The organism is Bacillus sp. FSL K6-1033 (genome assembly GCF_038630765.1).
GTDB lineage: Bacteria > Bacillota > Bacilli > Bacillales > Bacillaceae > Bacillus > Bacillus altitudinis.
On sequence record NZ_CP152041.1, the window covers coordinates 3473270 to 3530940 of the forward strand.

At 42.8% G+C, this 57671-nt stretch carries 60 protein-coding genes and 1 riboswitch (2 of these 61 running past the window's edge); of the genes, 14 read left to right on the plus strand and 46 right to left on the minus strand.

Translation table 11 applies throughout. From position 1 onward, the window contains the following. From MHH31_RS17855 to sigY, 12 genes are all read right to left on the minus strand, one after another. Positions 1–261, minus strand: partial view of a 6-phospho-beta-glucosidase gene (locus MHH31_RS17855; protein ID WP_007497885.1) — the beginning only. The gene continues 1068 nt to the left of window position 1, outside the view; the window shows 261 of its 1329 coding nt (coding positions 1–261); the start codon lies at positions 259–261; its stop codon lies beyond the left edge, outside the window. After that, positions 258–584, minus strand: a complete 327-nt coding sequence (locus MHH31_RS17860) for a PTS lactose/cellobiose transporter subunit IIA (RefSeq protein ID WP_008345561.1) — start codon at positions 582–584, stop codon at positions 258–260. The genes MHH31_RS17855 and MHH31_RS17860 overlap by 4 nt, the downstream gene beginning before the upstream one ends. 26 nt (positions 585–610) lie before the next feature. Beyond that, entirely contained in the window at positions 611–1960 is a 1350-nt protein-coding gene (gene celB, locus MHH31_RS17865; RefSeq protein ID WP_007497888.1) for a PTS cellobiose transporter subunit IIC, read from the minus strand. Positions 1961–1974: 14 nt separating this feature from the next. Beyond that, positions 1975–2280: a PTS sugar transporter subunit IIB gene (locus MHH31_RS17870; RefSeq protein WP_007497889.1), complete on the minus strand. Its 306-nt coding sequence runs from the start codon at positions 2278–2280 to the stop codon at positions 1975–1977. Between the two features lie 121 nt (positions 2281–2401). Continuing rightward, positions 2402–4345 (minus strand): BglG family transcription antiterminator, encoded by a 1944-nt coding sequence (locus MHH31_RS17875; protein ID WP_342495053.1) that lies wholly within the window; start codon positions 4343–4345, stop codon positions 2402–2404. A 242-nt stretch (positions 4346–4587) separates the two neighbouring features. Then, a complete protein-coding gene (locus tag MHH31_RS17880) occupies positions 4588–5202 on the minus strand; it encodes a class F sortase (RefSeq protein WP_342495054.1) in 615 nt (204 codons plus the stop codon). 69 nt (positions 5203–5271) lie between these two features. Beyond that, positions 5272–6654: a hypothetical protein gene (locus MHH31_RS17885; protein WP_061420658.1), complete on the minus strand. Its 1383-nt coding sequence runs from the start codon at positions 6652–6654 to the stop codon at positions 5272–5274. A 111-nt stretch (positions 6655–6765) separates the two neighbouring features. Continuing rightward, the gene (locus MHH31_RS17890) at positions 6766–6879 is read right to left on the minus strand and encodes a hypothetical protein (protein ID WP_008345567.1); all 114 of its coding nucleotides are present in this window, start codon (positions 6877–6879) and stop codon (positions 6766–6768) included. A gap of 83 nt (positions 6880–6962) precedes the next feature. Beyond that, positions 6963–8333 (minus strand): NADP-specific glutamate dehydrogenase, encoded by a 1371-nt coding sequence (gdhA, locus tag MHH31_RS17895; protein ID WP_268361194.1) that lies wholly within the window; start codon positions 8331–8333, stop codon positions 6963–6965. Positions 8334–8641: 308 nt separating this feature from the next. Then, positions 8642–8854, minus strand: a complete 213-nt coding sequence (locus MHH31_RS17900) for a hypothetical protein (protein WP_008345569.1) — start codon at positions 8852–8854, stop codon at positions 8642–8644. Next, positions 8851–9162, minus strand: a complete 312-nt coding sequence (locus MHH31_RS17905; protein ID WP_024719514.1) for a YxlC family protein — start codon at positions 9160–9162, stop codon at positions 8851–8853. Before MHH31_RS17905 ends, MHH31_RS17900 begins: the two co-directional genes overlap by 4 nt. Next, positions 9162–9692 (minus strand): RNA polymerase sigma factor SigY, encoded by a 531-nt coding sequence (sigY, locus tag MHH31_RS17910; RefSeq protein WP_007497895.1) that lies wholly within the window; start codon positions 9690–9692, stop codon positions 9162–9164. The genes MHH31_RS17905 and sigY overlap by 1 nt, the downstream gene beginning before the upstream one ends. 489 nt (positions 9693–10181) lie before the next feature. On the opposite strand from sigY, the gene MHH31_RS17915 reads away from it, so the two are divergent. Then, entirely contained in the window at positions 10182–11213 is a 1032-nt protein-coding gene (locus MHH31_RS17915; RefSeq protein WP_034647690.1) for a pectate lyase, read from the plus strand. 56 nt (positions 11214–11269) lie between these two features. Here MHH31_RS17915 and cydC read toward each other — a convergent pair whose 3' ends face one another. The 15 genes from cydC to MHH31_RS17990 all read right to left on the minus strand — a co-directional run bounded on the left by cydC (position 11270) and on the right by MHH31_RS17990 (position 27753). After that, positions 11270–13006: a thiol reductant ABC exporter subunit CydC gene (cydC, locus tag MHH31_RS17920; RefSeq protein WP_135009537.1), complete on the minus strand. Its 1737-nt coding sequence runs from the start codon at positions 13004–13006 to the stop codon at positions 11270–11272. Then, positions 12996–14732 carry a thiol reductant ABC exporter subunit CydD gene (cydD, locus tag MHH31_RS17925; protein ID WP_342495055.1) on the minus strand — a complete coding sequence of 579 codons (1737 nt, stop codon included), beginning with the start codon at positions 14730–14732 and terminating at the stop codon, positions 12996–12998. Before cydD ends, cydC begins: the two co-directional genes overlap by 11 nt. Continuing rightward, entirely contained in the window at positions 14732–15748 is a 1017-nt protein-coding gene (gene cydB / locus MHH31_RS17930) for a cytochrome d ubiquinol oxidase subunit II (RefSeq protein WP_342495056.1), read from the minus strand. Before cydB ends, cydD begins: the two co-directional genes overlap by 1 nt. Beyond that, the gene (locus MHH31_RS17935; RefSeq protein ID WP_058213460.1) at positions 15735–17150 is read right to left on the minus strand and encodes a cytochrome ubiquinol oxidase subunit I; all 1416 of its coding nucleotides are present in this window, start codon (positions 17148–17150) and stop codon (positions 15735–15737) included. Before MHH31_RS17935 ends, cydB begins: the two co-directional genes overlap by 14 nt. A 329-nt stretch (positions 17151–17479) precedes the next feature. Next, positions 17480–18601, minus strand: a complete 1122-nt coding sequence (isdG, locus tag MHH31_RS17940) for a heme oxygenase (protein ID WP_100324624.1) — start codon at positions 18599–18601, stop codon at positions 17480–17482. 1 nt (position 18602) lies between these two features. Further along, entirely contained in the window at positions 18603–19616 is a 1014-nt protein-coding gene (locus MHH31_RS17945; protein ID WP_342495057.1) for an iron ABC transporter permease, read from the minus strand. Further along, complete coding sequence (locus MHH31_RS17950) at positions 19613–20551, minus strand: ABC transporter substrate-binding protein (RefSeq protein ID WP_041507984.1); 939 nt, start codon at positions 20549–20551, stop codon at positions 19613–19615. Before MHH31_RS17950 ends, MHH31_RS17945 begins: the two co-directional genes overlap by 4 nt. Positions 20552–20569: 18 nt before the next feature. Further along, positions 20570–21319: a class B sortase gene (srtB, locus tag MHH31_RS17955; RefSeq protein ID WP_342495058.1), complete on the minus strand. Its 750-nt coding sequence runs from the start codon at positions 21317–21319 to the stop codon at positions 20570–20572. Between the two features lie 26 nt (positions 21320–21345). Further along, entirely contained in the window at positions 21346–22116 is a 771-nt protein-coding gene (locus MHH31_RS17960; RefSeq protein ID WP_342495059.1) for an ABC transporter ATP-binding protein, read from the minus strand. Beyond that, positions 22103–23089, minus strand: coding sequence for an iron ABC transporter permease (locus tag MHH31_RS17965; protein WP_007497915.1), 987 nt, complete (start codon positions 23087–23089; stop codon positions 22103–22105). Before MHH31_RS17965 ends, MHH31_RS17960 begins: the two co-directional genes overlap by 14 nt. A gap of 33 nt (positions 23090–23122) precedes the next feature. Then, on the minus strand, positions 23123–24010 hold the full coding sequence (isdE, locus tag MHH31_RS17970; protein WP_045033776.1) for a heme ABC transporter substrate-binding protein IsdE: 888 nt from the start codon (positions 24008–24010) through the stop codon (positions 23123–23125). Between the two features lie 76 nt (positions 24011–24086). Next, positions 24087–25895, minus strand: coding sequence for an NEAT domain-containing protein (locus MHH31_RS17975; RefSeq protein ID WP_342495060.1), 1809 nt, complete (start codon positions 25893–25895; stop codon positions 24087–24089). A 19-nt stretch (positions 25896–25914) separates the two neighbouring features. Continuing rightward, entirely contained in the window at positions 25915–26571 is a 657-nt protein-coding gene (gene isdC / locus MHH31_RS17980) for a heme uptake protein IsdC (protein ID WP_342495061.1), read from the minus strand. Between the two features lie 20 nt (positions 26572–26591). Continuing rightward, positions 26592–27050 carry an NEAT domain-containing protein gene (locus MHH31_RS17985; RefSeq protein ID WP_342495062.1) on the minus strand — a complete coding sequence of 153 codons (459 nt, stop codon included), beginning with the start codon at positions 27048–27050 and terminating at the stop codon, positions 26592–26594. A 370-nt stretch (positions 27051–27420) separates the two neighbouring features. Next, the gene (locus tag MHH31_RS17990) at positions 27421–27753 is read right to left on the minus strand and encodes a helix-turn-helix domain-containing protein (protein ID WP_007497926.1); all 333 of its coding nucleotides are present in this window, start codon (positions 27751–27753) and stop codon (positions 27421–27423) included. Positions 27754–27931: 178 nt separating this feature from the next. Here MHH31_RS17990 and MHH31_RS17995 point away from each other — a divergent pair, with 178 nt between their 5' ends. From MHH31_RS17995 to fosM, 4 genes are read left to right on the plus strand one after another with little or no spacing between them, the layout of a single operon-like run. After that, the gene (locus MHH31_RS17995; protein ID WP_342495063.1) at positions 27932–28825 is read left to right on the plus strand and encodes a VOC family protein; all 894 of its coding nucleotides are present in this window, start codon (positions 27932–27934) and stop codon (positions 28823–28825) included. Beyond that, complete coding sequence (locus MHH31_RS18000) at positions 28803–29564, plus strand: GTP cyclohydrolase II (RefSeq protein ID WP_008345606.1); 762 nt, start codon at positions 28803–28805, stop codon at positions 29562–29564. The genes MHH31_RS17995 and MHH31_RS18000 overlap by 23 nt, the downstream gene beginning before the upstream one ends. Then, positions 29551–30642 carry a bifunctional diaminohydroxyphosphoribosylaminopyrimidine deaminase/5-amino-6-(5-phosphoribosylamino)uracil reductase RibD gene (gene ribD / locus MHH31_RS18005; RefSeq protein ID WP_058337099.1) on the plus strand — a complete coding sequence of 364 codons (1092 nt, stop codon included), beginning with the start codon at positions 29551–29553 and terminating at the stop codon, positions 30640–30642. The genes MHH31_RS18000 and ribD overlap by 14 nt, the downstream gene beginning before the upstream one ends. Positions 30643–30685: 43 nt before the next feature. Further along, positions 30686–31129 (plus strand): FosM family fosfomycin resistance protein, encoded by a 444-nt coding sequence (fosM, locus tag MHH31_RS18010; protein WP_342495504.1) that lies wholly within the window; start codon positions 30686–30688, stop codon positions 31127–31129. Between the two features lie 956 nt (positions 31130–32085). Here fosM and MHH31_RS18015 read toward each other — a convergent pair. From MHH31_RS18015 to MHH31_RS18045, 7 genes are all read right to left on the minus strand, one after another. Continuing rightward, on the minus strand, positions 32086–32940 hold the full coding sequence (locus MHH31_RS18015) for a polysaccharide deacetylase family protein (RefSeq protein WP_216942979.1): 855 nt from the start codon (positions 32938–32940) through the stop codon (positions 32086–32088). A gap of 65 nt (positions 32941–33005) precedes the next feature. Then, the gene (locus MHH31_RS18020) at positions 33006–33335 is read right to left on the minus strand and encodes a PTS lactose/cellobiose transporter subunit IIA (RefSeq protein ID WP_008345614.1); all 330 of its coding nucleotides are present in this window, start codon (positions 33333–33335) and stop codon (positions 33006–33008) included. Positions 33336–33354: 19 nt separating this feature from the next. After that, the gene (locus MHH31_RS18025) at positions 33355–33678 is read right to left on the minus strand and encodes a PTS sugar transporter subunit IIB (RefSeq protein WP_008345616.1); all 324 of its coding nucleotides are present in this window, start codon (positions 33676–33678) and stop codon (positions 33355–33357) included. Positions 33679–33690: 12 nt separating this feature from the next. After that, positions 33691–35124, minus strand: coding sequence for a glycoside hydrolase family 1 protein (locus MHH31_RS18030; RefSeq protein WP_342495064.1), 1434 nt, complete (start codon positions 35122–35124; stop codon positions 33691–33693). Next, positions 35121–36185: a mannonate dehydratase gene (gene uxuA / locus MHH31_RS18035; protein WP_342495065.1), complete on the minus strand. Its 1065-nt coding sequence runs from the start codon at positions 36183–36185 to the stop codon at positions 35121–35123. Before uxuA ends, MHH31_RS18030 begins: the two co-directional genes overlap by 4 nt. A gap of 15 nt (positions 36186–36200) precedes the next feature. Beyond that, on the minus strand, positions 36201–37511 hold the full coding sequence (locus tag MHH31_RS18040) for a PTS transporter subunit EIIC (protein ID WP_024719533.1): 1311 nt from the start codon (positions 37509–37511) through the stop codon (positions 36201–36203). 89 nt (positions 37512–37600) lie between these two features. Further along, the gene (locus MHH31_RS18045; protein ID WP_342495066.1) at positions 37601–39559 is read right to left on the minus strand and encodes a BglG family transcription antiterminator; all 1959 of its coding nucleotides are present in this window, start codon (positions 39557–39559) and stop codon (positions 37601–37603) included. Positions 39560–39696: 137 nt separating this feature from the next. On the opposite strand from MHH31_RS18045, the gene MHH31_RS18050 reads away from it, so the two are divergent. After that, complete coding sequence (locus tag MHH31_RS18050; RefSeq protein WP_282746112.1) at positions 39697–39894, plus strand: hypothetical protein; 198 nt, start codon at positions 39697–39699, stop codon at positions 39892–39894. A gap of 46 nt (positions 39895–39940) precedes the next feature. On the opposite strand, the gene MHH31_RS18055 is transcribed toward MHH31_RS18050, so the two are convergent. From MHH31_RS18055 to MHH31_RS18080, 6 genes are all read right to left on the minus strand, one after another. Further along, a complete protein-coding gene (locus tag MHH31_RS18055; protein WP_007497950.1) occupies positions 39941–40366 on the minus strand; it encodes a DUF5082 family protein in 426 nt (141 codons plus the stop codon). Between the two features lie 284 nt (positions 40367–40650). Then, positions 40651–40917: a YwqI/YxiC family protein gene (locus MHH31_RS18060; RefSeq protein ID WP_159145243.1), complete on the minus strand. Its 267-nt coding sequence runs from the start codon at positions 40915–40917 to the stop codon at positions 40651–40653. A gap of 37 nt (positions 40918–40954) precedes the next feature. After that, entirely contained in the window at positions 40955–41380 is a 426-nt protein-coding gene (locus tag MHH31_RS18065) for a DUF5082 family protein (RefSeq protein WP_008345637.1), read from the minus strand. Positions 41381–41675: 295 nt separating this feature from the next. Next, positions 41676–43082 (minus strand): Na+/H+ antiporter NhaC, encoded by a 1407-nt coding sequence (nhaC, locus tag MHH31_RS18070; RefSeq protein WP_100324617.1) that lies wholly within the window; start codon positions 43080–43082, stop codon positions 41676–41678. Between the two features lie 143 nt (positions 43083–43225). Next, the gene (gene aspA / locus MHH31_RS18075; protein WP_017368335.1) at positions 43226–44647 is read right to left on the minus strand and encodes an aspartate ammonia-lyase; all 1422 of its coding nucleotides are present in this window, start codon (positions 44645–44647) and stop codon (positions 43226–43228) included. Between the two features lie 28 nt (positions 44648–44675). Then, entirely contained in the window at positions 44676–45665 is a 990-nt protein-coding gene (locus tag MHH31_RS18080) for an asparaginase (protein ID WP_017358664.1), read from the minus strand. A gap of 206 nt (positions 45666–45871) precedes the next feature. Here MHH31_RS18080 and MHH31_RS18085 point away from each other — a divergent pair, with 206 nt between their 5' ends. Then, positions 45872–46219, plus strand: a complete 348-nt coding sequence (locus MHH31_RS18085; RefSeq protein ID WP_017368336.1) for a helix-turn-helix transcriptional regulator — start codon at positions 45872–45874, stop codon at positions 46217–46219. Between the two features lie 51 nt (positions 46220–46270). Here MHH31_RS18085 and MHH31_RS18090 read toward each other — a convergent pair whose 3' ends face one another. The 5 genes from MHH31_RS18090 to MHH31_RS18110 form a co-directional block, all read right to left on the minus strand. Next, positions 46271–46726, minus strand: coding sequence for a helix-turn-helix transcriptional regulator (locus MHH31_RS18090; protein WP_017368337.1), 456 nt, complete (start codon positions 46724–46726; stop codon positions 46271–46273). A gap of 96 nt (positions 46727–46822) precedes the next feature. Further along, complete coding sequence (locus MHH31_RS18095; RefSeq protein ID WP_047947320.1) at positions 46823–47350, minus strand: YfjD family protein; 528 nt, start codon at positions 47348–47350, stop codon at positions 46823–46825. A 21-nt stretch (positions 47351–47371) separates the two neighbouring features. Beyond that, entirely contained in the window at positions 47372–48130 is a 759-nt protein-coding gene (locus MHH31_RS18100) for a hypothetical protein (protein ID WP_342495067.1), read from the minus strand. Between the two features lie 12 nt (positions 48131–48142). Further along, complete coding sequence (locus MHH31_RS18105) at positions 48143–49339, minus strand: glycine zipper domain-containing protein (protein ID WP_056704056.1); 1197 nt, start codon at positions 49337–49339, stop codon at positions 48143–48145. Between the two features lie 4 nt (positions 49340–49343). Continuing rightward, positions 49344–49667 carry a WXG100 family type VII secretion target gene (locus MHH31_RS18110; RefSeq protein ID WP_017358661.1) on the minus strand — a complete coding sequence of 108 codons (324 nt, stop codon included), beginning with the start codon at positions 49665–49667 and terminating at the stop codon, positions 49344–49346. A gap of 226 nt (positions 49668–49893) precedes the next feature. On the opposite strand from MHH31_RS18110, the gene pepT reads away from it, so the two are divergent. Next, positions 49894–51126 (plus strand): peptidase T, encoded by a 1233-nt coding sequence (pepT, locus tag MHH31_RS18115; RefSeq protein WP_342495068.1) that lies wholly within the window; start codon positions 49894–49896, stop codon positions 51124–51126. A gap of 288 nt (positions 51127–51414) precedes the next feature. After that, positions 51415–51594, plus strand: a complete 180-nt coding sequence (locus tag MHH31_RS18120; protein WP_342495508.1) for a hypothetical protein — start codon at positions 51415–51417, stop codon at positions 51592–51594. Between the two features lie 79 nt (positions 51595–51673). Here the strand turns inward: MHH31_RS18120 and MHH31_RS18125 are convergent, their stop codons facing one another. Next, positions 51674–52351 (minus strand): DUF3298 and DUF4163 domain-containing protein, encoded by a 678-nt coding sequence (locus MHH31_RS18125; RefSeq protein ID WP_024719231.1) that lies wholly within the window; start codon positions 52349–52351, stop codon positions 51674–51676. A gap of 161 nt (positions 52352–52512) precedes the next feature. Here MHH31_RS18125 and MHH31_RS18130 point away from each other — a divergent pair, with 161 nt between their 5' ends. The 5 genes from MHH31_RS18130 to MHH31_RS18150 form a co-directional block, all read left to right on the plus strand. After that, complete coding sequence (locus MHH31_RS18130) at positions 52513–53370, plus strand: MurR/RpiR family transcriptional regulator (protein WP_301232105.1); 858 nt, start codon at positions 52513–52515, stop codon at positions 53368–53370. Positions 53371–53570: 200 nt separating this feature from the next. Further along, positions 53571–54464: a 2-hydroxy-3-oxopropionate reductase gene (gene garR / locus MHH31_RS18135; protein ID WP_342495069.1), complete on the plus strand. Its 894-nt coding sequence runs from the start codon at positions 53571–53573 to the stop codon at positions 54462–54464. Positions 54465–54470: 6 nt separating this feature from the next. After that, a complete protein-coding gene (locus MHH31_RS18140; protein ID WP_212359531.1) occupies positions 54471–55892 on the plus strand; it encodes a four-carbon acid sugar kinase family protein in 1422 nt (473 codons plus the stop codon). Positions 55893–55942: 50 nt separating this feature from the next. Beyond that, positions 55943–57262 carry a gluconate:H+ symporter gene (locus MHH31_RS18145; protein WP_008345676.1) on the plus strand — a complete coding sequence of 440 codons (1320 nt, stop codon included), beginning with the start codon at positions 55943–55945 and terminating at the stop codon, positions 57260–57262. A gap of 81 nt (positions 57263–57343) precedes the next feature. Beyond that, a riboswitch (SAM riboswitch) is annotated at positions 57344–57456 on the plus strand. An 87-nt stretch (positions 57457–57543) separates the two neighbouring features. Continuing rightward, positions 57544–57671, plus strand: partial view of a 5-methyltetrahydropteroyltriglutamate--homocysteine S-methyltransferase gene (locus MHH31_RS18150; RefSeq protein ID WP_342495070.1) — the 5' end (the start) only. Its footprint extends 997 nt past the window's final position; 128 of the gene's 1125 nt are visible here — the first part of the coding sequence; it begins with the start codon at positions 57544–57546; the stop codon falls past the right edge of the window.

A 57671-nucleotide genomic window follows, 5' to 3' on the forward strand; every position in this document is an offset into this window, starting at 1 on the left:
TTGTGTCGTGACAAAGTCCGCATCTTTCAGAGCTGCCCGGCGGTCAAGAGTGAGGTGCACTTCAATCGGCAAACCTGCTTTTTCGACCATACGTTTTGCAAGGGCACCTACGATGTTCAACTTTTCCTGACCCGCTTCAATATCCACAAGCCATAATTCCTTTACAGGCAATTCTTGATATCGTTTAATAAACCCTTCGACGAGCTCAGGCGTATAGCTTGATCCACCGCCTATTGTGACAATTTTGATTCCGTCTTTCATGAATTGACACCTCCGAATTGCTTCATTTTTTCATGGAGCTCAATGATTTCAGCTGCAAGCTCCTTGACGGTCATTGCGTTCATCAGATGATCCTGTGCATGAATCATCAAGAGACTGACGTCGGTTTTCTCTCCTCTGATTTCTCCTTGGATCAGCTCTGTCTGTGCGTGATGCGCCTCATTTAACGCGTCTTGTGCTTCCTGCAATTTTTGCTTCGCCTCATCAAAATTGCCTTGCTTTGCACATGTAATGGCCTCCATGGCCGAGCTTCTGCCATTACCACCGTGCAAGATGAGTTGAAACACAATTTGTTCCATTTCCATCGGCCGCATCCCCCTTGTTCCCTCTATTACATGCTGACGACATTTTCATCTGTTGATGCTTTTGCTTCAAGCTCATTTTCTTCTTTCAATTTCTGCTTATCCCACATTCTAAAGAATGGATAGTATAGCGCAAATGACAAGGCAAGGTTAATCAGCTGCATGACCGCGCCAGAGATTTTCCCACCTGTTGCGAGATAGCCTGAAATGATTGGCGGCATTGTCCACGGGACAGCGATCCCTGCCGGTTTTGCTACAAGTCCTGTGCTCATTCCGATATATGTGGTGATGATCATCATAATTGGGGTAAGGATAAACGGAATGAGAAGCATTGGGTTCATCACAATCGGCATTCCAAAAATGATCGGTTCGTTGATGTTAAAGATGGCTGGCCCAATCGCAAGACGGCCAAGCTGTTTCATTTGTTTACTTCTCGCACGCAAGATCATGGTCAGTACCAAAGCAAGCGTCGCGCCGCTTCCGCCGACATTGATAAAGATTTCAAAGAACTGCGCTGTGAAAATATTCGGCAGCACTTCTCCTGCTTGGAAGGCAAGACGGTTTTCATCCATCGCACCGAGCCAAATCGGACCCATGACTCCACCGACAATGGTGGCTCCGTGAATACCACATGCCCAGAGGAGCATTTGCACACCGATGGCAACGATACTTCCGCCTAAGCTTCCACCAAGAATGGATAGTGGTGTGCCGATTAAGACCGTAATGATATTATGAATACTCTCAAAAGGTGTCATCTCAATCAGAAGCCTAGCGACCCAGATCAGCGTGATGACCACAAAACCTGGAATAAGTGCGATAAACGATTTACTAACTGCTGGCGGTACACCATCAGGCATTTTGATGACGATATTCCGCTGTACAATAAAGCGGTAAATTTCGGTGGAAAGCATGGCAATAATCATGGCAACGAATAGCCCTTTACTGCCCATCAGTGTGACGGGAATACCGCCATTCACTAGGATAGCTTCTGTTGATCCTTCAGGTGTGAACGGTACTTGATAAGGTGTGGCTAGGAGGAACGCTGCGACAGCAATTGCACCAGATGACAGTGCATCGACTGCATACTTTTCAGCTAACCTGTACGCGATCCCAAAGGTCGCAACAAGTGCCATAATGTCAAAGGTGGCATTCACAGGATAGGATAGTTTCGTGGCCCATTCGGCTCCGAAGACACTTGCCATAAAATCGCTATATCCTGGAATCGGAAGGTTGGCTAAAATAAGAAACAGTGAACCGACGATAATGAGAGGCATGGTTAAAACAATTCCGTCACGCAATGCTTGTAAATGTCTTTGAGCGGCAATCTTCCCTGCAAACGGCATAACCTTCTCTTCTAGAAATCGGTTGAATCCATTCATCCCTTCCGCCCCCTTTATCCGTTCACTAACTGTTCAGCAGATTTTAAAACCTCAGCACCATTACATACGCCATAATGCACGGTATTAATTACGTCTACTGGAATTCCTTTGTCTTCTCCGAGTTTTTTCATTTGCGGTAATAAATAACGAACTTGAGGTCCTAATAAAAGCACATCGGCTTGATCAATATGATTTTTTGCAGCATCTCCAGATACTGCCCAAATACGATAGTCTTTTCCTTGTTCTTGTGCACTTTTCTCCATTTTTGTGACAAGTAAGCTTGTTGACATACCTGCTGCACAAACTAATAAAATGTTCATTGTAAACGCCCCCTTTTTGAAATATGAAGCTTTTCTTTACACATTCATCATATTATGAAACCGCTTTCATAAACACCCATACTTTTTCCTTTAGGAAGCGGAAAAAGTTAATATCACACCATTAGTTCTTGTACGAAGGCGCTTTTTTATCCATGACATCCAGCATGTCTTCAAAGGTGTCACAGGTGATGAGGTGCTGAATAAATTTCACATGATGGACAAGCTCTCCAAGCAGACGGTACATGCCTTTTAAGTCTTTGGCATTCTCTTTTTCGACACAAAGCAAGCACACAAATTGAACTTTTTTCTCTCCCCAAATAATCGGTTTTTCTAATGTACAGATCGCCCAAAACGTCTCTTCTGTCAGCGGGGTCATCGGATGCGGAATTGCTGTATAATGCCCAAATGAAGTCGGTGCAGACGCTTCTCTTTCCATCACAGATTGTGTAAGTTCTGCTGGCGCTAAGCCCATGTCAATGACCTTTTGCGTGAGAAAGTGTATGACCTCTTCCTTTGTTTGAAAGCCACGTTTTGTAAAGACCAATTCCTTTTTCATATATTGCGTGGCTAATGTCACTCTTGTTTCACTTGTCAAAGCATCTTCTATTTTTAAAAAATCACTGCCTCCTAAAATCGTGTTCACTTGAATGACCGGAATCGGTAAATCCATATGAATGGGAATGGTCGAAATAATTAAATCCAATGCATGTAAAGAGACATGCGGAAGGGAATAAAGCTCTGCTGTTCCTAAAATGGTCAGCTTCGACCCAAATTGTGACCTCAAACGATCTTGAAGTAGCCTTGCACTCCCTGCACCAGACGCACAGACAATCAGGCATCGCTTCGGTGGTATCTCCATTTTCCTGCGCTCTAAGGCCGCACCAAAATGAAGAGCCATATAGCCGATCTCATTTTCATGAATGGACAAACCTGTCTCTTCTTCAATGACCCTGCTCGCCACAATCCCTGCTTCAAAGGCAATTGGATAGCCCGCTTTGATCTCATCAAGCATTGGATTTCTTAAATTCATTCCATACTTACACCGATTGATCGCCGGCTTTAAGTGCAAACTGAGGCCAATCAGCAATTCCGCATCTCCCGCTAAATCCAGCTGCAATTTTTGATCAATGGCTTTCAGCATCAGCTGAACAAGACGGCTCGTGTCATCATCCACAATTTGTTTTTGACCGCCCGTTGAAAAAGACTGTACCATTTTGGCTGTTCCTAGCAAATGAATGGCGATATAAACGATTTCCTCTTGTGGAAATGAGACATCCAGCAGCCCTTCAAGACGCTCAACCATTTTTTTGGCTACCTTGTATTCTTTTGCCCTTGGGATTTCGTTGATTTCTTCAGGCAGCACAGATACATAGTTTCCGTGTCTAATCCGTTTACAGGCAATAGCAATATGAACAATTAAATTATTCATGCAAATGTCTGATAGATTCATTTTTTCCTCGTTGATATAATCAATCATGGTTCTCTGAATCAATTCCAGCTCATGTTTTGGCAAAATCGTAACCGCCGTGTTCAGCATTGTTTGATAGGAACGCCGTTCATTGAATAAATATTCTGACATGCAATAACGGATTTTCATCTCAGATCCTTTGATCCGGCAGCCTTTATTCGGCTTTGCTTCCAGCTTCAGATCAAAGGGTTCGAGCTTACGTTTGACCCATTTCATGTCATTACTCATCGTCGATTTACTAATAAACAGCTGCTCCTGTAAGTCTTCCAGCTTCACATATGATTCCGCTAGAAGCAGCTTTTTCAAAATAAATCGAACTCGTTCTTCTGGAAGAACAGCAAGCGGTTCTTCCTGTTCGACTTCTTCCTTCATAAAACGGCGAAAGGCATTCTCATCGTTGATCAACAGCTCATAGCCAGCGCCTCTAACAGCTGATACAGCTGCTTGATAAGGGGCTAGACGCTCATTCAGTTCCTTGATGTCTGTTCGGATGGTGCGGCTTGTCACTTGTAAACTGACAGAAAGCGCAGCGCTCGTGAGAGGAGTCTCAGCTGCCATCAGCTGACTTAAAATGTGCGCCAGTCTTTTACTCAGCATTAGGTCGGCCTCCTTCATTTAGGGTGGAGAATCTGCCTTGTTCGGACAGGTTGTATACGCTTACAATTCTCTTCATTACTCATATTCTACTGAAAAGAAATAAAAATTGCCAACTCATTTATATGACAAACGCCCCTATTTATACAACCAACCATATCTAATGACCTATGAATCTTCTTCTAAGATGCTGTTGTGGAAATCATGAAAAAAAGGCGTTACACCTCCGTGTATCCGCCTTTTTCTTATGAGGAAATCAGTTGTGTAAAGACAACCAATCTTTTTTCATGTGTACCGGCTGCATGATCAAAAGTTCCCGTACATGTGATGAAATTGAGATTCCGTGTAAAGGCGTACCCGAAAAAAGCATTTGGTTTCTCTTCGCGCGGATAGCTTTTCACCTTGAGAACCTCAAAGGTTCGCTTTTCCCCTGACGAGGATGTCACAATGACTTTGTCTCCCTTTTTTAGCTCCTTTAGTCGATAAAAAACAGCTGGACCCCATTTATTATCAACATGACCATTTATGACAGCATTCCCTTTATCACCAGGCTTCGGACCATCTTCAAACCAAGCTGTGTGATCTGAATTTTGCGGAACACCCATACTGCCGTCCTTTGATAAAGTCGTTTTCTCCACTTTTGCTTTGACATCAATCGCTGGAATGGAGATGTCAGCTGGCACAATACCCGATGGCTCTTCTTTTAACGTGTCGTGTGAATGAGATGGATTCTTGGCTTGTTTTGCTGTCATTGGCTCAGGAGATGATGCAGTTTCAGAGGATGACTTTTCATCTATTGATTGGGATGCGCAGCCCGTGATGATGAAAAGCGTCAGAATTCCAAACAGCCATCTTTTCACGCAAGTCGACCTCCTTTTGAAGAAAGGAACGGCACGATTGTGCACGTTCCCTCTTGTCTTGATGCCTGCTTAATTTGATGGTTTACGGCGAATGAGGAAGAACGCCCCCACTGCACCTCCGGCTAAGATGAGACTTGCCATCATCCCAGCAAATGCTTCATATGACATACCTAATGGACCGGCTGTGCCTCCCATACCTGTTTTCGGCATCTCATTTGGCATGTTGGATTTAAACATGTCAGGATGCTGATCGACAATAGCTGATGCGACATCTTGACCAACCATGAACATATGGCCGTATGCTTCTCTGACAGTCGGGTACAGCTGATCATATTCACCATGATGATAAGACGTGTACGTTTTGATGAGCTCATCAATATGGGTTTTCAACCCAGCTTCTAAGTCAGCCGCCTTCAATCGTCCATCTGTTGCTTGATCTAAAAATTTTGCTTGTTTCATACGGTAAGCATCTAGATCTTTGACAGCCTTTTCTTTTGCTTGCTCGTCTCCTGATGCATCCGCTTTAACATAATCAACTAAATATCCGATATGACTTGACCAGATCGTTTTAAATTGTTTTCCTGCATCTTTTCCATAAACAGAAGCGATCGCATCTGATAAATCATTTGTATTTTCATTTAAGGCTGCTGCCGCTTGGTCAAAGTCCTTGCTGCCATCATTCCCTTTTTGCATAGCCACTACCGCGAGTGCCAAATGCTCTGAGAACAAGTAGTTTAAATCCTCACGAAGATCTGCCGCTGGAGTATCGACTGATTTTTGATCAAATTTCCCAGGAAATTGATCTGTAATCGCCCATGATACACCTTTACCTACTTCAAACATATGATGAATGGATTTTCTGACCGTTTCATAGGTTGTATCAAAATCCTTTTCTGTGTAACTGTCAAAAGCTTTTAGCAGTTCATTGACGTGCATCTTTAAACCTTCTTCAAGTTCACTTGCTTTCAATCTTCCACCTGTTGCTTTATCAAGCATATCAGCTTGTTTCATGCGGTATTGATCAAGCTCTTTGACCGCTTTCTTTTTACCTGCTTCATCTTTTTTCGCTGTCGCTTGTACATAATCAACGAAGTAGCCGATATGGCTTGACCAAATCTCTTTGAATTGTTTCCCTGCTTTTTTTCCATACACAGAGGCGATCGCATCCGATAGATCATTCGTGTTTTCATTTAACGCTGTTGCTGCTTGATCAAAATCTTTACTGCCGTCAATCCCCTTTTGCATCGTGATCACTGCTAAATAAGCATGCTCTGAGAAGAGCTGATCAAGCGCTGCGCGAAGATCCGTTGCTTTATTTGACACCTCTTGTGATGGTGACGACTTTTTTGCATCCCCATGCATATGTCCTTCGTGTGCACTTGCCATTTGAGCAGTTGGTAATAATAATGCTGCACTAAGCGGGATCGTTAAAAATGCTTTTTTCATTTTCATCTGTTTTGCCTCCTCTTTCCGTTTGTTATGTACTTAACGGAGAGAGAAGTGATATGGATCATTCACACAGCATATTTTTTTGTTTCATGCATTTCATAAAAAAAAGCCGGATTACCCGGCTGATACGTTACGACTTTTGGATGCTTTTCGTTCTTTATATATTTTCCTCACCACTGGATAAATCACTGGTGCCCATTTGACAATTTGTTTCAGCCACTTTTTCATTTTCTCCCGCGCCTCCTTATTGTCATTCTTACAAGACGATTCCCGATCTTGTCATGAAATAAACAGGTGCGGGAGAGCAGGAGTTAAATGACGCCTTGTGCGATCATGGCATCTGCCACTTTGCGAAATCCTGCAATATTTGCGCCTACCATTAAGTTTCCAGCGTATCCGTATTCTTCAGCTGTCTCAGTACAATGACGATAAATCGACTGCATCATTTGTTTCAACTGACCATCTACTTCTTCAAAAGTCCAAGACATTCTCGCACTGTTTTGCGCCATTTCTAACGCCGAAACACCCACTCCCCCAGCATTTGCTGCTTTTGCTGGTGCAAACAAAATATCATGTTGTTCAAATACTTTGACGGCCTCAAGTGTGGACGGCATATTGGCCCCTTCTCCTACAGCGATGACACCGTTTGCCACTAGTTGCTGTGCTTGCGACTCTGAAATTTCATTTTGGGTCGCACATGGCAGCGCAATGTCACAAGGGAGAGACCAAATTTGTTCGCAATCTTCAATCAATTCAGCATGCGGGTGAATGTCTATGTAGGCACTAATTCGCTGGTTATCGACTTCCTTCAGCTGCTTCACTGTCTCAAGTGAAATGCCTTGAGGGTCGTAAATGGCTCCGCTTGAATCACTACAAGCCACAACCTTTCCGCCTAATTCCAATACTTTTTCCATCGCATAAATCGATACATTTCCTGACCCAGATACAACAACAGATCGTCCTTCAAATTGCATTCCGTGGGCTTTTAACATTTCTTCCATAAAGTACACCAGTCCATAGCCGGTCGCTTCTTTTCTTGCTAAACTGCCTCCGAAGCCAGGGCTCTTTCCTGTCAGGACACCTGCTTCATACGCACCACGCATTTTTTTGTACTGGCCGAACATATAGCCGATTTCGCGTGCGCCTACCCCAATGTCTCCTGCCGGTACATCTTGATCAGGTCCAATATAACGACTGAGTTCACTCATAAAGCTTTGAACAAAACGCATGATTTCTCCATCAGATTTCCCTTTAGGGTCAAAATCTGATCCACCTTTTCCTCCGCCGATCGGCAAACCAGTCAGTGCATTTTTAAAGATTTGTTCAAATCCTAAAAACTTGATGATGCTTGCATTGACCGATGGGTGGAAACGAATGCCCCCCTTATAAGGACCGATGGCACTATTAAATTGAACCCTGAATCCTCTGTTCACCTGTACTTTGCCTTCATCGTCTACCCACGGTACACGAAACATCACAAGCCGCTCAGGCTCAATTAAGCGTTCTAAGATCCCCTGTTTTTCATACTCTGGGTGTTTTGCAAAAACCGGGACGAGGGATTCCAGAATTTCTTTCACGGCTTGTTGGAATTCCGCCTCGCCTGGATTCCGTTTTTCTACATCCTCTAGCACACGGTGGATGTAGCTTTGTGCTGTTTGTGCTGCTCGATCTAAGGTCAACATGTCTCATCTGCCTCCTTGTCAATATCTCACTCTTTGGTTGTTAGATTTTCTAACGCATATTGAGATTAATTTAACACCATTTGTAAAAACTGATCAATATTGATAACAGATGAAAACGATGCCGAAATGAGATAGATCAAGCAGAATCACCTTCCGTCATGAAAATGATCCGCTCAAAGAATGACTATCGTGCTAGAAATGACGAACTGGACGTTCAACATCCCGCTTTCTTTGACACATTCATGAAACTTTCATTGTTTCTAGATGATGATCATTCAAAAAAAAGGTCAAAAGTTTTACAACGTCTTTCAATCTTTCCTGAGCTTTTCTCCTCTTTTCCGATCAGGTAAGACAACACACAGCCAATATAAAATAGAAGAAGATGGGAAGTTGATTAACCCAATGATGCCCCAGAACCATTTATAACGCCCTCTTTTCTTAGCATCCATAAATAAGAGAAATCCTTGTGCAAACAGTAACGGTAATGCGCACAATAAGATGATCATTTCCGTCTGACTCATAAGGAGGACCCTCCTTTAATATGTTGATATTCCTTGATGCCGACAACCACACAGAGTGGCACGCTCACCACTTGGAGAAGAATGAAGATGATGGGCAAATGAGTAATGGCAGCTGCAAAAAGTGTCATGATGGTCAGACTGACGATGATGTACGCCAGCACTTCTTGTTTAAAACGTTTTTTCTCTTTTTCCCTTGCCTGCTTTAGCATCAACATCAAAGCTTGTTCACTCGGCTTTTCTACTTCGATTTGTTCATCGAGCTCCTGCAGCCCCTCTTTTAAACGATCGGCGAAACGATCTTCTTTCATCAGTCCCACTCCTTTCGAATTTTCTTGATCCCATGATGAACCCTCGATTTCACCGTACCTTCTCTCACCCCGAGCATCGAAGCAATTTCAGGGTAAGTAAAGCCATAATAGTAATGGAGAAGGATCGGTGCTCTCTCCTGAGCCTTTAACTCATTTAGAGCATCCCACATGTCATGCCAAGTATGGCCTTTTTGCTGAACATCCCATTTGAACCGGCGGATGGCTTCTTGATTCGCTTTTCCTTCTCTCGTTTGTTCACGTTTTCTTTTCTTTTGATGATCTAAAAATTGTCTAGATGCAATGGACATGAGCCATGTTGAAAATAATGAATCTCCTCTAAAAGAAGAAAGTTTCATGTACGCTTTGAGCATCGTTTCTTGCATGATCTCCTCTGTCAGCTCTTGTTGAAGGGTCAATTTCATCAAATAACGGTAAAGAAACGAATAATGATGCCGATAAAGGGCGGTAAATGCGGCATCATCCCCCTGTTTTGCCCGCTTGATCCATAAAGTCTCCTCGGTCTGCTCCAAACACGTCCCTCCTTCCTTTCTATCTCTTATTGATTAGACGACACCGGTGATCGCATCGTTTAAAATAGACCTTCTTTTTTTAAATTGGGGCCTTTTCTACCTACTGTTTAGCGCATGGATCTATTTGATATCCATTTTTTTCTTATGTAATGATTATGACATGTCTTTGTCTCTAACAAAATGACGCTTTCGTAATCATCTTGATTTTCCTTGAAAAGAAGAACGTCCTTTTCATAATCACTAGGTTACCCCAATACCTATCGTCAATGATCCTTGTCTCATGTAGATAAATTGAAATAATCATTGCCTTAGTTTCCTTGAAAATCGTGGAATACTTCGTTCCAATTCTTAGCCGATGATACCTTTTTGCGTGCTATGCTCTTCCTACATTCCGAAAGAGGCGATGCTGGCGAAGGAAGGAGGAGCGGTTGAATCGCAGCTTATTTTGGAAACGTTTACATTAAAACAAAATATAGAATGGAGATGTTCATGTTGAAGAAAAAAGTTCCAATGTTAGCTGGTGTGTTAGCGGTTGGTCTCGTGACTTCATTATTTGCGCCAAATGGGGAGGCAAAAGCAGCAACGAAATATCCAGAAAGCCCTTCGATTATGGCCAATTTTAATCAGCAAGGATTCTCCACATTAAATGGCGGTACAACAGGCGGTGAAGGCGGTAAAACGGTGACGGTGAAAACCGGAAATGAACTATTAGCTGCCCTCAAAAGCAAAGGAACAAATGAAAAATTGAAAATCGTGGTAGACGGAACGATTACTCCTTCTAATACTTCGGCCAATAAAATTGATGTGAAAGATACAAACAATGTCTCCATCGTCGGTAAAGGGAAAAACGGCGAATTTAATGGGATTGGTATTAAAGTATGGCGTGCCAATAACGTCATCATCCGCAATCTCAAAATCCATCACAGCAAAATCGGTGATAAAGATGCCATCGGAATCGAAGGTGGCTCTAAAAACGTATGGGTCGACCATAATGAACTCTACAACACTTTGAACTCTGGGAAAGATGACTATGATGGGTTATTCGATGTGAAAAATGACTCCGATTACATTACGTTCTCATGGAACTATGTCCATGACAGCTGGAAAACAATGCTGATGGGCAGCTCCGATAACGATAACTACAACAGAAAAATCACATTCCACAACAACCGCTTTGAAAACTTGAACTCTCGTGTACCGTCTATGCGCTACGGAGAAGGTCATGTGTATAACAACTACTACAAAGGCATCCATACAACTGCGATTAACTCTCGTATGGGCGCAAAAATGAGAATTGAGCACAACGTATTTGAAAATACAAACAATGCCATTGGCAGCTGGGACAGCCGTCAAGTCGGTACATGGCATGTCATCAACAACTCTTATATTAACAGCACAGGTAGCCTGCCAACGTCTTCAACAGGTACGTACAACCCTCCTTATAACTACTCTTTGCTTAACGTGAACAATGTGAAATCAGAAGTTGTATCAAATGCGGGTGTAGGAAAAGTAAACCCTTAAGCCCAAAAAACGTTCGGGCAGAAATCTTCTGTCCGAACGTTCTTGTCATACATTTTTTACACGTTCGAAAATGGACGATCCATTTCATACAGCTTTTGATAACGCACATTTTCTTTCAGCAAATCATGATGGTGCCCTTCCATCTCAATGCGTCCACCTTCAATAAACATCATACGGTCACATGCCTCACAGCCAGTGAGATGATGGGTGATCCAAATGACTGTTTTTCCTTTTAACACGCGAAAGATCGTTTCAAGCAATTCACGCTCTGTGCGTGGATCAAGCCCGACGGTTGGCTCATCTAATACAACAATCGGTGTGTTTTGCAGCAAAATCCGTGCTAGAGCCATACGCTGTCTTTCTCCACCAGAGAAACGAACCCCTGTCTCTTGTACACCTGTGTGATAACCTTCTGGCAAAGACTCAATGTAATCGTGCAGCTGCACTTGCCGCGCGGCTTCTTTTACTTGCTCTTCTGTCGCTTCTGGAGAACCTAAGCGAATGTTGTTTAAAACAGACGTATCGAATAAATAAGGCTGTTGATTGAGTACAGACACATAAGAGGATATCTCCTCTTGAATGCTTTGTACCGGTTTCCCCTGAATGCTGACAACCCCTTGATTTGGCACGACTGCCCCTTCTAACAATTTTAAAATGGTCGATTTGCCTGCACCGCTTTTTCCTAAAAGAGCGAGCGATTCACCTTGCTTCATGGAAAACGAAAAATGCTTTAGTACATGTTGATCTACTTCATATCCGAAGGTGACTTGATCAAAACAGACCGCTTCAACGCCATCAGAGACGGGTGTCTCGTCTGCTGCCTTCCTCTCCACTAATCCTTCATACGACTGCTCTTCATAATGATTTAATCTGCTGACGGCATGCTGATAAACAGGAATATCGCCTGCTGCATCTGACAGCGGAAGAAAGGCTTCTGTTAATGGAAACAGCACAAGCACAAAGGCTGCGATGAGCGTGTGCGGCATAGAACCAGCCTGAACGACTGAGCCGCTCCAATACACGACAAGGACGACTGCTCCTCCAATGACTAGCTGTGCTAAAAATTGGCGCAGACGGATAAACCGGTGCTTTGCCGCTTCGAGTGCTAATAGCTTTGCTTCTTTTCGTTCATAGCCCTCAACAAAATCGTTCTGTCTGCCGCTAAACAACCAGTCACTCACGCCCATGACAGCATCTGTTAAATGGCTGTACAGTTCATTTCTGCCTTTCTTCATTTGAATTTGTCGCGCCCGGTTCACAAGTACTGTGATGTATGGGAATACAAATACGAGCAGCGCCATATAAAGCAGCATCAACCCGGCAAAAGGCCATGAAAAAAGCCCAAGTGCTCCAATCGAAGCGGCATATAAAAGCAGCGCACCGATGGATGGAAAAATTGTTTTTAAATACGCATCCTGTAATCTCTCCACATCTTCTGATAACAGCCCAAGCATTTCACCTGTTCCAAGCTTAGTCTGTTTGGCACTTCGTTCAGCCATATCATAAAGACGTACCCGCATTTTTTCAATCATCGTCAAAATGAGCTGATGACTCGCCAGTCTCTCTGCATAACGAGCCGCTGAACGTGAAATACCAAAGGTACGTACTGCCACGATTGGGACATAGACCATCAAGATATTCTCAGGTCTTGTGGCAGCTTTTGAAATGAGGAACCCTGACGTATACATGAGCATAGAAGCAGAAAACACCGCAATCGCCCCTAAAAAAAGCACCAAGGCAAACAGCTTTTGATTCTCCTTGATATAAGGTATAAACCAGCCTTTACTGACCATGTGTGACCGCCCCCATTTGTTCCTGTACCAATTGATAGTACACACCTTTTCTTTCCATTAATGATTCATGAGTCCCCATCTCTGCAATCGTCCCATGATCCATCACAATGATTTCATCCATATCCGTCATCCAATGAAGTCTGTGCGTGGCTAAGAACACAAGTTTATTTTCAAACAATGGAAGCATTGTTTTCTTCAATTCATACTCTGTCTCAATATCTAGATGAGCCGTTGGTTCATCTAACAGCATAATGGATCGCTGGCCGAGCACTGTACGAGCGAGTGCAATCCGCTGCGCTTGTCCACCGCTCAGTCCTCTGCCCTGTTCGCCAATGACCTCATCCAGTCCATTGGGGAGATCAGCTACGAGCTGAGACAAACCTGCCTCTTGCACCGCTCTTTCGACGTCTTCATCTGTTGCATTCGGTTCATAAAAACGAATGTTTTCTCTCAGTGTCATGTGAAATAAATAAGGATGCTGCGGCATATAAACGACTTCTTTTTGCCATTCTGCCAGCTGCAAATGAGCAAGCGGCTTTCCGTTTAGGATGATTTCACCTGCAGACGGTTCAACAAAACCGCCGAGAACATCCGTTAACGTCGATTTCCCCGAACCACTGGCACCGATGATCCCAATCTTTTTCTTTCCTTTCACAGTGAAATCGACATCCTGAATCGAATAAGGAGCATGTTCATCATGCAAGACACTGACATCTTGCAGTGTGAGCTCAGATTGCTCATTCCACTCGTTCAGCTGCACGGATTGTGTCTCCTGCTCTCGGAAGCCCTTTTCCTCTAAGATCACTTGAATGGCCTCATTCGCTTCTTTACCGTTTAACGTCGCATGATAATCATTTCCCACTTCACGGACTGGCAAGAAATATTCTGGCGCAAGCATCAGTGCGGTCAAAGCGGGCAATAACAAAAGATCTCCCTCAATTAAGCGCAAGCCGAGAAATACAGCGACAGTCGCAATGGACAGCATAGAAAAGAAATCGAGAGCAAAAGATGAAAGAAAGGCGACTTTCAGTGTGCTCATCGTCGCCTTTCGATAACGCTTTGAGACCTCTCCAATATTGCGAGAATGCTTTTTGCTAATCCCTAAGTAGCGAAGCGTTTCGAGGCCACGGAGAGAATCAGTAAAATGATTGGATAATTTCTCATACGATCTCCATTGTTTGGCCGCTTTACGCTGAGCGACAAGTCCTAGCAAAATCATAAAAACAATTAAAATCGGCAGCGTGACAATGAGAATGACAGCAGATGTTTCATCTAATGTCCAAACATAGACAAGCACCATCACCGGAATTACTGCCATGTTCACCATTTTCGGCAAAAACAGCTGTAAATACTGACGATATTGGGCAATGCCCTCCATCGCCAATGTCACAAGCTTTCCTGTTCCTTTTTTCTTCGTGAAAGCTGGACCTAAACGGAACAGCTGGTCCAACAGCTGCTTTCTGACGTCTGCTCCAATTCGGGAAGAATAGGTGAACATGACCTTCTCCCGCATCAAGGTGAGACTGTGCCGCACCAGAAAGGCAGCAAGAAACAGCAAGACATAAGGCGTTGCCTGCATGAGACTCTTCCCGTCAAACAGCGTTGTTATGGCATGTGCCAGCCACTGTGCTTGAAAAATAATACTTGCTCCTTGGATGATTGACACAATACCTAAGAGGGCAAGAAGCCCCCTCATTCCTTTTAGTTGAAGCAAACGTTTATCCATTAGTAGGTCATTGGCTCCTTACCGCTTACACGTTTACGGAAGACATAGTAGCTCCAGATTTGATACCCAAGCACAAAAGGTAGCAAAGAAATGGCAACAATCGTCATGACCGTCAGTGAATAAGATCCTGATGCAGCGTTTTGAATGGTGAGGTCGAATGAATGGTTGATCGAACTAATCATGACACGCGGGAATAATGCTGTGAAAAGCATGGTCACCGTCACCATAATACCTGCACCTGTGAATAAAAATGTCCAGCCATCACGCTCTTTTCTCATAAAGAATAGAGCCGCTACATAACAAACCACAATGAGTACAGTTAAAGGGATTGTGATGATCGGACGCACGGTATAAATGTCTGTTTCAAGAATAGACACACCAACAAATACAACAAGAACTGGTAGTGCAATCAATAAAACACGCTGACCGAGCTTTCTTGCACGATTTCTTAAATCACCCTCAGTGCGGAGTGTGACGAAAATCAATCCATGCAGGAGGCAAAGCACCGTCACAGCTACCCCGCCGATCACTGAATAAAGATTGACGAAGTCTGTAAATCCAGCGTACATATTCATATCTTGATCAATTGGCATTCCTCGTAACATACTTGTGAATAGCACTCCGAGTAAAAATGGCGGAAGCAGACTGCCAAAGAAGATGATCCAGTCCCACGTTTTGATCCATGAAGCCTTCTCGACCTTCCCTCTAAATTCAAAGGCGACCCCCCGCCCAATGAGCGCTAATAGGAGAATCGTAAATGGAATATAGTATCCGCTGAACATCGTAGCGTACCAGTGAGGAAAAGCGGCGAAAATAGCCCCGCCAGCTGTAATCAGCCAGACCTCATTTGCATCCCAGAAGGGGCCAATCGTATTGATTAAAATGCGGCGCTCATGTGCATCTTTTCCAAGCAGCTGCATGGACATCCCGACACCAAAATCAAATCCTTCTAAGAAGAAAAATCCAACAAACAATACTGCGACAAGAATAAACCAAATCTCGTTAAGATATGCCATGATATGCGCCTCCATCAAATGGATCTGTAGACAGGTCCGTTTCATCCTTTTGATCTGTATTCTCTTCAGAATGTGCACCTTTTTTAATTTCTCGAATGAATAAGTAGGCGAGCACGATGGCAAGAATCAGATAAATGGTCGTAAAGCTAATGACTGAGAATAGTAGCATGCCGTACGATACGTTTGGTGAAATGGATTGTGCGGTTGTCATCATACCAAAGACTGTCCACGGCTGACGCCCGATTTCCGTCATGATCCAGCCCGCTGAGTTTGCAATAAACGGGAACGCAATCATCCATACCATGAAGCGTAAATACCATTTGTTTGATTCTAGTTTTTTTCTAAAGCTCAAATACAAACCAATCATACTAGCAAAAATCATCAACATGCCGGCACCCACCATGATTCTAAAGCTCCAGAAGGTTGTTTTGACTGGAGGAATGTAATCTCCAGGACCAAACTTGGCTTCATATTCTTTTTGAAGGGTCAGCATGCCTGGCACATCTCCACTAAACTTCGAATAAGCCAAGTAACTTAAAGCAAACGGAATATTGATCTCCGCAGAGTTTTCTTTTTTATCTGTGTCAATATTGGCAAATAGTGTCCAAGCCGCTGGATCTCCACTATCCTTCCAAAGGGCTTCACTTGCTGCCATCTTCATCGGCTGTGATTCCATTAAGTGCTTCGCTTGATCATGTCCAGAGAACGCCACACCTAAGCCAGAAATGAAAGCAAGCACCATGGCAATCTGGAAAGATTTTTTGAAAAAGGTCACTTCTTGTTTTTTGATCATTTTATAGGCACTGACACCCGCGATAAAGAAAGCACCGGTTGCCAATGCACCAAACAGAACGTGCGGGAACTCTACCCAAAGTTGCGGGTTCGTTACAAGAGCGCCAAAGTCATTCATTTCTGCACGGCCATTTTTAATCACAAATCCGACTGGCTCCTGCATAAATGAGTTGGCGAGTAAAATCCAAAACGCCGAAAAGATCGTACCAAGAGAAACAAGCCAAATACATAACAAATGAATTTTTTTCGGCAGACGGTCCCAGCCGAATATCCAAAGACCAATAAAGGTCGATTCAAGGAAAAAGGCCAATAGCGCTTCAATGGCAAGCGGTGCACCAAAGACATCACCGACAAACCTTGAATAATCAGACCAGTTCATCCCAAACTGGAATTCTTGCAGAATCCCTGTCACCACACCTACTGCAAAGTTAATTAAGAAAAGGTGACCCCAAAATTTGGCCATCTTTTTATAGATGTCTTTTTTCTTCACCACATAAAGGGTTTGCATCAATGCAACGATAAATACCAAACCTATAGACATAGGAACAAAAATAAAATGAAATAATGTCGTTGAGGCAAATTGAAATCTTGCTAAAAACAGCTCACTCACAGCCTTACATCCTCCCTTACTTTCGCATGCCGAATGATTCGAGATATTTATGCTCACCATTTCACAAAAAGTTCATTATTTGTTCAATGATTCACAAGCGAAAGTCCATTTGATATAGTTCACTCGGTGAAATTTTACTCTTGATTTTCATTCGGTTAGTTATTTATACCTGTACTTTACACCCATGTGCTTCAAAAATAAAGTAAATTTTACCTAAAATTTGGATAGGATTGTGTCAGTTGTTTGAATACTTTGTCAAAAATATGTGACGGAAAGAGACAATCACAAAAAAAATAGCGCTGCTTCTTCGCTGCAGCGCTTTTGAATATTTAGGCTTTTTTCTGTAAAGCGGGTCTTGTGACTTGCACTTCATAGTACGTAATTTTGTTTTTTAACAGGCCTTCAGGTTTCGCCTTTCCATGAGCATGCGCATCACCAAATGCCTGAGATTTTGTCCAATTCACAAAATCTTCTTTTCGATTCCAGCGGGTGTGAATGGTTACTTCATCGTAATCAGTTGTCTGCTGAGTGACCCATACTTCCATACCTAAAAAGCCTTCCATAAATTCTACTTGTCCCTGCTTGTTAAACCGTTTAACAAGGTGGTCGGCACTGCCTTTTTCTACTCTTACTTGGTTATTTACAATAATCATGTTTGGTTCATCTCCCTTTTGTTGTTGAATGGAGGCGATTGGGATAATGAGTGGATGCTCACCGTCTAAGTGAACCTCTGCCTGAATCCCAAAAACCTCCTTGAAAAAGTCTTCTGTTAACACTTCTTTTGGTGAGCCAATTTGATGCACCTGACCTCGCTTCATAGCAATGAGACGGTCACAATATTTTGCGGCCTGCTGCAAGTCATGGAGAACCATTAAAATGGTGATGCCATGTGTTTGATTCAGCTGTTTGAGCAGCTCCAGTAATTCAAGCTGATGCGCAATGTCTAAATAAGTGGTTGGCTCATCTAGAATGATGGTCTCTGTCTTCTGAGCCAGTGCCATTGCAATATATGCCTTTTGTCTTTCTCCGCCTGACAATGTATGAAGCATTCTGTTTTCATTGATGCGGCTATTCGTCACTTCAAGCGCCCACTCAATCGCTTCATGATCTGACGTACTGCTTTTTTTCCAGATGGAACGGTGCGGGCTGCGTCCAAGTGCGACCAGCTCACGTACTGTCATCGATGGAATGGCGGTTCTTGTTTGCATGAGAACCGCCACCTCCTTGGCGATCTCCTGTGCCGTCATCTCTTTTTGCGGGATGTCGTGAATGTAAATCATGCCGCTTTCGATTGAGGTCAGTCGTGCGGCCGCTTTGATAAAAGTTGACTTACCTGACCCATTCGGGCCAATGATTCCGGTTACACTCCCTTTAGGAACAGCTGCTGAAATGGAAGACAGCCGAAAGCCGCCTTGACTGAGACTCACGTCATCCATTGCAATGACATCCATCTTAACCCCTCCCTTTCTGTTTTAATAAATAGAGGAAGAAAGGTGCACCGATGCAGGCAAGCAAAATCCCTACAGGCAATTCAACCGGTGTAAACCAGACCCGTGCCGCTGTATCGGCAAAGACCACAAGCACGCCCCCTCCAAGCATTGAAATCGGCAGCAAATACCGGTAATCATCTCCGATTAAAAGACGGATAAAATGAGGCACCACAAGTCCGACAAATCCAATTAAACCGCTGACACTGACAGCCGCTCCAGCTAAAAGAGCGGCCAGCGCAATGAGAAAAAATCGAGTCCGCTCTACTCGAAGGCCCAATAGCTGAGCCGATTCATCACCAAGCAAAAGGAGATTGGACGGTTTAATGGCGAAAAAACAAAGACATAATCCAGCCAGCGCATATGGCGACACAAAGCTAAGATGATGCCAGCTCCGTCCGTTTAACCCCCCTGATAGAAAAGGCAAAACAGCCTGCACACGCTCACTATAAAGCACCATAAACCCATTCATCACCGCACCAAGCAGGGCATTGACGGCAACACCTGCCAAGATCAATTTAAGCGGGGAAACCCCTTGATCAAATGACAGCATATACACGACAAGAGCTGCTAATAAGGCGCCCAGAAAAGCAGCTGCCGGAAGCAAATACGTGAATTGCGGGAGAACAATCATGCTGAGTACAGCAGCTAACCCGCCGCCCGCAGTCACACCAATGATCCCAGGGTCAGCAAGTGGATTTCGGACAACTCCTTGTAAAATCGCCCCTGATGCCGCGAGACAGGCCCCAACGAGAAAACCAATGAGCACACGGGGAAGCCGTAAATCCATGACAATTTTTTCATGAACAGGCAGACCTGATCCCGTGAAGACAGACATTAAATCCGTCAGCGATAATTGGACAGAACCTACCGCAAGTCCTAGACAGACGCCCACACATAAAGAGAGAAACAATCCTGGTAACAGCCATTTTCGTCTTGACTGCCTTTTTTGAAAATCTAGTTCTGCATTCATCTTCATGATGACAATCGCTTCAATTTCTTCTCTAATTCATCGATCGCTCTGATGACTTCTGCGCCTGGATTTGTCCCAAATAGGTCACTTGGCAGAATCTCAACGTGTCCATTTTTGACAGCTGATACATCGTGCCACGCCGCATTTTGCTTCATTTCACTCATAAAGCCTGCTTTGACATCTTCAGGATTGCTGTGTGTCATCAGCAAAATGAGATCTGGATCGGCCTCGATTACCTTTTCTGCATTGATTTGTGCATACTGCGGAAACTTCTCGAGTGCTGGTTCATTTTCAGCAATATTCGCACCACCAGCGATCCGCAACAGATCACCGCTTAAAGATTGTGGAAGTGCCGCCATATATGTGCCGGGCGCACCATATACAACGAGTGTCTTTACTTTTTTCTCAGGCTGCTTCACTTGCTTGATCCGCTGATCGATTTGAGCATTGAGTGCTTTGGCCTTTTGCTGTTTTCCAAGTAAATCACCAAATAAAGTAACTTGACGCTGGATGTCCTTCACTGAGTTGGCACTTGTCAAAAGAAGCTGTGAACCAATTCCTTCTATAGTAGAGATATCCTTGCTGTTTAATGATTCATTCCCAAGCACCACATCGGGCTTTAAACTCGTGATCAGCTCGACATCAAATTGATGGGTTGTGCCAATTGATTGTACGGACTTTGCCTTTTGTAGATTGTCTGGCAATTCGGCAGTTGGCCGGCCGACCACCTGGCCACCTAAGGCATAAATGATGCTCATGTCGCCAGTTGACAACGAGACAATCCGTTCAGGTGATTCATGAAACGATAATGTTCTGCCGGCAAAATCCTGAATGTTGAGCGCACCTTGCTTGCTCCCATTCTCGACAGGCGCCGCCTGGCTGCATCCGCCGAGGAGAAGCACGACAACGAGTCCTGCCCAAATCACATGTAAACATTTCAACCGTCTGTCTCTCCTTTTCTAGTAAACTTTCTTTAGCTTCGCCTGTACCACGAGACGCTTGTTTTTAGGTGCCAGCACGTGATCACAGGTCGATAATGTGAGAATCAAGTCATCTGTGGATACGTCTGTTTTCGTTTGATAGATGGACTTCTTACGCACAGCTTGCAAGTAGTGCGCATATTCACCAAGATCCTGAAAATCAGTCTGAATATAATCGAAATCGACTGTCGTCTCATACACAGCAAAAATCTCTGCTTCATAGCTTTGGTACAGCGTATCGTACTGAAATGTGCGATGATCTTGGAAGAAATCTTTTTTCAAATAGTTTGTGAGACCAGCAAACATAGACCCATCCCTCATCCGATGACCGTATAACACTGTATTGGGACTTTCATGCAAGACGTCATTACGATAATCCATAAAGATACTGCCTGCCCGTGTGTCATCCTTTACATAATTACGAGTTAAATAGAATGCATTATCGTTTGACTGAACAATTGGATACTGAATCATCGTGTCCTTCATATCAATCCAACCGACAATGTCTTGATTCACCTTTCGCAAATCATCAAATGACTGACGGATTTCTCCAGGTTTTCGCTGTTTTATTCCATCCTCGTGTGTGTAAAGTGTCTGAGCCTTTGCAAGCACCTGACGATTTTGATAATTGCCAAAGAGCTCCAAGCCAATGGCAGTACCGCTATATAGAAAAACACCTAAACAGACGATCGTCAGCATTCGCTGCCCGATTCTTTTCCCTCGTTTCACACTGTCTCACCTGCTTTTTGCACAACTTATATGCCTACAGGCACGATATACATCCCTGTTTCTGCATCCTGCTTAATTGTGACGGACACATGATAAATGTGCCGCACCATCTCTTCTGTTAACACAGCATTTGGCCGTCCTTCGCGAATAATTTGTCCATCTTTCATGGCGATGATGATATCACTATAGCGAATCGCCTGATTCATATCGTGCAGGACCATCACGATGGTTAATCCATGCTCGACATTGAGCTCTCGAATGAGCTCCAGAATGTCAAATTGATAATACATATCCAAATAAGTCGTCGGTTCATCTAAGAAAAGGATCGGTGTTTTTTGCGCTAAAGCCATCGCAATCCATACACGTTGCCGTTCTCCGCCTGACAATGAGGCGAGAGGCACCTTTCGCTTATCCGTCAGCTTTGTACAGGACAGTGCCCACTCAATTGCTTTCTCATCCTCTTCCTTGTCACTGCCGCGCATCGTTTGGTACGGCGTTCTCCCAAATGCCACGACTCGTTCGATCGTCAAATCGAGCGGCGCTTCATTTTGCTGATGTACGACTGCCAGCTTTCTCGCGAGTTCCCTTGGCTTGAACGCATTCAGCTCTTGTCCATCTAAGTGAATCTGTCCTTTATGTGGACAATGGTTATGTGCCATCAAAGAAAGTAAGGTGGATTTGCCCGAGCCATTTGGACCGATAATGGTGGTGATTTTCCCCTTTTCAATCTTTGTAGTGACCGATTGTACAATATCCCTCTGCCGATCATAGGAAAACGACACCTCACGAATGTCCATGCAGACGATCCCCCCTTCTTAATAAAAAGATCAGAAACGGCCCGCCAATGACAGCCATGATTGTAGAAGCAGGGATTTCATTTGGTGCCACAAGCGTTCTGCCGAGCGTATCAGCCGTCAAAATGAGCAAGGCCCCGCTTAACGCAGAAAATGGAATCAGTACCCGATGGTCCGAGCCGACGAGCCTTCTAGAGATATGGGGAATGAGCAAGCCGACAAAGGCAATCACGCCCGCTACCGCAGCAGTCACCGCTGCTAATAACACCGCCGTGATTGAAATCAAAAGGCGCATTCTGGTCACACGCAATCCTAAGTTTTTCGCCGTTTTATCTTGAAGGGCAAGCAAGTTACACCATCTGCTAAAGAAAAGCGCAACCACAAGCCCAATGACGCCATAGACACCGATTAAACGGACATCTCCCCACGTTTTCATCGTCAGATTCGACTGTCCAGACTGATTAATGGTGATATTGAAATAGCTGCAAATGGTCACAAACGCTTCTGCCATCCCTGTAAACATGGCATTGATGGCGATCCCCACCAAAATCATTCGAATCGGGCTTAAGCCGCCTTTCCAAGACAACACGTATACGAGGAAGCAGGCAATTGCCCCGCCTAAAACTGAAAATAAAGGAGAGTAGAAATAAAATTGAGGAAGCGCTGTAATTGCCATTAAAGAAAAGAAGCTAGCTCCCGATGAAATACCAATAACACCGGCATCTGCTAATGGATTCCTCATCACAGACTGCAAGAGGACACCGGAGACAGATAAAGCCGCACCTGTAAACATCGCAATGAGCATGCGGGGGATTCTTAAATCTTTAATGATTTCTACCTGTGCATGTTGACCGGTCATAAGCCCTTCCAATAATTCAATTGGTGTAACATGAATGCTCCCCGTAATGGCGGAATAAATAAATACGCCGGCTAGTAAGAGACTGACTATCAGAAATAAAATCCCTGTTTTTTTCATCTTGAACGTCCTTTTATCATTAAGATTCGCCGCTTATGACGGATACAACATACGAGTCAATTCATCTAATGCCTCTGCTGCCTTTAAGTTGCCTGTTGTCCCGAATAAGCTTTCTTCGAGGTCGTACACCCGGTCTTGTTTGACCGCATGGAAATGTTTCCAGATGTCATTTGTTTTAAATTCTTGATCAAACATTTTGACGACTTCATCCGGCATCCCATGTGCGGCTCGGAGAATGATATCTGGATTGGCTTTTTGTAAATACTCCGTATTGGATGCCAAATACTCCATTTTCTCACCTTTTACGATGTTCTTTCCTCCTGCAATACGCACAAGATCACCGATATACGAATTCTCTGTTGCCACTAAATAACTGCCTGGTACACCAAGCAAAATGAGAACGGATGGCTTCGTCTTTCCCTTCGTTCTCTCTTGTATGTCTTTCTTTTTTTGTTCAAAATCATCCACAATGCGTTTCGCTTGTGTCTTTCTATCATATTTTTCTCCAAGCTTTGTGATGGCGTTCTCCATCTTGTCCAGGCTCTCAAGGTTGAGGTATGTCGCAGGGACAGAAGCTTGTTGAAAAGGCGTTTCTAAATCATATTGAAGGGTCGTGACAGACAGGACATCTGTCGGTTGAAGTGATTGGATGATTTCCATGTCTGGGCTCATTGGGTTACCGACTGCTGGGAGTCCTTTGTATCGAGCCGGCAAGGATTTTTGGCTTGTTGGCACCCCGACAAGATCCACCTCTAGCGCATCCATGATCTCAGCAGCAGCTACAGTCGTTGCCACAATGCGGGCATTTGATGCTGCGCTTTTTTTGCCTTTCGCTGAGCTTTCAGCTGATTGTGAGCAGCCTGCTAAGAAGACGCACACACATAGAGCCGTGATCAGGGTACATAACATTCGATGCTTCAAAAACAGAAGCCTCCTTTCGAAAAAAAGGAAGTGGATGCGCCGAGATGAATGGCGCACCTCACTTAACATAGATTCTTTATCTTGTACGAGTTTGATACTTTCTGACGAGCACGAATAGTGATCCGCCGAATAAAAGAATGTACACCCAAAGAAGTGAAGTATCTCCTGTTTTTGGGTTCATCTGACCTGTCTCAGACTTGGTTTGGTCATCTGATGGCGTAAAGGTCATCTGCTCTGCACCCGTTTCCTCAGGGGCGAGATTCACAAGCTGGCTTGGTTGAGAATCGTGATCATTCGGATTTTTCACAAAGCCGATGCTCTCATCATCTCCGATCACCGTCGCAATTCCGCTTCCTTCACCACTTGCGATGCCTTTCGTATCATAAACAAGTTTGACATCATACTGCTCATGATAATTTGCAGCTGGAATGTCAATTTTTACGCGTGCTGCCTGATCACTGCTTAAACTTTTTGCTTCATATTGAATCACTCGTGTATCTGCTTTTTGATCAGCCTTTGCAACTAGCGTCTCTTCAAATTTACCGCCGGTTCCTACTTGGAACGACGTGATGGCTGAGCTGTTCTTCACAGTGTATGAAACGAAATGGCGGCCATTTTTCACCACCAATGTCGCAGGGCTCACGACGTAATCGTTCATGCGAGAAAGCTCATCTTTGTCTGCTTTCTTCATTGAAAAAGGAAGCTTGTACACCCCGTCTTTTAGCTGAACTGTCTCTTGATTCGTTCCGCCGTTCGTTGTGTCTGGTGCTGGTTTATTTGGTTTTGGTGTTTCTGGTGTAGCCGGTGTTTCTTCCTCTATTTGACCGTCCTTCAGTGGAACGATACTTTTTGAATCAAATTGAAAACGAATATCGTACGTTTGATCATAGTGAGCGGCTGCTACCACAATGTGTACTTTTCCGTTAACTGCTTTTTTCAGATCAGACACTTCAAATGAAACCACTCTTGTGTTCTTTGCTTGATCTGTGCTCACGTTTTTCACTTCTTGATAAGAACCGTTTTTCTCTATTTTCAAAGAATCAACTGACGTATGATCCTTCACCGTAAAGGAAACGGTTTGCGTTCCATTTTTAACGGTTAACGATGCTGGATGTGAGAAGTATTGGCTCATTCGAGATGCCACATCCTCATCGCCCTTCAGTACACTGTAGTTGATACGATACACACCATCTTTTAATTGGTTCTGCGGTGAATCAACTGGTGTTGTGCCGTTGTTATTGTCTGGCGTTTCCGGCTGATCGTCTGGTGTTGTGCCGCTTTGATCATCCGGCTTTGTTTCGCTGTCACCTGGTGTCGTACCACTTTGATCATCTGGTGTTGTTTCACTGTCGCCTGGCGTCGTACCGTTTTGATCATCTGGTATTGTTTCACTATCGTCTGGCTTCGCAGGCGCGACAAGTGTGAGACTGCTCTGATCGAAAGCGATCTGTACGTCATACGCCTCATCATAAATAAAGCCGCCTAAGTCCCAGTAAATTTTGACCCAGCCATTTAATTTGGCTGATACATCGGCTACATCAAATTTGATCACACGCGTATTCGCTGTCTCATCTTCACTGACCGTTTCAGTGGTGACGAGAGAGCCATTTTGTTCGACCTTGAAATCTGTGATTTCTTTGCTTTGCTTCAGCGTAAGATAGGCAGTCGTCTTGCCATTTTCGATGACGAGCTTGGCTGGCTTTTCTGTATACGTATCCATCATGGATGCTTCAGTGCTGCCATTTTTTAAAATGGTGAATCCGGCCGTATATTCACCATCAACCAATGATGCCGCCTGAGCCGTTCCTTGAGGTAGCTGAAACGCAGTCAACAAACTGAATAAAACGAGCAGAATAGCTGTCTGTAGATGAAAAAGACGTTTCAAAAGATGACACTTCCTTCCGTTAATGCTTGATGATCCACTTTCTCGCTAAAAACCCGCCTGAACATAAGACAAGCACAAGGAGCCATCCCATCTGGCTTGTATCACCAGTTTGAGGATTTTCTTCTTGTTTTGTTTTGGTGGATGAATCAGTTGTTTTGGTTGTTTCTTTTGATGATTCTTGATGTTTTGCTGCACCTGCTGTTTCTTTTGAACTGTCAGAAGAAAGTGACTTGATGCTGCTTTCATCGAATTTCAGCTGGATGGTATAGTCGTGATCATAATCAGCCGATTTGACTGTGACATGGATTTTTGACTTGATTGGTTTAGACAAACTCTGTGCTTGGAATTGGACAAGCCTTGTATTGGCTTTCTTATTCGTTGATAGAACCGTCGTATCGACATAGCTGCCATTTCCCGGCACTTTAAATTCCGTTACCCAGCTGCTGTTTTTAATGGTCATTTGCACAGTCAGCTTGCCATTTTTCACGATCACTTTTGCCGGCTTCAGCCAGTAATCATTTGCCATCGAAACTGCAGTTCCTTCGGCCTTCATCACAGTGTAATTGACGGAGTATGTACCATCATTTAATGAAGCAGCCTGTGCATTTGAAAAAGGCAGTATAAGTGCCAGCAATAATGCAGCCACAAAGGCTGGCATCCTAATCCATTTTTTCATCAAACGAATTTCCTCCCTTTTTATTGAACAGTTGCTACATCAAACTTGACGCGAATATCGTAATTGCCTGTATATCCAATGACCGGTACAGTCACACTCACTTTAGCTGGTACAACATCTGTCAGGCTGTTGACATTGAACTCTACCGTTCTCTTATTAGCAGCTGTGTTTGTACTGATCACCTTCGCATCTTTGTAGACACCTTGATCCAATGTTTTAAAGCTTGTAATCCAAGAGCTGTTCGTTAACGTGACTTGCGCTTTGATTTTTCCGTCCTTCACAACAAGCTTAGCTGGTTTTTCAAAATACGTATTTGCTGTTGACGTTGAATCACTGTCTGCTTTCCATACCACATATTGTGCTGAATATTGACCATCTGCTAAGCCTGCTGCTGAGGCAGAGCTAACCGGGGCTAGAGCAAACAATAGAACAAAGCTAAAGAATAATAAGACGTGTGATGCTGAACGAAGTGATTTCATATATATCCTCCTAATTGATATTGATAATTATTCTCAATAGATAATAAAAAAAATAACCTTTATCAGCGTATGAATCACACTCATAAATGATTATGATAATCATTATCAATAGAGACCAAAAAATAAATCTTTGCTTTTGACAAGTCAAAGATGTCTGTTGCTACATGATGTAGTGATACACGGTTTAGGTAATCTGTCCCATTCATGATACCATGGCATAACCTCCCCATTCCATTACAGGGAAAAGAACCCTCTTCTCCTTGATATTATATGATGAATGAAATTATTGTCAACATCATTTTTCATACTATTGACTTAGATTTCTGGAAAATCACAAAAAAAATCGATCAGGGACACTGATCGAAATCGATTAAGAAGGGACATGTTCACCCTTTTCACTATTTTTTCGCTCTAAAGACCAAGCATACATTTCCCGTATGACTGGTTCAATTTTCTTTCCTTGTTCTGTTAGTTCATATTCAATCCGCACGGGAATGTCGGGATATACTTTTTTCTCAACAAGGCCTTCAGCTTCTAAATCTTTCAGCCTTTCTGATAATAACCGTCCGCTGATGTTCATTTCATTTTCTAGCTGACAAAAACGTTTTGGCCCTGTCAAAAGCTGATTGATGATCAGAATCACCCACTTCTTCCCTAAAATCTCCATGGCATCTGTAATTGGGCAGCCATCTACTTGAGCCATACTTTACTCCCTCCTGTTTTTCTCTACTTTTTTTCATTATAACATAATTAATTACTTGAAATAAGTCACTAACTATTATATAGTTTAGTTACTAAAAGTAACAAGGTAATCATTTTATCAATTTTCAATAAACCATTGAACATGCAGATGCATATAACATGAAGGAGATGACCGAGCTTTGAATACAATAGAGCAGGTAAGATTAGGTGTAACAGAATTACATGTGTCCAGCTTTGAGCGTTCTTTGCCTTTTTATACAGACATTTTAGGTTTTACTTTATTAGAACAGACGGATTCTACTGTCACGCTTGGCAGCAACGCAAAGGAACCAATCCTTGTGCTGAAAGAAGATGTGCAGCTGAAAGAGAAGCCGGATCATGAGCCAGGACTTTATCATTTTGCGGTTTTATTACCTACCAGAAAAAACCTGGGCACATGGCTGGCGCATGTGATCAAAAAAGGCTATCCTTTAATTGGAGCAAGCGATCACTTTTTCAGTGAAGCCATTTATTTAAGTGATCCAGATGGCATCGGCGTCGAAATTTATGCTGATCGTCCTCAGGACATATGGGTAGGTGAGCATGGAGAAGTGAAAGGTGGCGGAAATGCTCCGCTTGATGGAGATGGTCTCCTGCAAGAAGCCGCTGATTCCACCTGGGAAGGACTCCCGGCTGGTACAGTCATGGGACACTTGCATTTCCATCTCAACCCAGAAGAAGCCGATTCCTTTTATGTGAACACGCTCGGTTTTCATATCCGAATGGCTCCCCCAGCCAGCTTATTCATTGCTGGTGGCGTCTATCATCACCACCTTGCCTTTAATGCATGGGGACGCGGGAGAAAAGGAGCCATTGATCCACGTTTTTCAGGAATTAGAAGCTATACACTGGTTTTCCCAAAAGAAGAAGATAGAACATCCGTCGTCGAACGTCTGACAAAAGCAGGCATTCACATGAACACGACAGGAAAAAGTAACGAATTTATTGATCCATTTGGCGTTCTCGTTCGTTTACAGATTGAAGAAACAGACAAAAAAGAAGGTGCAGAATATGGACAAACACACAGAGGTTAAAACAGCCATTTTAAAAGATAAAATCAAACGAGTACAGCAAGAAGACGGATTTATATATATCACTGGACCTATTAAACTGCCAGTGAATTTAGACGGTAGAACGGTCATGTTTAACTGGTATTCATGGTTAAAAGATGACGGGAAAGAACCATTATCAGATGAAGCTTTAATCGAAAGCCTTTCCTCCCGTGAGCTTGCAGATCACCAGCAATCAAGTGTCCTTGTTTACGGAGATTTCGAACATGCTGATGAAGCGCTGATCCGCATGCATTCCATCTGCCACACCGGCGATATTTTCGGTAGCAAACGCTGCGATTGCGGGTTCCAATTGAAACAGTCTATGCGAATGATTGAGGACAATGGAGCAGGCGCACTGTTTTATTTAGCCAACCATGAAGGACGCGGGATCGGTCTTTTCAGTAAAGCCATGGCCTACATCTTGCAAGAAAACGGCTACGATACAGTAGAAGCAAACGAAGCACTGGGCTTTGAAGATGATACACGTCAATATGAAGAAGCGATTGCTGTTCTTCAAACATTGCGTACAAAACCAGTCAGACTTATTACCAATAATCCGAAAAAGACCGATGCTATCAGTCATGCAGGCCTTTCTCTTTCTGGACGGATTCCACTTTGGGGTGATGTCTCTGAGTTCAATGAGAAATACTTGCAGACAAAAATTAACCGCTCAGGTCATATGAAGGCGGATCAAGAGGTGCGTACGATTGCCACATCATGAGCGATATATGAAACTAGCCCTTGAAAATGCCGAAGCAATGAAAGGTCAGACATCTCCCAATCCGCTCGTAGGAGCTGTGATTGTGCGAGAAAATGAAATTGTTGGGGTCGGGGCGCATATGAAGGCCGGCGAACCACATGCAGAAATCCATGCGCTCAAAATGGCTGGAGATAAGGCAAAAGGTGCCACGATCTATGTGACACTAGAGCCTTGTTCCCACCATGGCCGCACAGGCCCATGCGCTGAAGCACTTGTGAAAGCTGGCGTCGAAACTGTTGTCGTGGCGGCACTTGATCCGAATCCGCTGGTCGCTGGCCGCGGGATTGCCATTTTACAAGACGCTGGCATACAAGTTATCACGGGCGTACTTGAACAGGAATCCATTCTGATGAATGAAGTATTTAATCACTTTATTACGAAAAAAACACCTTTCGTGACGCTCAAAGCGGGCATTACGTTAGACGGAAAAATTGCATCTGCTACGTCTGACAGCAAGTGGATTACATCAGAGACGTCCCGTTATGATGCACATCACATTCGCAGTATCAACGATGCCATCTTGGTCGGTGCGCAAACCGTCATTCACGACGATCCTTCATTAACAGCACGGATTCCAAACGGTCATCATCCAATTCGAATTGTCTTAGACTCTAAGCTGTCTATCCCGCTGACAGCAAAGGTGGTCACAGATCAAATGGCGCCAACATGGATCTTTACAACAAAACAAGCCGATGAAGAAAAACGAGCCGCTTTAGAAGCAGCTGGCGTCAGCGTCATCATGACGGATAGCGATACCCGGGTGCCCTTACAAGAAGTACTTCAAGTGCTTGGAGAAAGAAATATCTCCTCCCTGATGATTGAAGGCGGCGGACAAATCAATGCCTCATTTTTAGAACAGCAGCTTGTCGATAAACTCGTCATCTACATGGCGCCCAAGCTCATTGGCGGACGACTCTCTCCTTCTTTTTTCGGAGGCGAAGGCATACGCCTCATGAGTGATGCAATTGAACTGGATCAACTCTCTCTTGAACCACTCGGAAAAGATATAAAGATAACGGGTTATCCTGTTTATCAATAAACAACAAAGCTTGTAGATTGAGTCTGCAAGCTTTTTTCTCATCATTGAATTTGAGGTGATTAAATTGAACATCAAAGGAATAAACCATTTATTATTTTCTGTTTCTGATTTAGAGACATCTATTGATTTTTACACAAAGGTCTTTAATGCCAAATTGTTAACAAAGGGCAGAACGACAGCTTACTTCGATTTGAACGGCCTGTGGCTTGCCCTCAATGTAGAAAAAGACATTCCTCGTCAAGACATCCATCACTCTTACACACACATCGCTTTTTCTATTGATGAGGAGGATGTAGATCCAATGTATAACAAACTAAAAGATTTGAACGTCAACATCTTACCAAGCCGGCCAAGAGACGAAAGAGATCAGAAGTCGATTTATTTCACAGACTCTGATGGACATAAATTTGAATTTCATACAGGAACCTTGAAAGATCGATTGGATTATTACAAACTAGAGAAAACACATATAGAGTTTTTTGAATGAAACGCAAAGAAAAACAGAGAGGAAACAACAAGGTGCTATTCGTCATTAAATAGGAAAGATGGTAAAATATACATAGAAACGTGTTGCAAACGATAGTCCTCCCCCCTTCCATACTAAAGGTGTTTTTATGCCTAGAAAGGAGGGGTCAGTTTGAGAACAAAACTTGTGCGTTCACGCGTTGAAAGACGCAAAAACAAAAAGAAAAAAGCTTGTACCTGTAAGTACAAGCTTTGGTTCCTTATCTTAAATTCAATCCGAACTCTAGTCCAGTTCATCATATGGATTTTAGATAAGAGAACATTCTGAATGAACCCTTAAGATGATAATGAAAAATAAAGCGGCACCTTCATTACCCCTAGTCAAGGTAATGCTGGTTCTATCTCGTTTCTGTTTTTTGGAGGGCTGCTTTATTTTTTCATATTATTTCAGTGTATTCCTCACATTTTAAATTTATACATAGAAAAAGCACACGGTAGTCAGCCGAGTGCCCAAATTAAATTTCTTTTCAGTTGTATGGTGAACGTTCAAGAAATTCACCTTGAAGCTCTCGTGCTTCAGTTTGAAAACTAGTTCAACTTAGTCCGAGTTGAACAAAAAACTTGTGCAACAATATGTTACCATAAGTAACAATTTGTTACCATAGTTAAGCTTATTTTTTAATCTCACTTATTCATTTCAAATGCAGAATTTTCATTATTTCAAATAAATTATACAGCTTTTTGTTATGCAATGAATCAAATAAACTGAACAACACTCAAAATAACTTAACCTGTACTTTTCTTCTAAGCCCTCCTACTTTCTATTGGCAACTGTAAGACCTTATTTAATTAAATAAAAAAGAATCAGTATATAAAAAACTGATTCCTTCTGCATACATTTATCTCAAACAAATCGTATTTAATCCACGAAGCGTGTCGTAAAATGTTTCATGTGAAACATCTGTGATCTAATATTGATCAATTTCCCTCTATCAGCCTGCCAAAGCTTTCGGGTGAAAGTCCCGGTGAAATGCGCAGGCGGTGTAAGGACATCATGCCTTGTTCCTTTTTCGCATGTCCTGGTTCAGTGGTCACAGCCATTTCATATCCTGCTTCCTTCGCCAGCTTCAGTGTGTCTTCGTTATAGCGACCGACCGGATAGCTGACCATGATTGTTTGTTGAGAAAAACGCTGGTCAAAGAATACCTTCGATCCTTTTAATTCTTCTTCCTGCTGCTTCTGTGATAAACGATTGAGCTCTAAATGATGAATGGTGTGACTCTCTATTGAAATACCATGCGCCACCATATCATCCATTTGAGCATCGGTTAAATGATGCGGACGGCCGATGGACTGCTCGATCATAAAAATCGTGGCTTTCATTCCATATTCCTTTAAAATCGGAAATGCCTTTGTGTAGTTATCCGTATATCCATCGTCAAATGTGATAAGAACATACTTTTCACTTGGTGTCGAATTGGTCGCGAGAACTTGATATGCCTCTTTCGGCGACAGCGTGACATAGCCGTTGTCTTTCAGCCATTTCATATGAGCCGCAAATTCGCTTTTTGGCACACGTAACGAATTACCGCTGGAAATACTGTGATACATCAAGATTGGAAGCGCAACGGGTTCCTTTTGCTGAATCCAGTTTTGTTTGTCTATCTCTGCCGCTTCAATTTGCTGCGTTTCTGTTGTTTCTTTCGTTTGTACTTGACCCTTTACCTCTTTGATGGCTTGCTGGTTTCCTTCTGTTTGCTGTTTCGTACCCATACAGCCCGAAATGAGCAGCATGACTAAACCAACTGCAAGCCACATACATGTTTTTTTCATTCACCAATCCTGCTTTCTCTTTATCTACCGAATGATTATAACAGAAATTGGTTAATAACTGATATCTATTTTGACAGGGTATTCATTTTTTTACACATTTCGATCATTTCAATGGCAAGCAGATGGATGGTCTCTGTTGTGAGCATTTGGTCTTCTGCATGTATGAGCAGTAAAGAAAAGGGAAGCTGTTCCCCTGCCGCCTCTTTTTGTATCAGCGACAAGTGCAGGTCATGGATGCTTCGAAACGCTTCCTCCCCTTTTTCAATCAACTGCTGTGCTGCTTCAAAGTCATCCGCTCTTGCTAGACGAATGGCTTCTACATAATGGCTTCGTGCCTCACCTGCATGGGCAATGATTTGAAAGGCTGCTCCCTGCATTTCCTCTAATACCGTCATCTGCTTCTCCTCCGATTGCTCAAGATTCATTTGCTAGTTTCAGTGCATGTTCTAGAATTTTTTCTCCATTCGCTGTTCCATATAATCTTACATTTACCACATCGACAGGTATATGATAAGGTGCCGCTGTTTTTTCTGCTGCCTTTCTCATAAAGCTAACTTGCGGTCCTAGCAAAATGACCTTTACATCGTCCCCATGCTCTTCTAATTCGTCCGCAATGGCCCCTTCAGGTATCGCATAAATTTCATAATCCAGCCCTTTTCCTTCTGCGGCTGCCTTCATTTTAGATACCACAATCGACGTCGACATTCCTGCTGCACAAGCGAGAATGATTCGCTTCATATCCCATCACTCCTATTGATAAATGACATCTGGTTCATCCCTTAATTTCCTCGTTTGGATTAATGTTTTGAACCAGTACCCTGACGCTTTCATCTGACGATTCCGTTCATTCTCCAGTTGGATCTCTACTAATCCGTAGCGATTCTTGAATGCATTCATCGGTGAGACATTATCCGTAAAAGCCCAGAGCATATATCCCTTGCAGTTTGAACCTTCTTTTTTCGCTTGAAGGGCTTTTTTCAAATGCTGGCTGATAAATGAAATTCGGTACTGATCATCAATGATGCCGTCTTCGTTTTTAAACCGCTCTTCCTGCTCGACCCCCATACCGTTTTCAGCCACAAACCACTCGATATTGCCGTATTCTTCTTTTATTCTCATGCCCATATCATAGACGATATTCGGATAGATTTCCCAGCCTCTGAATGGATTCATTTTTCTCCCTGGGAGCTCAAATAGATCGTAATAATAAGATGGATGAAACGGTGTGTTTTCGTTCCAAGCCTTGCTAGGTGCCTTAACGCGATGCGGATAGTATAAATTAAGACCGACCACATCGACTGTATGATCTTTAATGAGCTGAAGCTCTTCTTCCGTTGCATCGAAAAAAATGTCATGCTTTTTCAATACATCAAGCAGTTCTTCTGGATACTCGCCTTTAATGGAGGGATCTAAGAACACGCGATTAAAAAACAAATCATACATGCGGGCAGCTTCTTGATCATGCGGAGCAGTCGATCTCGCATACGTCACTTCTGGATTGAGAATGACCCCGATTTTTGCACCAGCTGAATCCTTCAACCCCATTTCCTGAAAAAGCTTCACCACTTTTGCTGTCGCCAAGGCTTTATGATAGTTCCACTGCATCCATTTCTTCGTATTTTGCTCGAAAGGATAACGAATAGCATCTAGATACACACGAGTCTGAACAACAATTGGTTCATTAAAGGTAAACCAATGTTTGACCCGGTCTCCATAGCGTTCAAACACCTTTTCTGCATACAGAACAAACAGCTCGACAACATGTTTAGAGGACCAGCCGCCGTACTTTTCAATCAAAACGGCCGGAAGCTCATAATGCTCTAAGCAAAACATTGGCTCTACACCTGCTTCAAGTAATTCATTGATGAAATCATCAATATAACGAGCATAGGTCTCATCTACAATTCCATTCTCGTAATCTATGAGAAACCTCGACCAATTGATCGATGTCCGGTAATGAGATAACCCAATTTCCTTCATAAGGGCTACATCTTCAGGATAGCGCTCGTAAAAATTCGTTGCTCCTGCTGGTCCGTATCCTTCGTGCCATACGTGATACCCCTCCTTATACCAAAGGTCTATATACGAATCCTGATGCGGTTTCTTCCCTTTCCAACCCTCCGTCTGCCAAGCAGAAGCCGCAGCACCTAGAATAAAGTCATTGGGTATGTCGATTTTGTTCATGTTGCCACCTGACCTTTCTTCGTGTGAATTTGAAGTCCTTCCCACATCCCTTGTAAATACATAGCTCCAAGTGCTCGGTCGTATAATCCATAGCCAGGTCTGCCCGTCTCACCAAAGATCATTCGTCCATGATCTGGCCGGACATAGCCAGCAAATCCTTCCTTAAACAATGCGTTCACAATCGCTCCCATATCGAGGCTGCCTGCTGACGACAGGTGTGCCGACTCTTCAAAATCACCGTTTTCATATAAATTGACATTGCGTAAATGAGCAAAGTGTATACGCCCTTTTTTGGCATACTTTCTCGCAAGTGAAGGAACATCATTTTTCGCATTACAGCCTAGGGAACCGGAACAAAAGGTCAGTCCATGCTGTGAGCGTTCATCGAGCTGAAGGATACGATCTATTTGTTCTTCACAACTGACAATGCGGGGCAGACCAAATATGTTCCAAGGAGGGTCATCTGGATGCAGTGCCATGCTCATGTTCTCTTCCGCTGCAACTGGAAGGATATTTCCCAAGAAATAGTCTAGGTTCTCAAACAACCCTTCCGCCCCCAATGCCCTGTATGCAGCCATCAACTTTCTCATTTCTTCCTGCGTATAAGACGTATCCCACCCTGGTAAGGACAGTTGATCTTTTTCTATATCCATTTGTTCAAGCTGATGCTGAAAATAAACAAGGGTCGTCGATTGATCAGCTAGTGGGAAATCGAGCTGTGTTCGTGTCCAATCAAGGACTGGCATGAAGTTATAACAAATGACCTTCACACCATGCCTTGCTAATCTCCGGATATTTTCTTGATAATGCTCGATATAAACATCCCGGCTAGGCTTTCCCAGCTTAATATCTTCATGGACCGGGAGACTTTCTACGACTTCAAAAGCAAGATCGTGACGTTCGATTTCCGCTTTTAAATGAGCAATACTTTCCTCCGGCCACAGATCACCAGCCGGCACATCATAGACTGCACTGACAATCCCTTTCATACCGGGAATTTGCCGAATATATGAAAGGGAGACAGGATCTTCTTTGCCATACCATCTAAATTGCATGTTCATTCATGAGCCCTCCTTCTATTCTGAATCAGGTGCTGCTTCTGGCTTCCGGTTGGATAAGAGGACAAAAGGTAAATAGATGAAAACAGCGACAACAATACAGATGAGCTGTGTGATGACAGCCCCCATACTGCCAGCGGTAGACAGCCAAGCATTCACAATCGGAGGTGTCGTCCACGGCACCATCACCACCGCTTTCCCGGCAAAACCTGTAGCGGTTGCGATATAACCAATCGTACCTGTCACGAGTGGTGTAACGATAAACGGAATCGCCATCACAGGGTTCAGCATGACAGGTAATCCGAAAATAACTGGTTCATTGATGTTAAACAGTCCAGGTCCTGATGAAAGCTTGGCAATGCTACGCATCTCTTCCCTTCTACCCGCTATAAAAATGGCGATCAACAGACCAATCGTCACACCCGAACCACCAATGCTCATATACACATCCCAAAATGGCATCGTGATAATATTTGGAATCTCTTTGCCCTCTTGAAATGCTGTCATGTTCACTGCAATTGATCCTAATAACAGCGGCTCGCGAATCGGTTTAATCATTTGGTTGCCATGTATACCGATCACCCAGAAAAATTGAGCCACAAACATTAACGTTAAAATACCAGGCAGTCCCTGCACAACACTTTCAAGCGGACGCTGCACGACGTTATACACCGCTTCATGCAAATAAATGCCTGTCACACGGTGAAACGCAAACCCGAATGAACTAATGATTGTAATCGTAATAATTGATGGGAAAAGTGAAGAAAAAGACGTCGCCACATTTGATGGAACAGAATCTGGCATCTTAATTTGCAGCCACTTCACCTCGGTAAGCTTACAAAAGATCTCTACAGAGACGATGGCAATGATCATACCCAAAAATAAGCTTTTTGGATCGGAGAATTGCCTCGCTAGCACATCGACAACCTCACGCATCGATCCATCGACTTCAAGAAGAAGTGTCGTCGGAATAACGGATATAAATGAAATCAATGCCATTAATCCTGGGAATAATGATTTATGTCCATTGATTTTCCCAAGCTCAATCCCGATGAGGAAAACAGCCCCGATCGTTAAAAAGTTCAGCGTGGCATAATTGATTGCCTTCATAATTGGCTGAAGCTCTGCTAAAAACCTGAATATCTCAAAATGGGCAAGCCCCGTTTCCGGGCTCATGATCATATTTGCGACCAGTACAGCAAATGCCCCCGTAATGATGATTGGCATTAATGTGACAAATGCTTGCTTAATCGCCATAATATACTTCTGATTTGTAATACGATAAGCGACATGTCCCATGACGTCGGCCGCTCTCTCTTTAAAGCTCATGATCCGTCTCCCCCTTTACAAAAACTCGTGATCATCCTCCTTTTTGATGTTATTTTAAAAGCGCTTTCATTAACATCTAATCTTTTTCCTCACAGATGCGGAAATGGGTGTCCTTTTTTTTCATCTGGCTGTTCCAACACGTGCAGCGCCGCCGTCAGTTCTTCAAATGAAGCAGCTTTGATGATTTGCTCCACCACTTCCTTCTGCTCTGTCAAACGCACAAGAAATTGATAAAGTGACTGCAATTCTTTCTGATACGTCTTCTGTATACTTAACAAACAGACAACCTGTACCCGCTCTTCTCCCCACAGCACTGGTTTTCTCAACGTACAGATCGCACAAAACGTATCATCTGTTGCCGGTTTGATTGGGTGAGGGATCGCGACCAAATGACCGAACGACGTAGGTGACACTTCCTCTCTTTCCAGCAATAGCTGTTCAAAATCATCGGGGATTCGGTTTTGTTCCCGCAATACATTCACGAAAAATTGAAGAACCTCTTCCCTTGTTTGTAGATCTTGCTGAAAAAAAGTCATATTCGGACTGATATATCGCAAGACCCCCATTTCTTGTGACCCCTGCACAAATCGTTTCAGCCTCAACATATCGTCTTCACTGAGGATCGTATGTACATCAATCACTGGCACAGGTAGTGTGTTCTGAAGCGGGATGGTACTAATGATCAAATCGATACTTCTCAAGTCATACGACAAAAGGTCACTGACACTTGCAGTTCCAGCAATCTCTAGCCTTTCGCTAAAGGCGGCCTTCAGCTTATGGAGAAGAAGCTGACTGCTCGCGACACCCGTTGCACACACAATCAAGCATTTTTTTCTCACAGTCTGAGTTTTTGTCCGCTCTATGGCAGCACCAATATGCAGCGCCAAATATCCGATTTCATCTTCATGAATCTCTACATTCTCTTTTTCCTTCAGCCATCTTCCCATATAGACACCTGCTTCAAAGGCAATCGGATAATGCCTTTTTATGTCTGATAAATAGGGGTTACGGATGTTCATATCATATCGGAACCGATGAATCGCTGATCTCAGGTGAAGACTTAGTCCCACAATCAATTCCTTGTCTGTCTGAATATCAAGTGACATGTGCTCTTCAACATAACCAAGTAATTGGTGAGTTAAACGGAAATGCTCTTCATCAAGCATGTGAAATAGCGTGTGGCCCGTTTCTCCATACGCCATCATTTTTGCCCCCATTAAATGAATCGCAATATAGGCCATTTCAGATAATGGAAAATCTATACCGAGTACGTGACGCATATCTTCTGCCATTTGCCTCGCCACTTGAAAAGCGGGCTGTGTTTGAATGTCTTTGATTTCTCCTTCCGGCATCATCACCAATTTTTTCTCTTCAATTCGTTTGCACGCAATGGCGATATGTGTCACTAAGTTGCTTAAACCGATCTCTGAGACATGAAGGCCGCTTGCCTTTGTACGTGAACGCACCATATCTTGAATCAATTGATACGTTTCTTCAGGTAAAAGGGCAGGGTTCGGATGCTCCTGCTGAAACACATGCTCAGCTAGACAATACCTTAATTTCATCTCATCTCCAGTCAGCCTCAGTCCATATTTAGGACGGTGTGCAACAGAGAGTCCATGTAAAGAGAAAATATGCTTGACTGCTTTCAGGTCATTTTTCACAGTAGATTCACTCACAAATAATTCCTCGGCCAATTCATCTAATTTCATATAGTCTTCGGACAATAAAAGCCTTCTCAATAAATAAGAGATACGATCCTCCGGCTGATTTGGAATAACTTGATTCTTTTTTTCATTTCTTTCTCTCATTGAGTTTTTCAAAAAAGTACGAAATGCTCCATAATCTTCGACAGTCAATGTATACCCTGCTCCACGTTTCATATGAAGTGTTGCCCCATGTGCTTCTAATATTGATTTAAGCGCTTTCATATCTGTTCGAACTGTTCGTGATGTGACGCCTATCAGGCGTGCAATTTCTTCACCTGTCAGCTCCTGCTCTGCCTGCATTAACCGCCTCAACAGCTCCTCCTGACGTAGAGATAACATAGACTCCCCTCCCTTGGTCAATTACTTTTGCCTATCATCATAAACGAAAATAGAACTCTTTGCCCAGTTTTTCTTTCCGACCGGGAACTTTGTTATGGCTCAAACGTATGAATATGAAACAAGAGGAGGGATACATCATGTTTGTTATCATCATCATACTAGCTTCTTTAGGCGCCATTGCCGCCCACATGTTTACACCAAAAGATAAGCGATCATCTTCTAACCATTCTGCACATCACAGTTCAACAACCAGTAACTATACTGATTCGTATACACATCACGCTTCTGATGCCTCCTGCGGTGGTGATTCTGGTGGTAGCGGTGGATGTGACTAAACCAAAAAAACAGCCGCTTGTTCAGCCGGCTGTTTCGTTTATTTTATTAAAGAGCTTTCCAGCCCCGTTCAATTAAATGTTTGACATCCTTTGCAAAATCCTCGCCTTTTTCCATCACATCTTGGGCTCTTCCTGCAAAATTACTGGCGACAGCGAGTTCCATTTTTTTTAACTCAAAGTGCATAATTTTTTGGTCTATCTCCGTAATATAGGTTTCATACTCATTGTTCACAATGTCGTGCAGCACGTGATAGGCTTCTTTCCGATGACGGTGAAAGTCCGTTCCTCTCTCACCTTTCCATGACGAATCTAGAGCAGGCTTCTTGATTTCCTTTATGTCAGACTGCGCAAGATCTTGTTCTGTTCGAATATTACTTTTGGCTGTCTTTAACCGAGAGATCATTTCGTCAAATTCTGCACGTTTGTTTTCAATCCCCATATGCAGATGGTGCAGCATCTCGGATAAACTCATGTCATCCACCTCTATTAGACCTCATAAGAAAGCACGGCGTCAGCGTTTTTGAAACCGAGCAGATCATCTGCTTTTTCCAGTCCTGACATTTCTATCGTTCGCTTTCATTAAGTATAGTATAAGGCGAAAAGCCTTAGGCTTAAATAGGGAAAAGGTGTCCTTTTAACATGGTGTTTGGAAGAAAAACGGAATAATCCAAGGTCATAAATCCTGAATTATATATGAGTCTTTACGACTATATTTTACGTCGTACTCAGCTACGCTATCAATAAAACGATTGGGGCTTATGATTTTGCCGCAATCGCCTCATCCTGTTCTTTTAGTGTCTTCACATTTGAGCGTGTATCCTGAACGTTTTTGATCAAGGCTTCTTTAAAGCTTGAGACCATTTCGCCCACCTCTGCTTCACGTGCCGTCCATTTGGTTACAAATTCAAGGCTGTTTTCACCAACTTTATCTGCTGCTTTTTTCATTGTTAAAGCTTCAACTGCTTGGGAGACTTCATCTAGTTTATCCATCACTGTTTGGTAGTTTAACTTAATTTGTCCCATTATGATATCCTCCAGATTTGTTCAGCATGAAGCTCGCTTACAAGCTGCTCCATGCTTTTGAGATCAAGCGTTTTGCGTCTTCTACTGCGTCTTCTCCTTTTTCAGCCAAACGTGCGGCATCTCCAGCTAAAGAGCTGGCAAAGGATAAGGCAGCCTGCTCTGCTTCTAGTGTACTGATTTTGAATTCGATTCGGCTCACGTAGCGTGGGTATTTATCGCTTACGATCGTTTGCAGCGCATCATGCGCTTCATTTCGCTCTGATTTGAAATCTTGGCTCCGCTCACCTTTCCAAGAGGCCCCAAGCTTTGGCTGCTTGATTTGTTTTAGATCTGTTTCTGCCGCATCTTGTTCACGTTCAACCTTACTTTTTGCTTTTTTGAGTCGAGCAATTTTCTCTTCGATCTCTGCCTTTTTATTTGAAATGCCACCGTTAAGGGCAGACAGCATATCCGATAAGCTCATATGGGTTCCTCCTCCTGTCAAAAATAAAAACGCTGCTTAGAGTCCCTCTAAACGAGCGTAATGGTGAATCGCACTTTTTCCAATATTGTTATTATAAGGTTCAAAGACTCATGTTTGAATAGGGATTTGTGCCCTTTTTATGGTATAAATATGCTTTCAATCTGCTTCATACCACACCTTAAGCCCTCTTTTATAGGGGGTCAAAATACACAACCACCCCTCTGGAAACACACATAGTCTTACGGTCCTAGGACAAACAAAAGCCGCCCGGGGGAGGGGCGGCTTTTGCAGCGGCTTATGATGCCGATTCTTCTGAGTCTTGTTGATTTTTCACGTACCAAATGAATTTCCCTGTATATCCGTAGATGATGGCAAGACCAATGGCAACAAAGCTCAGCCACATAAATGGTAAATAAGAGAATGTCGAGACGCCTAGAATCCCTGCCATGTAAATTCCGTTATCTGACCACGGAACCATACCAGACGTCATTGTTCCACCGACTTCAGCGTTTCTAGATAGAACACGTCTGTCTATTTTCAATTTATCGTAGCTTTTTTCCATAATTTTCGGTGTAAGAATTAATGAAACGTACATCGCACAGCCGAAGATATTTGCGAAGAATGCAACAACAAGTGTAGATAGGGTTACATTTCCTGCATTATATAATTTCTTCTCGAAAGTAGCGACAATTACTTTTAAGACGCCGAGATATTCAAGAACGCCACCAAAACCAAGTCCGAGAATAATGACCACTAGAGATCCAAGCATATTCACAATACCGCCACGATTTAACAGCGTATTTAAGAAATCTACATCTGAATTAATAGAAAAGCCATTATAAGCTGTTCCAAGCGCATCTGCCGGGTTCATTCCTTGGAATGCCATTGCCCAGACTGCACCAAGAAGGGCACCAATAGCGATAACAGGCATTGAAGGTTTCTTAAATACGAGCAGTAATACAACCACTACTGCTGGGATGATCATCCAAATGTTGATTGTGAATGTATCATGAAGGGCATTTTTCAAAAATTCTACTTTACCTTGATCAATGTTGCGTCCGCCATACATAAAACCTGTAACCGTAAACATAATCGCTGTAATCACAAAGGCTGGTATGGATAAGACCATCATGGCTCTTACATGCGCCAGCACGTCCACTTTTGAAAGAGAGGAAGCGAGCACAGTACTATCAGATAAAGGAGATAATTTATCACCAAAATAAGCACCAGATAAAACAGCCCCAGCTACGATCGGTAATGGGATACCCAATCCTTCACCAATTGCGATCATCGCAATCCCTGCCGTTCCAACTGTACCCCAAGAGGTTCCTGTTGCAACGGACATAATCGCACAGATGACAAGTGTAGCTAATAAGAAGATATTAGGATGAATAAATTCCAGTCCGTAATAAATTAACGTGGGTACAACACCGCCGGCAATCCATGTACCAACAAGTGCACCTACTGCAATTAAGATTAAAACAGCCTCTAAACCATTCGATATCCCTTTTGTAATCGCATTTTGAAGGTCTTTGTATGAATGCCCTAAACGAATCCCTAAAGCAATGACCATAAACCATGAGATAAACAATGCGAGTTGAATATCTAGTTTGAAGTAAAGAGTGAATGATAAAACAATTGCTAAAAATAAGCCAAGTACAGACACGACTTCTAAAATAGACGGTAGACGTGGTGTTTTCATTTTGTTTCCTCCCTTTGTGCGTGCGTTAAGCGTTTTCAAAATATTGTGAAAAAAGTGTGTCAATTCGAAAGAAAGTGAATTGCCTGTTTTTCTCTATTTCACAGGCAATTACACATATTAATAAAATAAAATTTTTGATATTATTATCGCTCTAGGAGCTCTGCACCCGCAATACCAGGCTTTGTCATCTCGTAAGGATTCAAAATAATATCAAGTTCTTCTTCTGTTAACACATCATTTTGCAGGCAAAGATCTCTGATCGATTGTCCTGTTAAAATGGCTTCCCTTGCGATTCTAGCCGCGGCTTCATAGCCTAAGTGAGGGTTTACCGCAGTAATGACACCTGCACTTTTTTCGACATATTCTTTCAAACGTTTTTCATTTGCTTCGATGTCCGCTAAGCAGTGATCTGTGAATGAGCGGAATCCGTTATTCATTATACTAATAGATTGAAGCAAGTTAAAGACCAGAACAGGCTCCATCACATTTAACTCAAGCTGGCCTGCTTCAGAAGCAAGACAGATGGTGTGGTCGTTCCCAATGACCTGGAATGCGATTTGGTTAATGAGCTCTGCCATGACTGGATTGACTTTTCCAGGCATAATGGATGATCCCGGCTGACGGGCTGGCAATGCAATCTCAGCAAGACCTGCACGTGGGCCAGATGCCATTAAGCGAAGGTCATTCGCAATTTTAGACATGTTCATCATGCATACTTTTAAGGCAGCAGATACTTCTGTGTATGCATCTGTATTTTGCGTCGCATCTACGAGGTGCTCTGCGCCTACTAGTGGCAGTCCAGAAATATCAGCAAGCTTCTTCACGACGATTTCAATGTAGCGAGGATCTGCATTGAGGCCTGTCCCAACAGCTGTCGCACCCATATTTACTTCATATAAATGCTGTTTTGATTGGTTGATTCGTTTAATATCACGGCTGAGCACACGGCTGTATGCTTCAAACTCTTGTCCTAAACGGATCGGAACAGCGTCTTGTAAATGAGTACGCCCCATTTTGATGACATGATCGAATTCTTTTGCTTTCTTTTGAAATACGTCATGCATGGCCTGCATCGTCTCAAGTAAAATGTCTAACTGCTTGAGCACTGCAATATGGATCGCCGTTGGGAACGAATCATTTGTCGATTGTGACATGTTCACATGTGTGTTTGGACTTAAATGAATGTATTCGCCCTTTTGATGTCCCATGATCTCGAGGGCTCTGTTTCCAATGACCTCATTGGCATTCATATTCATAGACGTTCCTGCGCCGCCTTGAATCGGGTCTACGATGAAATATTCATGGAATTTGCCTTCAATGACTTCATCTGAAGCTTGAACGATCGCATTTCCAATTCCTTCATATAAACGTCCGACTTCCATGTTGGCTTGAGCTGCTGCTTTTTTGACAATGGCAAATGCTCGAATGAGTTCTTCATGCATGCGATATCCTGTAATCGGGAAATTCTCTTTTGCACGAAGCGTTTGAACACCATAATACACGTCTGCGGGAATTTCTTTTTCACCTAGAAAATCCTTCTCGTAACGATAAGTTGCTTGAACCATCTCGTATGACCTGCTTTCTATAGAATAGTTAAATCACTAAATCTTCTGCGATTGGCGTTTCCATAATCTTTTTCACTTCTCGTGGATCTGTTGTTTTACCTAATGCCCACATGAGCTTTGGCACGATAGCTTCTGTGTTCATGTTTCTTGAACGAGCAACCAGTTCTTGATTGATTTTACGTCCTACTTCATACACACTCATGTCTTCTCCTTCTTCGAGACACTGAGTGGTGATCACAACAGAAATGCCTTCTTCCAGCAATTCGTTGATTTTTTCTAAAAGGTTTCTTCCTTCGAAAGGAATTCCGCCGCTGCCGTAGCTTTCAATGACGACTCCTTTGTACAACCCTTTGATTGAATCTAAAAACTCAGGCTTCAGTCCTGGATGCAGTTTTAGTAAACAAACGTCTGTGTTCAAGGATGCATCTAATTTAAGCGGTTTCATTGATGATCTTTTTACTTTGCTATTGTATTCAATTTGATGATTTTCAATCGATGCAATATATGGGTAGTTAATACTTTCAAATGCATCGTAGCTTTTCGTTCTTAGTTTGATTGCGCGAGTTCCTTGAATGACTCTGCCATCAAACACGACGTATACGCCGCCAACACCGTCACATGCAAAACGAATCGCATCTGTAATGTTTTTCTTCGCATCTGTTTTCTTAAACGTAATCGGGATTTGTGACCCTGTAATGACAATTGGCTTATCAGGATTTTGCAGCATATACGATAGTGCTGCTGATGTATAGGCCATTGTGTCTGTTCCATGAGTGACGACAAATCCGTCATATTGATCATAATTTTCATAAATGGCTGTTGCGATATCAACCCAGTATTCAGGCTGCATATTGGTACTATCTATACTCATTAGGGACTTTGTGTCCATTGTGTAGTCTGCATTAATTTCGTTTAAATAGCTTAAAAGGTCCTCAGCTTTAACACCTGGAGCTAAACCATTTTCACTTTCTACAGATGCAATCGTCCCACCAGTGGTTAAAAGCAATAATTTCTTCAACAGGTCCACCTCTTTCAGTAAAATTACTTCGTTTGTCACACATATTATAAGCCAGCTTGTGCTATTCTATAATATACGCTTTACGCGTACCTTCATTGCCATTATAGTCACATAACGCGAATTAATCAAGAAATTATTACGCATAACGCGTACACTCTTTGTCAAAATATGATATACTGTTGTTGTATATAAAGGAGCGTTCATGTATGATACTCGATCGTTTAACCACCCTTAGAAAAAAGAAAAAATGGTCTCTCCAGCATACGGCAGATCGCCTAGGTATCGCCAAAAGCACCTATGCCGGTTACGAATCTGGGTACCGACGACCTTCGCTTGAAGCAGTGAAACTGCTGGCTGATTTGTATGATACGTCCATTGATTTTTTACTTGGTAGAACGGACGAGCCAGAGATACAACGCAAAATCTCTGATATCAAAATTGAGCTGACGGAAGCAAAAGAAGGAACCATCCATGTAGACGGCGTTCCACTAACAGATGAAGAAATTAAACAGCTTGTTGCCTTTATTCGGGCGAAAAACACTCTGAAAGTATAAACAACACAAAAAAGAGAGGTCCCTGTCATAGAGGGACCTCTCTTTTTCTGCTTACGACAGCTCACTTAATTCCTCTAACCGCCGCTTCGCTTCTTCTTTATTAAAGGAACTATAATAGCGATAATTCTCATCATCTAAGATGCGGTAATGCTGGCTTAGTACATTCTGCTGAAGACGAAACGTACCTTTTTTCACAGACGTCCGCCACCAAACCTTTCCGCCAATCGTACGTTCAACAGATAAATGCAATTCATCGTGGGCGACGACTTCCAAAATCTCAAGCGGATCATCCCCAAGTGTCCCTTTTAAAATGTCACTATCCCTGAATAATGCACAAACGGCCGCAGATTGCGTCCAGTTGAGGCGAAGTCGATTCTTTTCTACCTGCTGCAAATGCCGTTTGGATAGCCCAAGCACCTCAGCCATGCGGTCCTGTGTATAGTCTTTTTCTTTTCGAATTCGTGCCATTTGTTCTGTGACGAGGTCAATTACCATTTCTTTGTCCATCTCTCATCACCTCTTGATTGTTCAGTCTTTACTGACATCATACACGATTTCTTAAAAAAAGTGGCGTCTCACCTCATGGAATGATGGCGAAAACATCTATTGATTCTGCTTTTCACCATGACCATGCTGCTGTATCCAATTCTCTTGGGCGGTCTCATGTAAATATGGATAAATGTTTTGTTTCACCGTTTGCTCAAATACTTCTTCATCTAAAATACTGTACGCCGGAATCTTGATCAATTTCCCATCAATTTTCCGAATGAGCACATCCATGAACAGAAATCCCCTGATACTGTAACGATGCCTGCGCATATCAATAGATTGTATGTCTTGAAAAGGGATTGTTTGTTGCCGGTATAAAACAGCGCCATTCTCTCCACGCTGAATGCGAAAAATCACATTTCCCCTCTTCGTAAAAGCCGGAAGAATCATCAAAAAAGAGATCCACCCATAGACAATGCCTAATAATCCGCCTAAAAATAAAAACAACGTATAATTCGATTCAAATGTAAGAGCTTCTGAAAATAACCAAATACCGATGATGCCAAACCCGCCCGTTGCTAAGAATGCCCATACTCTTAGAAAGGGTCTGCTCCTCACTTCTATTACTTCACTTGGATTCAAGCGCCATTCTCCTTTTCTCCATTAGAATATAGAACGTAATCCGTCCCTATGAGCCGTCTCTATCCGAAATTCATTTTCCTTCATGCCCGACACTAGCCAAGAATGCTTCTGCCCCGGAATAACAAATATCATAGACTCTACATCCGGCGTATTATTTTTATCATAAGTGACCTTCATCAAAGAATCCATTTTTCCTTTTCTGACTCTTACATCAGAAACAAATGCCCGCACAAGCTCTTGGTTCTCTTCTTTATTTAGAAAAGAAGGGCAATCATCATTCCCTTGACTGGCTTGTTCTAACAGCTGTTCAAATTCTTCCCCCTGCAAATTGATGACTGGTGTGAGGCGATCACTCATGTGTATGTTCAAAAAGGTTGTCACTTGCTCCACAGTCTGCTGATCGTCTTTTAGTTTGTGAATCTGATGCACTTGTTGATCATAAAGCGTATGGTGTGAATACACACCTGCCTGAGTCGTATGAAAGGACGTACTGACCTCTTCATCTAATGCACCAAACCTTGAAGCTTTCACGGTATGTGATGCATCGTTCATGGCTTGAATGAAATGCCGGTATTTTTCTTTATAACGGTATTGTCTATTTCGAAATTCTAGCACGTCTTTTGCCAGCAAAGAGCGACATGCAATTTCAAATAAAAATCCAAGACGTTCATCCTCTACATCTGGATAATAGGCTTCCTTTAAAGACATCCCTTGCTCAAAATAGCCTTCACTGTAAAAACTAAAGATGAGTTCCTCGATACTTAGACTTAGCTGATCCAACTTGATCTCTCCTTATCCAAAAGAAAATGCGCCCTTCAAGAAATCACCTGCACCTTTCAACAGCGAATCTGCGGTTTCTTTTGTTTTTTCTATTCCTTTATGTATCACCTGATTTGCTTGATCAATGGTGTCATTGACTGCTTTAACACCTTGACCTGCCAGTTCAAATGCTTTTTTTCCTTTATCGACAACCGCATGAATTGGGTCTTTTAATTTCACTGCGACCTGTTCTGCAAAACCAGAAGTAAGCTTGGCGACTTTTTCACCAATAAAGCCACCTACTGCTGATCCTATCGCACCGCCAACGACTGTTCCAATCGGTCCTGCAAAGCTTCCAAGAGCGCCGCCCACAACGGCACCTGCAACAGATCCGCCTGCAATAAAGACCGTATTATTCACTGCATTTCCAACAGCCTTTGCATTTTCACGCTTGAGAACTTCTGGCTGATCCCCAAATTCCGCATAGTTCTCCGCAATTTTCAGACCGCAGCCAACCGTTTCTGTTGCACCCGTGACGACCGTTGCAATGATGGCATTTCCTTTCGCAAACCTTGCACCATTTTTCAGAACAGACTTGATGCCAGCCGTGTCCTTCCAATTGATACTTCCTTTTGTGAAATCACGTACACTGTTCGTGAACGCAACTGTATCGCTAGGATAAAATTTCGTAAATTTCTTATGGACCAGGTCAGCCATCGACCAATTGGATCGTTTTAATAATTCTTTTTTACTCAGCCAAATCCTTGCCAACCGGTCAAATCTCGTTCCTTCTACCCGTCCGGTCACATCAAGAAGGAGCTTTGAATGCTGCGCAGCATAGCGGCCATTTTCTTTAATAAAGGTCGTCATGCCAAGTCCATAGTATTTTGCCTGCATCATCACAATACCAGCTAGGCTCGTGAGTGTACCATATTGATCATACAGACTGTACATTTTCCTTAAAATATCATCAGCTTCGACCATTTTATCCGTTGCATGACGAATGGCAATGTCGTCACTGCTCAATTTGCTCATTAAGGCTTGTCCAGAACCCCATGCATCTCCTACTCCAGAAAAACAGCTTCGATAACGGGGATCACAGCCTAGGATGAGGCCATCCAGTTCACTATGTAAATCGCGGTGCTTTGTTTCGATGGCCGAAAGCTCTCCTACAAAATCATTCGCCAGCCCTGTCAGCTGATCTGGATCTACTACAATGTCACGCGCCATCACATCATCTCCCTTCTCGGTTTCTTTCTCTCCGTTCTTCTCGCCTTTTTCGCTCAAGCTCTTCCATTCTGGCGATTTCAGCTTTACGTTCCTCGATTTTGACAGCAGCATCCCGCAGTTCCTGACTTGTTTCAAGCAAGTCCTTTTCAAATTGATCATAGCGTGCCACTGTTTCCTCAAAGCTTTGATCAAATTTATCTCTTGCTTCCCCTTGCCAGCCTGATCCAACTGCCTTCAGCCGATTCTCAAGCAGCTGCTTCGACTGCCGAATGCCATCAGCTGCTTCCTGGAACTTTTGAGCGAGTGCAAGTGTTTGACTAGAATCCAACTTTCGCACCCCTTTCTCCCAAATTAACGTACAAATGGATGATTTTATATGTCCTCATTATAAATAAAAAGACACCCAAAAAAATCACCCTAAAGAACCATTCAGCACATCGCAAAATAAAAGTAGGTCTTTTTCCTCTCTAATTGTCAGAGAAAGCCTTTCTTGTTATGAAGCGCATTCAAGACATGATAAAATGAACATATTCTACAAAAGGAGTGATGTATTGATGAAAGAGGAAATGATCCAGCGATTCACAAGTTATGTAAAAGTGGATACACAGTCTGATGCAGACATGGAGAGCTGCCCATCCACTGAAGGACAGCTGAACTTAGCAAGGCAGCTAGTTGAAGAGATGAAATCCATCGGCATTCAAGAAGTGACAATGGATGAAAACGGTTATGTCATGGGCACGATCCCATCTAACACTGACAAAGAAGTGCCAACCATTGGCTTCCTAGCTCATATCGACACAGCCACTGACTTCACTGGCAAGAACGTGAAACCGCAGATTCATGAGAACTATCAAGGCGGGGACATCACGTTAAACAAAGATCTACATATCGTATTATCTCCAGCACAGTTTCCAAATTTACAAAAATACCAAGGACATACGCTCATCACGACTGATGGCACGACCCTGCTTGGTGCAGATAACAAAGCAGGTATCGCAGAAATTATGACCGCCATGCATTACCTGATTGAGCATCCAGAAATCAAGCATGGAAAAATTCGTGTCGCCTTCACACCAGATGAAGAGATCGGCAGAGGACCTCACAAATTCGATGTTGATGCCTTTGGCGCTTCTTATGCTTATACGATTGACGGCGGCCCGCTAGGAGAGCTTCAATATGAAAGCTTCAACGCCGCAGGTGCAAAAGTATCAATTAAAGGAAACAACGTCCATCCAGGGACAGCAAAAGACAAAATGGTCAGTGCTGCAAAGATCGGCATGCTCTTTCACAACAAACTTCCTTCAGATGAATCTCCAGAATACACAGAAGGATACGAAGGCTTTTTCCATCTCACAAGATTTGTAGGAGAAGTAGAAGAAGCAGAGCTGCAATATATTATTCGTGATTTTGATAAAGAGAAATTCAACAAGCGCAAAGCACTGTTTGAAAAAATCGCAAACGACTTAAAAGCGGTCTACGGTGAAAACAGCATCACCCTTAGCATTCAGGATCAATATTACAATATGAGAGAAAAAATTGAACCAGTCAAACATATCGTAGACATCGCTCATGAAGCCATGGAAAACCGCTCAGTGACACCTGTCATTGAACCAATCCGTGGCGGTACAGATGGCTCACAGCTTTCATATAAAGGACTTCCAACGCCAAACATCTTTACTGGCGGGGAAAACTTCCACGGTAAATATGAATTCATCTCTGTAGAGAACATGCTGAAAGCGTCAGAAGTGATCGTGGAAATTGCACGTTTATTTGAAGAAAAAGCATAAACATGTTTACAACCGTTCCTGTTCGGGAACGGTTTTTTAATAAAAGTTTACAATTTTCTGAAACTTTTATGACACTTAATCGTACTAATAGAGACAACCCCAGAAAAATTCTTCTTGACGAGTGCAATAACTGGAAATATAATAGTTAAAAACAACCAGTATTTTAGACCTAAAAAAGCAGCAAGAGTAAACCTTTAGAACTAAACGCTATTTGCTAACTATTTTCAGTTATAAACATCACTCACCCTGTCTACACTTAAAGAATAGGATGAATTGGAGGAATGTCATATGATGATTTTATTGATTATCGCTTCACTTTGCAGCTACTTACTATTCTCTTTCAAAAAAGATAACCGCACCCAAAAACGAAAAAGCGCAGAGCTTTCGGAGTTTGAAATCTTTCGTATGCGCCGCCACTACAACGGCAAACGCCGTCACCCACTAAACGATGCACCCAAACAAGTATAAATGTAAAAAGAAGAGCCTCGTCACCAGGGGCTCTTTTTATGTATAAAAAAACGACCAAATTCATGGCCGTTTCTCTTGTTTATTTATACACCTTCGCAGGTACTTGAATCATAGGAATTCCTACATAGTACGGTGAAATTTCATATGGCTGGAAGACAACAGCGATTCCCTTTTTCGTGAAGTAGTACTGCGTGTCGTAGCCGATTTGAATATCGCTTTTTTTCAGATTCGCATAGAATTTACTTTTATGCTTCTTTGTGTAGTTATAGATATAATCTCTTACTTTTGTACGCTTTTTCTTTGTTTTTACCACATCTGTAAAGTACAGTTGCTTTGTTTTTTTCTTTGTTAACACATAGTTCATGCTCGTAACCATCGTATCCCCGTGCATACTACCGTCATTCATGTAATCATAGTTTAGGATACTTAGTTTCTTCCCATTGTTAAATTTCGTTTTAAACGATCTCTCGTATGTGATCTTCCCAATGCCTTCTTTTTTCGCTTCGTCCTTTAAGAACAAGTACGTAGAATAAGAGAATGCAATATCATCTTTTAAATCGCGATTGATGGTTTTCATATGCGCCTTACTAAGGTTTTTCACCTGTGCATATTTAAACGTTTTTTTCTTTTTATAATAGTGTGTACTTACTTTTGCTTTTTTCACTTGTTTGGCATCCGCAGATCCAACTGGCGCAAACAATGAAACAATCAGCGAAAAAATGAGCAGGCTGATCGTTAGGCCTTTCTTCATTGTCATAGTAAAAACCCCCATTTTTGTCTATTACCAATTGAGTATACCATGACAAAAGAACCAAAAGAAGTGTTTTCTTCCATATTATTCTTTATTTTTCATGTGAGGTTTGTTTACCGTTTTCATAAGTTCCTGTATGCTTAAGATAGAATGTTAGATGAAGTGTGGTGTTTATCATAGAAGAGAATATTTTTAGTCATATCCGGACAACATTTCATAGTTTGTCCCCTACCCAGAAAAAGATTGCCAATTACATTTTACAAAACCCTCAGAAAGTTGTGCTTCATTCGATTAGTGCACTCGCTGCTGAATGCAACACAAGTGAAACGACGATCTTTCGTTTTCTACGAAAAATTGGCTATGAGTCCTATCAAGTGTTTCGTGTCCATGTCGCGCAGGATATTGCGACCAATACACCTCAATCCATATACGGTGAGATCGAAGCATCTGATAGTGTCGCAGATATTAAACATAAGGTCATAGAGTTAACAACCAACTCTATTCAGGATATGAAACATATTTTAGAAGACCAAGCTGTGACACAATTTATTCAGCAAATGAAACAGGCACATAAAACCGTCTTCTTTGGAGCAGGTGCCTCCAGTTTTATTGCCGGAGATGCCTATCATAAGTTTCTCCAGCTTGGCTTTGAAGTGAGTCTATGCAGTGATCCTCATATGATGAATATGATTGCAACACATGCAACGGAACATGATTTTATCGTCGCGATCTCACATTCAGGGGAAAGTAGAGAAATCCTTGATGCCGTGCAATTTGCAAAGGAAAAAGGTGCAACGGTCGCCTCGATTACGAGCTATCCGAAATCAGAGCTCGCCAAGAAATCCGACTTTCATCTGCTCAGTTCATCGAGAGAAACAACCTATCGTTCTGACTCAATGATTTCTCGTATTAATCAGCTTGTGATTATTGATGTTTTGTACGTCACAGCTGTTTTAGAATTAGGATCAAATGCAATCGACAACGTCAAACGTTCTCGATTAGCTGTAGCTAAAAATAAAACATAATCGACCATAGACCGGAGCTGTTTCCGGTCTTTTTTTTGTGACTTTTCTCATATTTTCCGTTGACACATTCCTATTTCGTCATGTACATTAAATGAACAATAGTTTATTTCCTACTATTAATTTAAATCGATAGTATATATACTAACAAAAAGAAAAGAAAGCGCTTTTTGTAAGGGGTTTCTAAATAGGAGGCGGACAAAATGGCAAAGCAAATTGGATTCATTGGATTAGGCATTATGGGGAAACCTATGGCACTCAATCTATTAAAAGCCGGTCATACTGTGACTGTTTTCGATATTCATACAGCAGCTGTTCTAGCATTAAAAGAATTGGGCGCAAATGCCGCTGCATCAGCTGCTGAGGCAGCATCTGAAAGCGATATCATAATCACGATGCTTCCAAAAGGTGAGCATGTAGAAGCAGTTGTAGCAGGTGAACAAGGCATATTGGCTACAGCAAAACCTGGCACGATTATTATAGATATGAGCTCTATTTCACCTGTTACTTCTAGAGCATTAGCGGCACTGGCAAAACAGCATCAGGTCGAATTTATCGATGCTCCTGTCAGTGGCGGAGAGCCAAAGGCGATAGACGGGACACTTGCGATTATGGCGGGCGGAGAAAAAGAGATTTTTGAACAAGTAAAGGATGTCCTCTATGCCATGGGCACAGATGTCGTATTAGTTGGATCAAATGGAAGCGGGACAACCGCTAAGCTTGCGAATCAAATCATCGTCAACTTAAATATCGCTGCCATGTCCGAAGCACTCGTCCTTGCCGCTAAGTCTGGCATTGCGATTGATAAAATGTATGAAGCCATCCGAGGTGGACTGGCAGGAAGTGCTGTACTCGATGCGAAGGTTCCTCTCATTTTAGAACGAAACTTTGAGCCTGGCGGACGTATTGACATCAACTTAAAGGATTTAACCAATGTCATGGAAACTGCCCACGATATCGGCGTTCCTCTCCCGCTTTCTAGTCAACTGCTGGAAATCTTCCACGCCCTCAAAGCGGACGGAAAGTCTGGACTTGATCACGGTGGGATCGTTCAATATTACGAAAAAATGGCTCATGTTGAAGTGAAGAAAGGATGAGGTTCTATGAAACAAAGCATTGAGTTACTAAATGCCATTCCGAAAGCGGATTCAGACCGCATTCAATCAGCATACGAACAAGCACTAAACCATTTCCACCATAAAGTGATTGTATTAGACGATGACCCAACAGGCATTCAAACCGTACACGGCGTCTCTGTTTTCACCGATTGGTCAGAGAAAAGCATTGAAGCTGGTTTTCTTGAAGACAGCCGTATGTTCTTTATCTTAACCAACTCTCGCAGTATGACAGAGAAAGAAACGACGGTTCTTCATGAAACGATCGCATCAACGATTGTGAAAACGGCTGAACGGCTTGATCAAGATTTCATCATTGTCAGCCGGGGGGACTCCACCCTGCGTGGACACTTCCCGCTAGAGACTGACATTCTCAGAACGACCATTGAACAGCAAAGCTCCCGCCAATTTGACGGCGAAATCCTTCTTCCCTTTTTTAAAGAAGGCGGCCGCTTTACGATTGGCAATATTCACTATGTACAGGAAGGTCACGAATTAATTCCTGCTGGTGACACAGAATTTGCATTTGATCGTACATTCGGATTTCAATCTTCTCACCTCGGAGAATGGATCGAAGAGAAATCAAACGGATCGTTCACTAAGGAAAACACTACTTATATTTCTTTAGAAGATATCCGGGCTTTACGTATTGAACAAATCAAGGATCAGCTGATGACCGTGAAGGATTTTCAAAAAGTGGTTGTAAATGCAGTAGACTATGACGATGTCAAAGTCTTTGTCATTGCCCTCATAGATGCCATCAAAGCAGGTCAGCACTTTCTATTTAGAAGTGCAGCAGCTCTCACAAAAGTGCTTGGCGGTGTTGAGGATCAAGCACTATTAACTAGACAAGACTTAATACAGGAAGAAAGCACGCACGGTGGCCTCATCATGGTCGGTTCCCATGTCAAAAAAACAACCGAACAATTGCGAGCGCTGCAGCAAAATAAAGACATCGCATTTATTGAATTTGATACACACCTCGTGTTAGAACCTGAAGCATTTCAAGAGGAAATTGACCGCGTGATTCAACAAACTGAACGGCTTTTAACAACCGGGCAATCGGTTGCTGTTTATACAAGGAGAGAACGGCTTGATCTTGGGGACGATCGTCAAGAAGAAGAATTGAAACTGTCTGTTCAGATTAGTGATGCTGTGACGAGCATTGTTCAGCGCCTCTCCATTCGCCCTAAGTACCTCATTGCCAAAGGTGGAATCACCTCTAGCGATATTGGAACAAGAGGACTCAGTGTCAAACGTGCGACCGTCGCAGGTCAAATCAGACCAGGTATTCCCGTTTGGCAAACAGGAGAAGAAAGCAAATTCCCATTTATGTCTTATGTGATTTTCCCGGGAAATGTTGGCTCAAAGGATACGTTAAAAGAAGCAGTAGACATACTTGAAGGATAAAGCAGAGGGGGCGTTTCACGCTCCCTTATGCAGCACAAGGAGGAAAGATCATGTCGTTAGTTTTTATCGGACTTGGCGTTTTGTTATTACTTTTACTCATGGTTGTCTTTAAGTTAAACGCTTTCATTTCGTTGATTATTGTCTCTTTAATCGTTGCCGTTTTAGAAGGCATGTCACCACTTGAAGCGATTGCTTCAGTCGAAAAAGGGCTTGGAAGTACACTCGGCCATCTGGCGTTGGTTCTTGGCTTTGGAGCGATGCTTGGTAAATTGATGGCTGATTCTGGCGGAGCTCAGCGTATTGCCATGACACTCATCGACCGCTTTGGTATCGGGAAAATCCAATGGGCGACGATGCTGACTGGATTCGTTATCGGAATTGCTCTATTTTATGAAACCGGATTCATTATTCTTATTCCATTAGTCTTTACCATTGCTCAAGCCGCAAGACTTCCTGTGTTGTATGTGGGAATGCCGCTCGTCGCTGCACTCATTACAACACATGGCTTCCTCCCTCCTCACCCAGGGCCGACAGCCATTGCCAATGTATTTCAAGCCAACATGGGACAAACCTTATTGGTTGGAATTATTTTAGCCATTCCTGCTGTTTTAGTAGGCGGACTTCTGTTTACGAAACTATTTAAGAAAGATCAACTGCATGCACACATTCCTAAGGACTTGTTTAATCCAAAGGAATTTACAGAAGAGGAAATGCCAAGCTTCGGCATTAGTATTTTCACCGCTATTTTACCTGTATTGCTCATGACATTCAGAGCATGTTTAGAAATTTTCTTCCCGTCCTCCCCGCTGCTACCGGCGGCTGAGTTTTTAGGTGAGCCGGCGATTGCCCTATTAATCTCTGTGCTGCTTGCCATCTACACATTTGGTCTTGGCAGAGGAAAGAGCATGCAGGACGTCATGAAGTCGATTACGGATTCAATTGGCTCCATTGCGATGATTCTATTGATCATTGCAGGCGGCGGCGCCTTTAAACAGGTGCTCATTGACAGCGGTGTTGATCAATACATTGCAGGGATTATGCAAGGAAGCACACTGTCTCCTCTGCTCCTCACTTGGCTGATTGCAGCTGTCCTTCGTGTCTCTTTAGGGTCAGCGACTGTCGCAGGTCTCACAGCAGCTGGCATTTCTGCACCGCTGATTGGTTTGACGGGTGTCAGCCCAGAATTAATGGTGATTGCAACAGGCGCCGGCAGTATAACATTCTCTCACGTGAATGATGCGGGTTTCTGGATTTACAAAGAATACTTTAATTTGTCGATGGCTCAAACTTTTAAAACTTGGACATTAATGGTGACTGTTCTATCACTTGTTGGATTAGCTGGTGTTCTCGTCGCTGATTTGTTTATGTAGGAAAATAAATAGGAAAAACCATTGACTTTTTCTCGAAAAGATTGAATAATTGTGTTTATTAAGAAAATTGAATCAAAGGTAACCTTATTAAGAGTGGTGGAGGGACTGGCCCTGTGAAACCCGGCAACCGCTGTTCCTAGGAACAGAATGGTGCTAATTCCTTAAGCAAGCTGATGCTTGTTTGAAGATAAGGCAGAGATCTCACAGTATATGATGCTCTTCCTTATCCAAGGAAGAGCTTTTTTATTTGATTTATAACTTGAAGAAAGAAGGGATTCAGCATGACACAAGTACAAACCATTGGTAAAAAAACAACAAAGCCGCCATTTCGCGCAGATCAAGTAGGGAGTTTACTTCGTTCTGAACGCATCAAAGAAGCCCGCAAGCAAAAAGCAGACGGTACACTGAC

Coding starts and splice junctions, on each gene's coding strand:
- MHH31_RS17860 (WP_008345561.1), bottom strand. CDS start 584: ATGGAAATGGAACAAATTGTGTTTCAACTCATCTTGCACGGTGGTAAT.
- celB (WP_007497888.1), bottom strand. CDS start 1,960: ATGAATGGATTCAACCGATTTCTAGAAGAGAAGGTTATGCCGTTTGCA.
- MHH31_RS17870 (WP_007497889.1), bottom strand. CDS start 2,280: ATGAACATTTTATTAGTTTGTGCAGCAGGTATGTCAACAAGCTTACTT.
- MHH31_RS17875 (WP_342495053.1), bottom strand. CDS start 4,345: ATGCTGAGTAAAAGACTGGCGCACATTTTAAGTCAGCTGATGGCAGCT.
- MHH31_RS17885 (WP_061420658.1), bottom strand. CDS start 6,654: ATGAAAATGAAAAAAGCATTTTTAACGATCCCGCTTAGTGCAGCATTA.
- MHH31_RS17890 (WP_008345567.1), bottom strand. CDS start 6,879: ATGAAAAAGTGGCTGAAACAAATTGTCAAATGGGCACCAGTGATTTAT.
- gdhA (WP_268361194.1), bottom strand. CDS start 8,333: ATGTTGACCTTAGATCGAGCAGCACAAACAGCACAAAGCTACATCCAC.
- MHH31_RS17900 (WP_008345569.1), bottom strand. CDS start 8,854: ATGAGTCAGACGGAAATGATCATCTTATTGTGCGCATTACCGTTACTG.
- MHH31_RS17905 (WP_024719514.1), bottom strand. CDS start 9,162: ATGAAAGAAGATCGTTTCGCCGATCGTTTAAAAGAGGGGCTGCAGGAG.
- MHH31_RS17915 (WP_034647690.1), top strand. CDS start 10,182: ATGTTGAAGAAAAAAGTTCCAATGTTAGCTGGTGTGTTAGCGGTTGGT.
- cydC (WP_135009537.1), bottom strand. CDS start 13,006: ATGGTCAGTAAAGGCTGGTTTATACCTTATATCAAGGAGAATCAAAAG.
- cydD (WP_342495055.1), bottom strand. CDS start 14,732: ATGGATAAACGTTTGCTTCAACTAAAAGGAATGAGGGGGCTTCTTGCC.
- cydB (WP_342495056.1), bottom strand. CDS start 15,748: ATGGCATATCTTAACGAGATTTGGTTTATTCTTGTCGCAGTATTGTTT.
- isdG (WP_100324624.1), bottom strand. CDS start 18,601: ATGGATGTCATTGCAATGGATGACGTGAGTCTCAGTCAAGGCGGCTTT.
- MHH31_RS17945 (WP_342495057.1), bottom strand. CDS start 19,616: ATGAAGATGAATGCAGAACTAGATTTTCAAAAAAGGCAGTCAAGACGA.
- MHH31_RS17960 (WP_342495059.1), bottom strand. CDS start 22,116: ATGGACATTCGTGAGGTGTCGTTTTCCTATGATCGGCAGAGGGATATT.
- MHH31_RS17965 (WP_007497915.1), bottom strand. CDS start 23,089: ATGAAAAAAACAGGGATTTTATTTCTGATAGTCAGTCTCTTACTAGCC.
- isdC (WP_342495061.1), bottom strand. CDS start 26,571: ATGAAAAAATGGATTAGGATGCCAGCCTTTGTGGCTGCATTATTGCTG.
- MHH31_RS17985 (WP_342495062.1), bottom strand. CDS start 27,050: ATGAAATCACTTCGTTCAGCATCACACGTCTTATTATTCTTTAGCTTT.
- MHH31_RS17990 (WP_007497926.1), bottom strand. CDS start 27,753: ATGGCTCAAGTAGATGGCTGCCCAATTACAGATGCCATGGAGATTTTA.
- MHH31_RS18000 (WP_008345606.1), top strand. CDS start 28,803: ATGGACAAACACACAGAGGTTAAAACAGCCATTTTAAAAGATAAAATC.
- MHH31_RS18015 (WP_216942979.1), bottom strand. CDS start 32,940: ATGAAAAAAACATGTATGTGGCTTGCAGTTGGTTTAGTCATGCTGCTC.
- MHH31_RS18020 (WP_008345614.1), bottom strand. CDS start 33,335: ATGACGGTATTAGAGGAAATGCAGGGAGCAGCCTTTCAAATCATTGCC.
- MHH31_RS18025 (WP_008345616.1), bottom strand. CDS start 33,678: ATGAAGCGAATCATTCTCGCTTGTGCAGCAGGAATGTCGACGTCGATT.
- MHH31_RS18030 (WP_342495064.1), bottom strand. CDS start 35,124: ATGAACAAAATCGACATACCCAATGACTTTATTCTAGGTGCTGCGGCT.
- uxuA (WP_342495065.1), bottom strand. CDS start 36,185: ATGAACATGCAATTTAGATGGTATGGCAAAGAAGATCCTGTCTCCCTT.
- MHH31_RS18040 (WP_024719533.1), bottom strand. CDS start 37,511: ATGAGCTTTAAAGAGAGAGCGGCCGACGTCATGGGACATGTCGCTTAT.
- MHH31_RS18045 (WP_342495066.1), bottom strand. CDS start 39,559: ATGTTATCTCTACGTCAGGAGGAGCTGTTGAGGCGGTTAATGCAGGCA.
- MHH31_RS18050 (WP_282746112.1), top strand. CDS start 39,697: ATGTTTGTTATCATCATCATACTAGCTTCTTTAGGCGCCATTGCCGCC.
- MHH31_RS18055 (WP_007497950.1), bottom strand. CDS start 40,366: ATGAGTTTATCCGAGATGCTGCACCATCTGCATATGGGGATTGAAAAC.
- MHH31_RS18060 (WP_159145243.1), bottom strand. CDS start 40,917: ATGGGACAAATTAAGTTAAACTACCAAACAGTGATGGATAAACTAGAT.
- MHH31_RS18065 (WP_008345637.1), bottom strand. CDS start 41,380: ATGAGCTTATCGGATATGCTGTCTGCCCTTAACGGTGGCATTTCAAAT.
- nhaC (WP_100324617.1), bottom strand. CDS start 43,082: ATGAAAACACCACGTCTACCGTCTATTTTAGAAGTCGTGTCTGTACTT.
- aspA (WP_017368335.1), bottom strand. CDS start 44,647: ATGGTTCAAGCAACTTATCGTTACGAGAAGGATTTTCTAGGTGAAAAA.
- MHH31_RS18085 (WP_017368336.1), top strand. CDS start 45,872: ATGATACTCGATCGTTTAACCACCCTTAGAAAAAAGAAAAAATGGTCT.
- MHH31_RS18090 (WP_017368337.1), bottom strand. CDS start 46,726: ATGGACAAAGAAATGGTAATTGACCTCGTCACAGAACAAATGGCACGA.
- MHH31_RS18105 (WP_056704056.1), bottom strand. CDS start 49,339: ATGGCGCGTGACATTGTAGTAGATCCAGATCAGCTGACAGGGCTGGCG.
- pepT (WP_342495068.1), top strand. CDS start 49,894: ATGAAAGAGGAAATGATCCAGCGATTCACAAGTTATGTAAAAGTGGAT.
- MHH31_RS18120 (WP_342495508.1), top strand. CDS start 51,415: ATGATGATTTTATTGATTATCGCTTCACTTTGCAGCTACTTACTATTC.
- MHH31_RS18125 (WP_024719231.1), bottom strand. CDS start 52,351: ATGACAATGAAGAAAGGCCTAACGATCAGCCTGCTCATTTTTTCGCTG.
- garR (WP_342495069.1), top strand. CDS start 53,571: ATGGCAAAGCAAATTGGATTCATTGGATTAGGCATTATGGGGAAACCT.
- MHH31_RS18140 (WP_212359531.1), top strand. CDS start 54,471: ATGAAACAAAGCATTGAGTTACTAAATGCCATTCCGAAAGCGGATTCA.
- MHH31_RS18145 (WP_008345676.1), top strand. CDS start 55,943: ATGTCGTTAGTTTTTATCGGACTTGGCGTTTTGTTATTACTTTTACTC.